Source organism: Rubellimicrobium mesophilum DSM 19309 (assembly GCF_000600335.2).
Taxonomy (GTDB): Bacteria; Pseudomonadota; Alphaproteobacteria; order Rhodobacterales; family Rhodobacteraceae; genus Rubellimicrobium; species Rubellimicrobium mesophilum.
This window is the reverse complement of record NZ_KK088568.1, coordinates 1-54,548: the sequence shown is the minus strand read 5'-3', so window position 1 is coordinate 54,548 and position 54,548 is coordinate 1. Positions and strand designations below refer to the sequence as shown.

Sequence of the window (54,548 nt, the reverse complement as noted above, 5' to 3'; positions counted from 1 at the left end):
ACGCGCTGGGCGACCTCGCCACGGCCGGGGCGCCGATCCTGGGCCGCTACGTCGGGCATCGGGCGGGCCACAGGCTGACCAACCAGCTCCTCCGCGCGCTCTTCGCGCGGCCCGAGGCGTGGCGGCGGGTGCCGTGCGACGCGGCCCTGCTCGAACGGCTGCCGGGGGTGGGGATCGGCACCGGCGATCTGGCCGATCTGCCAGCCGTGGCGTGAGTTCCGCCAAGCCATGAGGCGAGGGGGCTTTTTGCCCCTCGCCGAACCGTGCTAATCGGTGGCCGGACGGGGACCGGGTCCCCCAACCACGAACCGCGACGAGGGGCAGGATGGGGCGAGGCAGCGGACAGGCAAGGCTCTTGGCCACGGTGGCGCTGCTGGCCCTTTCGGGATGCGGGTTCCTGGGCGGCTTGGGCGCGGGCAATGGCGGCATCCGTACGCCCGGCGCGCTCGACTCGCTCACGCCCGAGCAGATCTACACCCGGGGCGAGCAGTCGCTGGAATCGGGCCAGGAGGACGACGCGGCCTTCCTGTTCAGCGAGGTCGAGAGGCTGTATCCCTATTCCGAATGGGCGAAGAGGGGCCTCATCATGGCCGCCTTCTCCTACCATCGCGATGGTGACTACGAGAATGCCCGCGGCGCCGCGCAGCGCTACCTCGACTTCTACCCCGCCGGCGAGGACGCAGCCTATGCCCAGTATCTCCTGGCGCTGAGCTACTACGACCAGATCGACGACGTGGGCCGGGACCAGGGCCTGACCTTCCAGGCGCTCCAGGCGCTCCGCGCGGTGATCGAGGTCTATCCGGACAGCCCCTATGCCGCTGACGCGATGGTGAAGTTCGACCTCGCCTTCGACCACCTCGCCGGGAAGGAGATGGAGGTCGGGCGCTACTACCTGAAGCGCGGGAACTACACGGCCGCGATCAACCGCTTCCGCGCGGTGGTGGAGGATTACCAGACCACCCGCCACACGCCCGAGGCGCTGCACCGGCTGGTGGAGGCCTATCTGGCGCTGGGCCTGACCGACGAGGCGCAGACGGCGGGCGCGATCCTCGGGGCCAACTATCAGGACAGCGAGTGGTATCGCGACAGCTACGCCCTGCTGACGGGCCAGGGCCTGCGGCCGCAGGCGACCGGGGACAACTGGCTGACGGCGCTTTACCGGCAGGTGGTGCTGGGCCGGGAGCTCTGAGGCGCGGAACGGGCCGACGGGCCCGGCGCGCCGCGTCGGGCCGTTTTCGGCGGCACGAGCGTCGGGTGGGGATTCGGTCGGGGGGACCGCTGCCTCCGAACCCCCTCGACCGTGCCTCGCGGGCTCACATCACGGCGCCCATCTGCCAGGGCACGAACTCGGCGCCGCCGAAGCCCAGTTCCTCGGACTTCGTGTGCTGGCCGCTGGCGGTGGAGATGAACGTCTCGAAGATCTCCCGGCCCTTCTCCTCCAGCGAGACGCCTTCGGAGACGATGTCGCCGCAGTTGATGTCCATGTCCTCGCTCATCCGCGCATACATCTCGCTGTTGGTGGCGAGCTTGATGCAGGGGACGGGCTTGTAGCCCGAGACCGAGCCGCGCCCGGTGGTGAAGACGATCAGGTTGGCGCCCGAGGCGACCTGGCCGGTGACCGAGCAGGGGTCGTAGCCGGGCGAATCCATGTAGACGAAGCCTCGTTCGGTGATGGGCTCGCCGAACTTGTAAACCTGGGTGAGCGGCGCGGTGCCGCCCTTGGCGACGGCGCCGAGCGACTTCTCGAGGATCGTCGTGAGGCCGCCCTTCTTGTTGCCGGGCGAGGGGTTGTTGTCCATCTCCCCGCCCCAGCGGGAGGTGTAGTCCTCCCACCACTTGATGCGCTCGACGATCTTCTCGCCCACCTCGCGCGAGACGGCGCGGCGGGTCAGGAGGTGCTCGGCCCCGTAGATCTCGGGCGTCTCGCTCAGGATCGTGGTGCCGCCATGGGCCACGAGGAGGTCCGAGGCCGCGCCCAGCGCGGGGTTCGCGGTGATGCCGGAATAGCCGTCCGAGCCACCGCATTGCATCCCGATCACGAGATGCTCCAGGCCCGCGGGCTCGCGGACGGCCTTGGCGGCGGTCTCGGCCATTTCGCGCAGGATCGCCACGCCTTTCTCGACGGTGCGGCGGGTGCCGCCCGTCTGCTGGATCGTCATGTAGCGGAAGGCGCCGTCGCCGCGCATCCGGCCCTTGCCGATCAGGTCGGGGACCTGCATGACCTCGCAGCCCAGGCCCACGAGCAGGATGCCCGCGAAGTTCGGGTTGCGGGAATAGCCCTGGAGGGTGCGGAACAGGGTCTCGTAACCCTCGTCCTTGCCGCTCATCCCGCAGCCGGTGCCGTGGACGATGGGAACCACGCCGTCGATGGCGGGGTTGTCGCGCAGCCAGGGCTCGCGCTCGCAGGCCTCGGCGATGAAGCGGGCGACGGAGCCGGAGCAGTTCACCGAGGTGATGACGCCGAGGTAGTTGCGCGTGCCGACCTGGCCGTCGGCGCGGCGGTAGCCGTCGAAGTTTCTCGTCCCGGTCACGAGGGGCAGCGGGCGGATGTCGGTGCCGAAGGCGTAGTCGGTGTCGTGCGCGCCCATGCCGAGGTTGTGGGTGTGGATGTGCTCGCCGGGATGGATGGGCTGGCTGGCCGCGCCGATGATCTGGCCGTAGCGGATCACGTTCGCGCCCGGGGCGATGGGGGAGACGGCGATCTTGTGGCCGCGAGGCACGGGCGTGACCAGCGGGACGCCGACCTCGGGCAGCACGGCGCCGGCCGGCAGGTCGGCAAGGGCGATCACCACGTTGTCCTGCGGGTGGAGGCGGATCACGGCGGAGGTCGTCTGGTCGAGCATGGGGGTTCCCCTCGGGGCGGGTCGTTGATCTGGCTTCGGGCTCTAGCTAACATGCTAGCATGTCGCAAGATACCGTGCAGATGGTCGCAGAGGCTCCGGCGTTCCGGCCGCTGTCGGACTTTGCGGGGACGCTGTCGCAGCGGGTCTATGCCTCGCTCAAGGAGGCGATCCTCGACCTGTCGCTGCGGCCGGGCGCGATCCTGCGGAAGGGCGACGTCTGCGAGGCGCTGGGCGTCTCGCGCAGTCCGGTGTCCGAGGCGGTGGCTCGGCTCGCCTCCGAGGCGCTGGTCGATATCGTGCCGCAGGCGGGGACCTTCGTGGCGCGGCTGTCGCTGGACGAGGTGCGCGAGGGGGCCTTCCTGCGCGAGGCGCTGGAGCTGGCGGCCGTGGAGGAGGTCGCACGCGCCATCACCGAGGAGCAATTGGTGGAGCTGCGGCGGAACCTGCGGCTGCAGGAGGGGCTGGTCGCGGACGGCGACATCCGGGGCTTCTACGCGGCCGATGCGGGGTTCCACGAACTTCTGCTGAGCTTTACCGGGCATCGACGGCTTCCGGGGCTGTCGCGGACGGCCTGGGTCCATGTGGACCGGGCGCGGCGGCTCCTGCTGCCCGAGCCGGGGCGGGTCGAGGAGACGCTGGCCGAGCACCGGGCGATCCTCGCGGCGCTGGAGGCGCGGGACCCGGAGGCGGCGCGGGCCGCGACGCGGGCGCATCTGCGGCAGGTGGTGACGCGGCTGGAGCGGCTGGGGACGGAGAGGCCGGAGCTTTTCGCCTGAGGGTCAGGCGGGAAGCTCGTGCATGAGGTCCTTGGTCTGCTCGTAGAGGCGGCGGAAGAGCGGGTAGCTCTTCGCGTAGGCCGGGACGTCGCGCGGCTCGACGGTGCGCTCGGGCGGGTTCCAGGCGTCGATGTCCTGGGGTCGCGCCGCGCCGAGGGCCAGGGCGGCAAGGAAGGCGTCGCCGTAGGCGGCTCCGAGCGTGACACGGCGAAGCTCCTGTGGGAGGCCGGTCATGTCGGATGTGGCCTGGAGCCAGGGGTCCATCTTCGTGCCGCCGCCCACCGCCATGACGCGGGAGGGCGCGGCCCCAGCCTCGGCGTAGGTCTCCGCGATGTGGCGGGTCGCGGCGGCGATGCCTTCCAGGGCGGCGCGGAAGAGGTCGCCGCGCGTGTGGGTGAGGTTCAGGCCGAAGAACACGCCGCGCGCCTGGGGGTCGTGGATCGGCGTCCGCTCGCCGGAGAAGTAAGGGAGGCAGAGGAGGCCTTTGGCCCCGGGCGGGGAGGCTTCGGCCTCCCCCATGAGAGTCTCGAAGGCGGTGTCGCGGGGGAGGCCGGGGGCCATGACCTCGCGGAACCACTGGGTCAGGGTGCCGGAGGTGGCGAGGCCGGCCATGGCAGCGTGCTGGCCCTGGAACAGCCAGGGCGCGGACCAGAGGCGCGGGTCGGTGACGCGACCGGGCGTGATCTCGATGACGAAGACGGTGGAGCCATACATCAGCATGAGGTCGCCAGGGCGGGAGACGCCGACCGAGACGGCCTCGGCGGCGGCGTCGATGGTGCCGGTGGTGACGGGGATGCCCTCGGGAAGGCCGGTGGCCTGGGCGGCCTCGGGGGTGATGTGACCGGCGATCTCGGCGGACCAGAGGAGCCTAGGGAGCTGGGCGGCCTCGCAGATGCCGTGGAGCTCGGCGGACCAGTCCTGCCGGGCCATGTCGTAGAGGGGGGACCAGCTTGCCGCCGTGTAGTGGTCCATGGCGAAGGCGCCGGTGAGGCGTTCGAGGACGAAGCTCGTGGAGGTGTGGAGGCGAGAGGTCGCGGCCCAGACCTCGGGCTCGTGGCGCTGGAGCCAGAGGACCTTGGGACCGACGGCCTGAGAGGTGAGGGCGGTGCCGGCGAGCGTCAGGATGTTCGCCTCGCCCAGGCGGTCGTTCAACTCGGCGATCTCGACGGTGGCGCGGGTGTCCACGCCATAGAGGATGCCGTTGCGGAGAGGCTGGCCCGAGGCGTCCACGGGGAGGCAGCAGGGTCCGATGGCGCTGACGGCGAGGGCCTCGACCTGCGCGCCGGGGACCTGGGCGAGGAGGGCCCGGGAGAGGTGGGTGACGGCGCCCCACCAGTCCTCCTCGGGTCGGTGCTCGGCCCAGCCGGGGCGGGGAACCAGCATCTCGTGGGGGCGGCGCGCCTCGGCCAAGATACGGCCGTCGTCCACGAGGACGCCCTTCGATTCGAAGGTGCCGACGTCGATGCCCATGGTGACGGCCATCAACCCCGCTCCAACCGGAGGTTCGGCCCAATCCGGTCCAGCGCCGCCACGAGGAGGCGGGAGAGGGACTCGAGGTCGCGCAGGTCGCAGACCTCCAGCGCCGAGTGGGAGTGGCGCATGGGGAAGCCGAGGTCGATGGAGGCGATACCTTCGCCGACCGTCTGGACGTAGCTCAGGTCGGTGAGGACGCCGACCTGGGCGGAGCGTTGCAGCGGCATCCCCTCGGATTCGGCGGTGTCCTCGATCAGGCGGACGAGGGCGGGGTGAGGGATCACGCCGTTGAGGGTGCCGCGCCCGTGGAAGGAATAAAGGCTCATGCCCGGACCGCCGCCCATGACCATCTCGCCCCGCTCGGCCATGTCGGGCGTGTCGGTGGCGAGCATGAGGTCGAGCTGGATGGCGATGTCGGGCTTGAGGGTTTGGGCCGCGACGACGGCGCCACGGAGGTTGAACTCCTCCTGCACGGACCAGACGAAGTGGACGGTGGGACCGCCCTGCCGGTCCTTTAGCCTGCGCGCCACGTCGAGGAGGACGGCGCAACCCGCGCGGTCGTCCACGGCGGTCCCGGCGAAGCGGTCGTTTGCGAGCGGCAGGACGCGGGGAAGGTAGATGACCGGGGTGCCGATGCGAATGCCGGCGGCCTCGACCGCCTCGCGGGAGCCGTGGCCGGTGTCGATGCGGATCTCAGGGGCGGTGGGGACGGTGTATTTCTCGGAGGGCTGCGTCGCGTGGTGGGCCTTGACCATGATGACGCCGGGCACGGGGTCGTGGCCGGGCGGGCAGAGGAGGACGGCCTGCGCGAGCATCGCCTTCTCGGCCACGCCGCCCATGCGCTCGACCCGGATAAGGCCATCCGGTTCGACCTTGCGCACGAAGAAGCCGAGCTGGTCCATGTGGGCGAAGACCATGACCGAGGGACGGTCGTCATCGCCCGGAAGGGTCAGGATCAGGTTGCCAAGACGGTCGGTGCGCGAAGAGAATCCCAGTTCCGACAGTTGGCCGCGAAGCCAGGCCGCGACAGGCTCCTCGTGCCCCGAGAGGCAGGGAGGAGGCAGAGGGCGGAAAGGTCGTCGCGCAGGCTCATCGCGCGGCCCTGGCCTTGTGCATGAAGTCACGGGCCCGCTCCGGATCCACGGCGTTCCAGGTGTGGCCGTCCACCTTGAGCGCGGAGCCGACCACGCAGCCGTCCGCGATCCGCAGGACCTCGGCCACGGTGTCGTGCCTGACGCCGGTGTTGGCGAGGACGGGGGTCGTGGGCAGCACCCGCTTGACGGATTCGAGGTCCTCCATCCGCGCGGCCTCTCCGGTGATCTGGCCGGAGACGAGGACCGCGTCGGGGATGCTCGAAAACACCGCCGAGCGGGCGCGATCGGGCAGGGGGCGGCGGTCGAGGCTGTCCGCGAACTCGGCCGACACGTTGTAGAGCATGGCGAGGTCGCGGCGGTGCAGGCGGTTGCGGTAGCGCATCGCCTCGCCCGCGTCGGGGCCCAGACGCCCATGTCGCTGGCGTAGGTGCCGGTGAAGATCTCGCGCACGAACGACGCGCCCGTCGCGGCGGCGAGCGCCAGGGTCGCCATCGGGTCCCAGAGGACGTTGACGCCGAAGGGGGTCGCGATCTCCTCGCGCAGGCGGCCGACGACATAGGCCATCGTGGCGGTCGAGGCGGTGTCCACCTTCATCTCGTAGGGGCGGTCGTTCTCGTTGCCGAACATCACGGCGTCCACGCCCGCCCCCTGGAGTGCCCGGAGGTCGGCGCGAGCGCCCTCGATCAGCCCATCGATCCCGCGCTCCTCGTCGTAGAGGGGCGCGCCCGGCAAGGCACCCAAATGGACCATGGCGATCACGGGCTTGCCCGGCCCGAATACGCGGCGAAACGCGTCGGTCATTTTCTTTTCCCGCCTCCCCTGCAATGACTGGCATGTCAGCATGGGGGGACCGGGGATGCAACTGGCGACAGGGGCCATGGCGACACGCGCTCACGCGAGGACGGGGCTGGCCTTCACCGAGCTGGGTCTCGGGACGGCGCCGCTCGCGAACCTGTACCGCGCGATCCCGCAGGAGGAGGCCCGGGCCGTCATGGACACCGCCTGGGACGGCGGCGTCCGGCATTTCGACACGGCCCCGCTCTACGGGCTGGGCATGGCCGAGACGCGGCTCAACCCGTTCCTCAAGGACAAGCCTCGGGACAGCTACGTGCTGGCGAGCAAGGTCGGGCGCTGGCTTAAGGCCACGAGCTTCGAGGGTCGCGAGGGGCATGGGAAGTGGTTCGACGTGCCCTCGCGCGTGGGAGTCTACGACTATTCCTACGACGGGGTGATGCGGTCGCTCGAGTTCTCCCTGGAGCGGCTCGGCGTGGACCGGGTCGACATCCTCCACACGCACGACCTCGACGTCTGGACGCATGGTTCGCAGGAGGCGCTGGACGGCTGGATCCGGCAGTTCGTCTCGGGCGGCCACCGGGCGCTGCACGAGCTGCGGTCGCAGGGAGTGATCCGGGCCATCGGCCTCGGGATCAACGAATGGGAGACGGCCCAGTGGCTCGCGGAGCGGGCGGAGCTTGACGTGATCCTGCTCGCCGGGCGCTACACGCTGCTGGAGCAGGGGGCGGCGAAGTCCTTCCTGCCGGTCTGCGAGGAGAAGGGGATCGGCGTCATCATCGGCGGCCCCTACAACTCGGGGCTGCTGGCGGGGCACGAGTTCTACAACTACGACGCCGTGCCGCCGGAGCTGGCCTTGCGGACGAAGCGGCTCAAGGCGGTCTGCGAGAGCCACGGGGTGAGCCTGATCGACGCGGCCTTCCAGTTCCCGCTGCGGCACAAGGCGGTGGTCTCGGTGATCCCGGGAAGCCAGACGGTCGCGGAGATGGAGAGCAACCTGCGCGCGGCTCGGGCGGAGATTCCGCAGGCGCTCTGGGACGACCTCGCGGCGCAGGGCCTGATCCCGGCAGGGCGGGGTTGACCCCCTCCCGCTCCGCCGCCACATCCTGAGTTCAGCGAGAAGAGGGCGAGGGATGCTGCGCGGGCTCGAGATACGCGACATGCTCATCATCGAGCGGCTCGACCTCGGCTTCCGCCCCGGGCTCAACGTGCTCACGGGGGAGACGGGGGCGGGGAAGTCGATCCTTTTGGACGCGCTCGGCTTCGTCCTGGGCTGGCGGGGGCGAGCGGAGCTCGTCCGCACGGGCGCCGAGCGGGGCGAGGTCACGGCGGTCTTCGACCTGCCGCCCGGCCACCCGGCCCATGCGGTGCTGCAGGAGGCCGGGATCGAGGCCAACGAGGACGATCCGGGCGAGCTGATCCTGCGGCGGGTGAACTACACCGACGGGCGCAAGACGGCCTGGATCAACGACCGGCGGGCCTCGGGGGAGACGCTGCGGCTCCTCTCGGACACGCTGGTGGAGCTGCACGGGCAGCAGGACGACAAGGGCCTCCTGAACCCGCGCGTGCACCGGCAGTTGCTGGATGACTTCGCGGGGGCCGAGCCGCTGGTCGCGCGGGCGCGCGAGGCCTGGACGGGGCGGCGCGAGGCGCGGCGGGCGCTGGCCGAGGCGGACGCCCGGCGGGAGAAGCTCAAGGCCGAGGAGGACTTCCTGCGGCACGCCGTGGAGGAGATGCGGAAGCTCGATCCCCAGCCGGGGGAGGAGGCCTCGCTCGACAGCTCGCGCAGGCTCATGCAGGCGGGGGAGCGCATCCGCGAGGGGATTGCCAAGGCGCTGAACGCGATCTCGTCGCAGGGGGCCGAGGGGCTGATCTCCGAGTCGATGCGGCGGCTCGACCAGGCCTCGGACCAGGCGGAAGGGCGGCTCGACGAGCCGCTGGCGGCCTTGGAGCGGGCGCAGGAGGCTCTGGGCGAGGCCGAGGGGGGCGTGCGCGACTTCCTCGATGTGCTGACCTTCGACCCCCGCGCGCTGGAGGAAACCGAGGAGCGGCTCTTCGCGATCCGCGCGCTGGCGAGGAAGCACGGCGTGATGCCGGACGACCTGCCGGCGCTGGCTGAGAGCATGGAGGGGCGGCTCGCGGCGCTGGACGCGTCGGAGGCGGACCAGGGGCGGCTTCAGGCGGCGGTCAAGGCGGCGGACGCGGGCTATCACGCGGCGGCCGAGGAGCTGTCAGGGTTCCGCCGTGCCGCGGCCGAGCGGCTGGCGCAGGCCATGGCGCAGGAGTTGCCACCCTTGAAGATGGAGCGGGCGAGGTTCTCAGTGGAGGTCACGCCGGCCGAGCCCGGGCCGGAGGGGCAGGACGACGTGCGCTTCGTGGCGGCGACCAATCCGGGAGCCCCGCCGGGGCCGCTCGATCGCATCGCCTCGGGCGGGGAGCTGTCACGGTTCCTGCTCGCGCTCAAGGTCTGCCTGATGCGCGAGGGCGACGCGAAGACGCTGATCTTCGACGAGATCGACCGGGGCGTGGGCGGGGCGACGGCGGCGGCCGTGGGGCGGAGGCTCGCGGACCTCGCGCGCGAAGGACAGGTGCTGGTCGTCACGCACTCGCCTCAGGTGGCGGCCCTGGGGGCGCATCACTGGCGGGTGGAGAAGCGGGTCGCGGACGGCATGACGACCTCGCGGGTGGTCCCGCTCGGCCCGCAGGACCGCGTGGACGAGATCGCGCGGATGCTTGCGGGGGAGACCGTGACGGAGGCGGCACGGGGGGCGGCGCGGGTGCTGCTCGAAGGCGCCGACGCGGCCTAGGGGACGCCGTCCGTGGACGGACCGGCCGATGCCCAGGCTTTCCGTAGCCGACGGGCGTGCTGAGGGGGCTCCCTCACACGTCATGGCTCCGCAGGTCCGAACGTCGTCGGAGGACGAACGACATGGACCTCTCCCGTCCACCGTCAGAGCGGCGCGCAGGCCGCCTTCAGCCAGGCCAGCGCCTCGCCTTCGACCCGAGGGCCGATCCTGGCCAGCACGGCCGCGTGATAGCCGTCGGCCCAAGTCCGCTCGGCCTCGGACAGCATGTCCCGGACGAGCAGCCGGCGGTCGAACGGGACCCAGGTCAGGGTCCGGAAGGTCAGCATCGGACGCTCGTCCCCTCCCGGAACCGGCGAGGCCTCCTCCACAAGGATGAGGTTCTCGATCCGGATGCCGAAGGCGCCCTCGCGGTAGTAGCCGGGCTCGTTGGACAGGATCATCCCGGGTTCGAGCGGCACGTCCGAGAGGCGCGAGAGACGCTGCGGCCCTTCGTGGACGCTCAGGTAGACGCCGACGCCATGGCCGGTGCCGTGGTCGTAGTCCTGCCCGGCGAGCCAGAGGTAGCGCGCGAGGGCGTCGAGGTGCTGGCCGGCGACGCCCCTCGGGAAGCGCGCCCGGCTGATGGCGATGAGCCCTTGGAGAACGCGGGTGTAGGCTTCGGCCGCGCCCTCGGGCACCTCACCCACGGCGACGGTGCGGGTGATGTCGGTGGTGCCGTCGAGATACTGGCCGCCGGAGTCGACGAGGAGGAGCTCCCCGGGCCTCACCGGCGCGTTGGTGGTCTCGGTCACGCGGTAATGGACGATGGCACCGTGCGCGCCCGCGCCGCAGATCGTGTCGAAGCTGAGGTCGAGGAGGGCGTTGGTGGCGCGGCGGAACCCTTCGAGGCCGCGCACCACGTCGATCTCCGTCTGGCCGCCCTTGGGCGCCTCGCGGTCGAGCCAGGTCAGGAAGTTGACCATCGCGGCGCCGTCGCGAAGGTGCGCCTCGGTCGTGGCGGCGATCTCGGCAGGCGTCTTGCGGGCCTTGGGCAGGAGGCAGGGGTCGGGCCCGCGCGTGACGGTGATGCCGCGGGCGGTCAGGAACTGGAAAATCGCTTCCGGGCAGCTCTTCGGGTCAAGCCGAGTGGGCGAGGGCAGGAAGTCGAGGCCGGGGACGAAGACGTCCTCGGGGTGGACGCGGACCTCCTCGCCCAGGTGGCCGAGGATGCCGTCCGCCTTGCCGGGCTGGCAGTAGAGGTCGCAGCGGCCGTCCTCATGGAGCACCGCATAGGCGTGGGGCACCGGGTTGTAGGCCACGTCGCCGCCCCGGATGTTGAGGAGCCAGGCGATGGAATCGGGAAGCGTCAGGACCACGGCCCGCTCGCCGGCCTCGCGGAGCTGGGCCGCGATCCGGGCGCGCTTGGACGCATGGCTCTCGCCCGCGATCTCCTCGGGGAAGGCAGCGAAGGGCGCATCGGGCGGCGCGGGACGGTCGGTCCAGAGGCGGTCGATGGGGTTGTCGATGGGGACGAGGCCGATGCCCTTGGGCGCGAGCCGATCACGGAGCTTCTCGACCTCCTCGACCGAGTGCAGCCAGGGGTCGAAGCCCACGCGCTGCCCGGAGGCGAGCCGGTCGAGAAGCCATTCGGCGAGCTTGGTCTCGGGCCAGTTCACGGGGGTGAAGACCGGGGCGACCTGGGCCCGGACCTGGACGCGGTAGCGCCCGTCCACGAAGACTCCCGCCTCCTCGCGCGTCACGGCGCAGAAGCCCGCCGAGCCGGTGAAGCCGGTGAGCCAGGCGAGACGCTCGTCGCAGGGCGCGACGTATTCACCCTGGAAGCGGTCCGAGCGCGGGACGATCACGGCGTCGATCCCCTCGGACGCCATCAGCTCACGCAGCGCGGCCAGCCGCGCGGGCCGGCGGAGGGGTCCGCCGTCACGTCGAAGCGTTGGAACATCAGGCTCGCCTCCGCTCGATCCGCGCGCGCTTCCGGGGGTCGGCCTCGAACAGCGACGCGAGCTGCTCGGTGATGGCGCCGGCGAGTTGCTCCACGTCGGTGATGGTCACGGCGCGCTGGTAGTAGCGCGTCACGTCATGGCCGATGCCGATGGCGATGAGCTCCACGGCCTTGCGACGCTCGACCATGGCGATGACGTCCCGCAGATGCTTCTCCAGCGTGTTCGCGGGGTTCACCGAGAGCGTGGAGTCGTCCACCGGCGCGCCGTCGGAGATCACCATGAGGATCTTGCGGACCTCCGGGCGGCCCACCATCCGCCGATGCGCCCATTCCAGCGCCTCGCCGTCGATGTTCTCCTTGAGGAGCCCTTCCTTCATCATCAGGCCGAGGTTCGGCCGGACGCGCCGCCATGGGGCGTCGGCGGACTTGTAGACGATGTGGCGGAGGTCATTAAGGCGGCCGGGCATCGCGGGGCGGCCCTCGGCCAGCCACTTCTCGCGGCTCTGCCCGCCCTTCCAGGCGCGGGTGGTGAAGCCCAGGATCTCGACCTTGACTTGGCAACGCTCCAGCGTCCGCGCGAGCACGTCGGCGCAGATCGCGGCGATGGAGATCGGGCGGCCGCGCATGGAGCCGGAGTTGTCGAGGAGGAGCGTCACCACCGTGTCGCGGAACTCGGTGTCCTTCTCGACCTTGAACGACAGCGGCGTCGTCGGGTTCGCCACCACGCGGGCGAGACGGCCCGCGTCGAGGATGCCCTCTTCGCGGTCGAACTCCCAGCTCCGGCTCTGCTGCGCCTGAAGGCGGCGCTGGAGCTTGTTGGCGAGGCGCGACACGGCCCCCTTCAGCGGCTCGAGCTGCTGGTCGAGATAGGCGCGAAGGCGGTCGAGCTCGGCGGGCTCGGCCAGGTCCTCGGCGCCGATGATCTCGTCGAACTGGGTGGTGAAGACCTTGTAGGCGGGGTCCGCCTCCGAATGCGGGGCGGGCGGCGGGGGCTCGTGCGGGGCCTCGCCCTCGGGCAGCTCCTCGGCCTCCATCTCCTCGGCGTCGGCCTCGGCCTCCATGGAGACTTGCGCCTGCGAGGCGTCCTGCTCCTCGTCCTGGGAGCGCTCGGGCGAGGCGTCGGCCTCCTCGGATTCGCTCTCCTGCTCGCCGCCCGCGTCCTCCTGCTCGTCCTCCTCGGACTGGGCATCGTCCTCGGACTCGTCCTCCATCTCGTCGGGGTCGTCGCCGAGCTGGTCGCCGTAGCCCAGGTCGCGGATCACGTCGCGGCTGAACCGCGCGAAGGCGCGCTGGTCCGACAGGAGGTCGGGGATGTCGTTGAGACGCTCCCCGGCCATGTCCTCGATGAAGCCGCGCCAGAGCTCCATGACGTTGGAGGCGCCGGGAGGAAGCGGGCGGCCGGTGGCGAGGTGACGGATCAGGTAGCCCGCCGCGATGGCGAGCGGGGCATCCTGCGGCTGTCGGATCTGGTCGTAGCCCTTGCGCTTGGCCTCCGACGCGATGCGGGCGTCGATGTTGCCGGCGGTGCCCGGCATGTGCTCCGCGCCCACGGCCTCGACCCGCGCCGTTTCCATGGCCTCCATGAGGTCGCGCGCCATCTGCCCCTGCGGCCGGTAGCGGTCGGCCACGGCGGGGTCGTGGTGGCGCCGACGGAGCGCGAGGCTGTCGGCGGTGCCCCGCGCCAGGAGGACCTCGTCCTTGGTGAGCCGCCGCGAGACCTGGGGCAGGCGCAGCGTGTCGGCCGTCAGGCCCGGCGGGTCGACGGTGTAGCTGACTGTCAGGTCCGGGTCGTCGGCCATGACCTTGGTGGCCTCGGCCAGAGCCTTCTTGAAGGGATCGGCGGGGTTGTCGGACGGCTTGGACATGAGGGTGATAAAGCACCGGCAAGGGGTGCCGGCAAGGGCGGCGCCAGAGGCTGTTTGGATGTTGCATCGGGCCTTGCGACCTCACGAGCCATCACGCCTGCGCAGCGAGTGTGCGCCAACGCGCCGATCCTTGCCTTGTGATCTGCAACCGCGCACCCCAATTTCGCGTTCGACCACCGAAACCCTAATCCGCGAGTCCCCGACATGGCCCAGAAACCGAAGATCGCCCTCATCATCAGCTCGACCCGCGACGCGCGCTGGGCCGACAAGCCTGCGCAATGGGCGCTCAGGAAGCTCCAGGAGCGCGACGACATCGAGGTCGAGCTCGTCGACCTGCGCGACTTCGACCTGCCGTTCTTCAACGAGGTCGCCTCGAACGCCTACGTGCCCTCGCAGGACCCGAACGCCGTCCGCTGGCAGGAGAAGGTGGCGAGCTTCGACGGCTACGTCTTCCTCGTGGCTGAATACAACCGCTCGATCACCGGTGCGCTGAAGAACGCGCTCGATCAGGCCTATGTGGACTGGGGCAAGAAGCCCATGGGCCTCGTAGCCTACGGTTCCGTGGGGGGCGCCCGCGCGGCGGAGCAGCTTCGCCTGATCGCGATCGAGCTGCAGATGGTCCCGGTGCGCGCTGGCGTCCATATCGGAGGCTCGGACTTCTACCGCGTCAGCGCCTACAACCCGAACCCCGAGCCCATGGAGGCGCTGGACGGCGTCCTGGGCGGCTCGCTCAAGGACATGGCCGACCAGGTGTCCTGGTACGCCCGCGTCCTCAAGGAGGCCCGTCGGGAGGAAGAGCGCAGGGCCGCCTGAGCCCTCTGCGATTTCGGACGACCAGAAGGGCAGGCCCGCCGGGTCTGCCCTTTTTCTCGTGCCCGCTCAGACCCGGCGGGGGCCTTCGAGGCTCTTGCGGGTCAGGATGGCGATATGGCGGGCCTCGGTGACGGCCTCGACCGAGTGCTCCATGCCACGGGGGATGAAGATCGTCTCGCCCGCGCCGCGACGGGCCGTGCGGCCGCAAATGCGGACCTCGACGGCGCCGGAGAGCACGATCAGGATCTCGTCCTCGTCCCGGTGGACATGGCGCGCGATCTGCGTCCCCGCCGCCCAGGTGCTGTCGGCGAGGCTGAGCCCGGCTGTGACGTCGAGCGACGACAGGATCGTGTGGTAGGTGATCGCGGAGGGACGCAAGGTCCCGTAGCCCAGCAGGTCGCGGGCCATGGCGGTGGATACGTTGGCAGCGGCCGACAGGTCGCGGGCGATCGCGTTCATCAGGGTCTCCGTTCGAAATAACAGGATTGAAACGATTCAATGAACGCAGGCTAGACCCGGCGACCCTGTTTGGGAAGTCGGGATTACATGACCCCGAGGGCCTTCAGTCCCGAGGCGCGTTCAGGGAGAGGTCGCCCGCGAGGTCGCCGCAGCCACGCACGAGCCGCTCGAAGAGCCGGCGGCTCTGGTCGTCCTGATGGTAGATGTAGGCGTTCATCAGGTCGACCATCCAGGGCCGCCTCTCGGCGATCTGGGCGTCGGTCTCGGCCTCGCCGATCCGCCGGACCGAGACCTCGCGGAACCGCGCGGCGAGCGCTCGCTCGCCCCGGTCACCCAGCACGTCGGCGTAGCCCTCCCAGAGCGCGGCGCAATAGGAGGGCGGGTAGGGGTTGATCTCGGCGGAGGCCGAGGCCGCCAGAAGGGCGCCGGCCAGGAGGCCGGCAAGGGGCGCCCGAAGAGGGGGCGCCCGGCGCGTCACCGCATCGCCATGGCGACCGCGCTCTCCGGCAGCTCCTCGGCGAAGCAGCGCTGGTAGAACTCGGCCACCGTCTGCCGCTCCAGCTCGTCGCACTTGTTGAGGAAGGTCAGGCGGAAGGCGTAGCCGACGTTGCGGAATATCTCCGCATTCTGAGCCCAGTTGATGACCGTGCGGGGGCTCATGACGGTCGAGAGGTCGCCGTTCATGAAGGCCGTCCGGGTCAGGTCCGCGACCGTCACCATCTGGCTGATCGTCCGGCGCCCCTTGTCGGTGTTGTAGTGCGGGCACTTGGCCAGCACGATGGCGGCCTCGGCGTCGTGGCTCAGGTAGTTGAGCGTGGAGACGAGGCTCCAGCGGTCCATCTGCGCCTGGTTGATCTGCTGGACGCCGTGGTAGAGGCCGGTGGTGTCCCCCAGGCCCACCGTGTTCGCCGTGGCAAACAGGCGGAAGGACGAGTGCGGCGTGATGATCTCGTTCTGGTCCATCAGCGTCAGCTTGCCGTCGGCCTCGAGCACGCGCTGGATCACGAACATCACGTCCGGGCGACCCGCGTCGTACTCGTCGAAGACGATGGCGCAGGGGTTCCGCAGCGCCCAGGGGAGGATGCCCTCCTGGAACTCGGTCACCTGCACGCCGTCGCGCAGCTTGATCGCGTCCTTGCCGATCAGGTCGATCCGGCTGATGTGGCTGTCGAGGTTGACCCGCACCATCTGCCAGTTGAGCCGCGCGGCCACCTGCTCGATGTGGGTGGACTTCCCGGTGCCGTGGTAGCCCTGGATCATCACGCGGCGGTTGTAGGCGAAGCCGGCGAGGATCGCGAGCGTCGTGTCGGGATCGAACTTGTAGGTCGAGTCGATGTCCGGCACGCGGTCGGCCCGGTCGGCGAAGGCCTTCACCTTCATGTCGCTGTCGAAGCCGAAGACCTCCCGGACGGAGATCTCCTCGGTGGGCCTGGCGTGCGGATCGGTCATCGTTCCCATCTCCTCGGTCGCCCGACGACGTAGCGCGCGGGCCTTTGGGGTCAGGGCTTTTAGGATCGGTTCCGCGGCAGCCGCAAGGGGCGACGCGCGCCCGGAAAACGGTCCGGGGGTCGAGGGCGGAGCAGGCGTCGGTCAGTGGACCGGCGCCCCGGCCGAGGTTCTCGGCGAGGAGCGCCCGGCCGCGAGGCCGGGCTGGAGGCCGGGGCCTCCGCTCCGCACGGGTCAGAGCGCCTCGCCTGTCGCGAGCCAGTGGGCGCAGTGGTAGCCGAGCTCGGCAACGGCCCGGGCCTCGTACTCGGCGACCTCGGCCTCGCTCAAGACGCCCTGCCAGCGGCCGTTCGTCCCCTTGTTGATGAAGGTCGAGGCCCCGCCCTCCCACGGCGCGCCGCCGAGGGGGGCGGACAGTTCGGCATGGGCCTTCATGTAGTCGAAGGAGCAGTGATGGAGGATGGTCGGGAAGCTCGCCTCGTCCACCTCGATCTCGAGGAAGTCGGCGATGCCCCGGATGCTGCCCGCGAGGTCGCGCTTCAGCTCGTTGAAGTGGACGAGCCTGACGTTCGGGAGGTGCCGGATCTGCCACCAGGTGCGGATGTTCTCCCAGAACGACCAGAGCGGCGCGCCATCGCCCTCGAACCACTCCCGGTAGTAGTCGTGCGCCGTCCCGGTGGGGCGGTAGATCGTGGGGCCCACGAGGCCGGGCGTCAGGTTGAAGGCATCGTAGAGGTCGTCCTTGGCCTTCGCGAAGTGGTTGTAGGCGCTCCAGGCGGCGTCGCGCCCGTCGCGCGCGACGTAGAGGTACTTGGCCTTGGGCGAGACCACGAGGGCATCCACCGGCAGGTGCGTCTTGAGGAAGCGGCGGTGCGCCTGCTCCTCCAGCGCGTCGATGGCCTCCTGCGGCACGATCCGCATGTCCACCCAGGGGGAGAGGGCCGGGACGTTCACCCCCTCGGCGCCGTCGAAGATGAGCTGGGACACGATCTGCTGCGTCCAGGTCGTGCCGGACTTGGCCCAGGTGGCGATGACGATGTCGCCGTCGCGGAACCGGAAGTCGTTCCAGCGGGTCGAGTCCATGTGGTGGTTGTGGATCTCCCGCGTCTTGGCGGGCATGGCGAAGCGGGCGTCGAACCTATGGTTCTGGAACATGGGTCTCTCCAAAATGATGGTCCGACCCTGGAAAAACGGCGTGGTCGGACGCGAGGCATTATGACGCACCCTTGCCGGATCGGGAATTCGCGGTAACGCTGAGCCGTGCTGCAAATTCGCAGAAGCCGCCATGTTCGACTGGAACGACGTCCGGCTCTTCCTCACGGTGGCCCGCAGCGGATCGACACGCGCCGCGGCGCAGGACCTCGGGCTGAACCAGACCACCGTCGCGCGCCGCATGGAGGTGCTGGAACGCTGTCTCGGGCTCCGCCTCTTCGACCGGACGACGCGGGGTCACCGGCTCACGGAGCAGGGGCAGGCCCTGTGCGAGGCGGCCCAGCCGATGCGCGAGGCGGCCGAGGCGCTGTCGCGTCGGGCCGAGGTGCTGGGGCGGAGCCTCCAAGGCACGATCCGGGTGAGCGCGGCCGAGGTGGTCTTCAGCCATCTCGTCGCCCCGATCGTGGCCGAGTTCCGGCGCGAGCACCCGGAGGTGCGGATCGAATACGACTCCTCCGAGGGTTTCGTGGACCTCGCGGCGGGAGAGGCGGACCTGGCCTTCCGGGCGATGGTGGCCCCCGACGACGAAAGGCTCGTGGCTCGCAAGCTCGCCGACGTGGCCTGGGCCGTCTATTGCAGCCGCGCCTACGCGGCGACGCACGGGATGCCCGAGAGCATCGAGGCGGTGCGAGCCCATGCGGTCGTGGCCTTCACCGGGCCGGTGGGCGAAAGGCCGGGGGACCTCTGGTTCATGTCCCATGCGGACCCGGCGCAGGTGGCCGGGCGCTCGAACACGGTCTCCAACCTGACGGGCGTCCTGCGGGCGGGGATCGGGGTCGGCTGCCTGCCCTGCTTCCACGCCGACGCCGAGCCGATGCTGCTGCGATGCTTCCCCCCGCCGCCGGAGATGACCACGGCGATCTGGCTCCTCACCACGCCCGAGCGGAGGAAGGTGCCCCGCATCGAGGCCTTCGTCCGACTCGCCGCGCTGCGCTTCCGCGACCTCCGTCCCCGGCTGCGGGGCGAGGGCACCCCGGCCGGGGAATCCTGACGGGCCGTGGCAGGCAGGTCGCGGTAAGGGCCCGCCACGTCGAAAGAAACGTTGCCATTCTGCTCGCTTGGGGCAATCTGCCGTCCAAGGGGGGGACATGGCCAGCCTGAACGAGATCGAGGGGATGATCGCCCGCATGGCGATGGGGGACCGGTCGGCGTTGGCGTCGCTCTACGCCGCGACCTCGGCGAAACTCTTCGGCATCGCCCTGCGTGTCTTGGACGACAGGGCCGAGGCCGAGGACGCCCTCCAGGAGATCTTCGTGAAGTTGTGGCACAATGCGGGGCGGTACAGGTCGAACGGGCTCAGCCCCATGACCTGGCTCATCACCGTCGCCCGCAACCATGCCATCGACCGGCTTCGCGCCCGCCGCAGCCAGCAGGCCGCCCCCATCGACGAGGTGGCCGAGGTCGCCGACGGCGGCGACACGCCCGAGGAGGCGGCGGTGGCCTCCTCGATCCGCGCCCGCATCGGGGATTGCCTCGGGACGCTCGACCCCGCCCGGGCCGACGCGATCCGGCGCTGCTACCTGCAGGGCGAGGCCTATGCCGAGCTCGCGGCGCGCTACGACGTGCCGCTCAACACCATCCGCACCTGGCTCCGCCGGGGTCTCCTCAGGCTGCGGGAGTGCCTCGGGTCATGAGCGGCTGGAGCCTCGACTACGACGACGACATCGCTATCGCGGCGGAATACGTCCTGGACCTCCTCACCCCGCAGGAGCGCGGGTTGGTGGAGGAGCGGCTGGCCGTCGATCCGGCCTTCCGCGAGCTGGTGGACCGCTGGGAGCACGATCTCGCCTCGCTGACCGACGACATCCCCGCCATCCAGCCCCCCCGCGCCCTGGAGGGGATGATCCGGCAACGGCTCTTCGGGGACGAGGCCCCACCGCGACGGCGCTGGAGCCTCTGGCCGGTCCTGCTGGGCGGCCTCGTGGCGGCCGGTCTGGCGCTCTGGGCCATCGACCCCGCCTTCCTCGGACGGGGCGCACCCGATTATGCCGCCCGCATCGCGGCCGAGGACGGCTCGCTGGTGGTGGAGGCCAGCTTCGACGAGGACAGCCGCGAGCTCCGGGTCCAGCGGGTCGCGGGCGCGGTGCCGGACGGGAAGGACCTCGAGCTCTGGCTCGTCCGCTCGCCGGACAGCAGCACGGTCTCGCTGGGCGTGCTGCCCCGCGACGAGGCGGGCGTGATCGAGGTCAGCGCCGATCTCGCGCGGCAGTTCCGGGACAACGCGCTCGCGCTCTCGGTGGAGCCACTGGGCGGCTCGCCGACCGGGCAGGCTACCGGGCCCGTCGTGGCCCTTGGACCGCTCACGGGCCTCTGAGACGGCAAGGAAGCCTGAGCGGCTCGTCCCGATACCTGCGCCGCAGGCGTTCGGGCCCGCTGGAAGGGCCTCGGACCACGATGCGCACGGAAGGTCTGGCTGCGGGCCCGACGGGGCAGGATCACGAGTGACGGGTTGGACGGCGTCCGCGGCGCGAGTGCCGCCGACGCTTCCCTCCCTTCACTGGTCCTTGAAGTTGCGGCTGTCCTTGATCTGGTCCCAGGCCCAGACGACCTCGGCCAACTGCTCCTCCTGCGACCGGTCGCCGCCGTTCATGTCCGGGTGAAGGACCTTGACCAAGGCCTTGTAGGCCTTGCGGATCTCCGGCTTGGTCGCGGTGTCGCGCACGTCGAGGATCTCGCAGGCGCGCCGCTCGGTCGGAGGCAGCCGCCGGGTGCCGGCGTTGACCCCGGGGTTGCGGGTCGCATTCTCGCCCAGGACCTGGTGCGGGTCGTCCACGCCCAGACGGGCCCAGGCGCGCTGCTCGTCGCTGCGCTTGCCGAAGGGCTTGGTGTCGCGGCCCCAGACGCGGTCGCTCTGGACCTGGTCGAGGAACTCCTGCTCGGTCACGCCCTGGAAGAAGTTCCACTTCAGATTGTACTCGCGGACGTGGTCCTTGCAGAACCACCAATAGTCGTCGAGCGAGTCGGGCGACTTGGGCGCGCGGAAGGCGCCCCGCTCCTGGCAGCCGGCATGATCGCAGACCCGGGTCGAGGTCTCCGACGCCCCGGTCATGCCGCGCCGGCCGCGCGGGTTCTTCTTCTTGGAGCTCGACACCGACATGTCGAAGCCGAAGGGATCGTTCTTGACCATCAAGCAGGGCCTCGCAGTACCGATCTTTCCGTTCCGGACGCGCGAGTTTAGTCATCGGGACGCCGGATAGAAGGGGGCAGGGGTCAAAAAGATGAGCATTGCGGACGAAATCCGCCAGCGACTCGAGTCGGCGTTCCAGCCGTCGCGTCTCGATGTGCTGGACGAGAGCGAGGGACATAGGGGTCACGCGGGCTGGCGTGAAGGGGGCGAGACGCATTGGCGCATCCGCATCGACGCGCCGGCCCTCGCGAATCTGTCGCGGGTCCAAAGGCACCGGGCGGTCCACGCGGCGCTGGGGCCCGAGATCATCGGGCGCATCCACGCGCTGGCTCTGGAGGTCGGGGCCTGAGCGCTACTCCACCGCCCGTCGCGATTCGGAGTCGGGACGGGACAGGGACTCGCCCAGGGCCTGGGACAGGTCGTCGAGGAAGGGGTGCCGGGGGAGCGGAGGCTCGGCCGGCACTCCCCGGTCGCCGACCAGGGTCAGCGTCGGGGCCGGGGGCAGCGGGACGGCAGGGGCCGGCACGTTCGCCGCGTTCGGGGAGGTGGGAAGCGGCGTGAAGCGGCTCGCCGCCGGGGCCGCCGGAGGAGGCGTGGTCACCGAGGCCGCCGGAGCGAGCGTCACGGGGGGCGGCATGGCGGCGCGCGGCGCCTGGACCCCGGCCTCGCCCAGCGGCCGGCGGAAGACGAGGAGGGTCTGGAACACCGTCGCGGGCCGGCTGAACCACCCGGACCTCTGCTCGCACGGCAGGGTGTCGGAGCGCACGAACTCCCAGCCCTCGGAGGCCATGCGGTTCATCTCGGCCTCGACAGCGCGGGCGAAGCGGTCCTCGGGCCGGCGCGCGCCCTTGGCCTTCACCCCCCGGCGGGGCGCCGGAACGACGCGGTATTCATGGGACGACATGGACGGACCCCCTGGCTCGGCTCGAAGGATAACCGAACCGGGGCGCCCGTCCACCGGTTTCAGAGGCCCAGCTTGGCGTTCACCAGCGCGTTCACGGCCGCCGGATTGGCCTTGCCGCCGGTCGCCTTCATCACCTGGCCCACGAACCACCCGGCAAGCTTGGGGTTCGCCCTGGCCTTCTCGACCTGAGCCGGGTTCGCGGCGATCACCTCGTCCACCGCCGCCTCGATGGCGCCGGTGTCCGTGACCTGCCGCATCCCGCGCGATTCCACGATCCCGCGCGGGTCGCCGCCCTCGGTGTAGACGATCTCGAACAGGTCCTTGGCGATCTTGCCCGAGATGTCGCCGCTCGCGATCAGGTCGATGATGCCGCCGAGCTGCTGCGGGGAAACCGGGCTTTCCGCAAGGGCATGGCCCTCCTTCTTCAGGCGCCCGAACAGGTCGTTGATGACCCAGTTCGCCGCCTGCTTGCCGTCTCGGCCCTGCGCCACTGCCTCGAAGAAGACCGCGTCCTCGGTGTCCGCCGTGAGCACCGAGGCATCGTAGTCCGACAGCCCGAAGTCGCGCACGAAGCGCGTCTTCTTCTCGTCCGGCAGCTCCGGCAGGCTCGCCGCGAGGTCATCCACCCAGGCTTGCTCGATCTCCAGCGGCAGGAGGTCGGGGTCGGGGAAGTAGCGGTAGTCGTGCGCCTCCTCCTTGGAGCGCATCGACCGCGTCTCGCCCTTCTCGGGATCGTAGAGCCGCGTCTCCTGCACGACCTTGCCCCCGTCCTCGAGGATGGCGATCTGGCGCCGCGCCTCGTGGTCGATGGCCTGCTGGATGAAGCGCAGCGAGTTCATGTTCTTGATCTCGCAGCGCGTCCCGAGCCCCGAGGCGTCGCCTTCGAGGAAGCGCTCGTAGGTGCCGGGCCTGCAGACCGAGACGTTCACGTCCGCCCGCAGGTTCCCATGCTGCATGTCGCCGTCGCAGGTGCCGAGATAGCGCATGATCTGGCGGAGCTTCGACACGTAGGCGGCCGCCTCCTCCGGTCCCCGGATGTCGGGGCGGCTCACGATCTCCATCAGTGCGACGCCCGTGCGGTTCAGGTCCACGAAGGACATGGTCGGGTCCATGTCGTGGATCGACTTGCCGGCATCCTGCTCGACGTGGATGCGCTCGATCCGCACGCGGCGCACGCCGCCGCCGACCTCGACCAGCACCTCCCCCTCGCCCACGAGAGGGTGGTAGAGCTGGCTGATCTGATAGCCCTGCGGCAGGTCCGGGTAGAAGTAGTTCTTCCGGTCGAAGGCCGAGACGAGGTTGATCCTCGCCTTCAGCCCCAGCCCCGTCCGCACCGCCTGGGCGATGCAGCCTTCGTTCACCACCGGCAGCATCCCCGGCATCCCGGCGTCGATGAAGCTCACCTGGCTGTTGGGCTCGGCGCCAACGGCGGTCGAGGCGCCGGAGAAGAGCTTGGCGGCGGTGGCGATCTGGGCATGGACCTCGAGGCCGATGACCAGTTCCCAGGGGCCCGTGACCCCCTCGATGACCTTGGGCTTGGGCGCCGGGACGGACAGATCGAGCATGGCCAGGGTCTCCGTTCGGGGATTCGGCTGCGGTCCTAGGAGGATGCGCCGAATTCCGCAAGAAGGACGACCTGTCCCCAGGTTTCGACCGATGCCTCGCTTGACCGGCGACTCTCCGCTTATCACGCCCGCGTGAATCCGCCGGATTCCGCCCAGAACGGGGGGTCTGGAACTTTGCAGGTTTACGCGCGCGTCCGGGCCCGCTTCGTCTTGCGTCCATGCAAGACCAAGAAAAGACATCCCGTATCAAGACTGCAACGCTCGGCGCGGCGATTCCGTTCCTGATGCTTGCCGCTCTCGGCGCCTGCGCCCCGCAATCTCAGGTGGAGGCGGTCGTCCCGGAAGCGCTTCCGGTCATGGCCTGGGATCACCAGGGCCCTCACACCGACCAGTGGACCGAAGCGACGCTCGAGGCCCTCAGGTCGCAGGGGGCCGCGCTGCTCTCCGAGGTTCCTGGCGACATCGGGACCTGGTGCCCCCACTACGTGCAGGCCGAGCCGGAGGAGCGTGCGGCCTTCTGGGCGGGCCTGCTCTCGGCGCTGGCCCGCTTCGAGAGCACCTGGAACCCCCGGGCCGTCGGCGGTGGCGGGCAGTGGTTCGGTCTCGTCCAGATCTCCCCCGGCACCGCCCAGAGCTATGGCTGCGCCGCGGACTCGGGGCAGGAGCTGACGGACGGCGCCGCCAACCTGCAATGCGCGGTGCAGATCGCGTCGCGGACGGTGACGCGGGACGGCGTCGTGGCGGCCGGGGGCGGGGGATTCGCGGCCGACTGGGGACCTTTCGCCTCGGCGGAGAAGCGCCAGCAGATGGCCCAATGGGTGTCAAGCCAGAGCTACTGCCAGGGGTGACGTTTCCACGTGAGGTGAGGCTTGGCGTCCAAGTCTCTGAAAGCGTGAGGAAAATACCTGTTTGGCGAATCGGAGGACGTGAGTCATGTTGAACGCGCTGCACGTGGCACGTTGGACCCTGGGGGGACGCTTCGCCGTGATCGCGGGGCTGGCGGCTTCTGCCGAGCCGCTGGCCCCAATGCCGCCCGGGGCGCCGGTTCCATCGTCCGCGGTCCAGACCGCTGCAGCGCTCCGAGTCTCCGTAGCGCCGGCGCAGCCGATGGCCGACGCGCCCCTCCGCCCCCAAATGCGCGCCCTGGCCAGCATCCCCGTCGAGATCGCCGTCCAGACCGGCGCCGCCCTCCGCCCCGAAGCACGCCCGGTCTTCACCGCCGAGGCGCGCTGGGACGGCAAGGCCCAGGGTGAGGCCTGGAGCGTCGCCGCCATGAAGGCCATCGAGGAGGCGCCCCGCGACCTCACCGACCTCGTTCCCGCCGATATCGACGGCTGGTGCCCCGGCTACGAAGACAACCCGGCCCACCTGCGCGCCGCCTTCTGGGTCGGCACCGTCTCGGCGCTCGCCCGCTTCGAGAGCAACTTCAACCCGCAGGCCCAAGGCGGCGGCGGCGCCTGGCAAGGCCTCCTGCAGATCACGCCCTCGACGGCGCGGCTCTACGGCTGCGACGCGACCACGGCGGCGGAGCTTCGCGACGGCGTGGCCAACCTGCAATGCGCGATCCGCATCATGTCGCGTACCGTGACGCGCGACGGCGTGGTCTCGGCGGGGGACGAGGGGATCGCCGCCGACTGGGGCCCCATGTCCAATCCCAATCTGCGCGAGCAGATGCGCGACTGGGTGAGCCAGCAGAGCTACTGCGAGAAGACCACCGCGGTCATGGCCTCGCTTCGCCCGGTGGCCCGACCCGAATCCGAGATCCCGGAGACCATGGTCGCCTCGGCGGAGATCCCGCACGGCGACCTCGGCATTCCCATGGCCATGGCCTTCCTGGAAACGAGTCCGTAGCCCGGCCGACCCGTCCCACGGTCGCCGGCCTGCCCGGGGGTTCGCGAGAGCTCCCGGGCCTTTTTCGTCTCAGAACCGCAGGGCGGGCTTCCGCGTCGCGGAGAGCATGCTGACCGTCTGGTCCTCGCGCCCGCCGAGCGCGAGCGTGGCCTTGCGCAGCAACTCGATCCCGTCCTCGGAGGAGGCGGGCAGCGAGGCGGGCGAGATCTCCTCGCCCACGGTCACGACATAGGGCTGCTTGGCCTTGTTCAGCATCTCGTGGAAGAGCGTGATGTCCCGCAGCGTGGGATGGATCAGGTCGAAGAGGTAGAAGAGCACCGAGTTGCGCGCCCGGATGTTGACCGGGATCACCGGCAGCTCGAACTTCCGCGCGAGCATGGCGGCCGAGGCCATCCAGGGGCGCTCGTGCAGGCGCAAGCCTTCGCGCTTGGCAAGCCGCCCGGAGGGGAAGATCACGCCGAGCCGCCCATCCTCGACCGCCTGCTTGGTGTAGGCCATCGTCTCGCGCGTCTTGGCGTGGCTGCGCTTCTCGAGCCGCCATTCGACGGGGGCGATGGAATCGGCCATCTGCGGCAACACGCGCAGGATGTCGCGGTTGGCGTAGAAGTAGAGGTCGGGCCGGATCGGCGACAGGATGTGCCAGAGCACGATCCCATCCGCGATGCCGGTCGGGTGGTTCGCGACGATCATCGCGGGCCCTTGCCGGGGGATGTTGTGGAGCCCCGCGACCGTGACCTCGCGGGCGAGCAGCTCGCCCAGCTCGCCCATGAGCTGGGCGGTCGTCTTGTTCTCGAAGCTCTCGCCGATGGCGACCGTCTTCTCGTAGGAGAGCGCCTTGTCGAGGATCCTCCGCGCGGGCTTCACGAGCGGCGACCCGCTGGCCAGCCACGGCGCGCGTTCCTCGATCAGGGGGTCGATCCGGTCTCTCATTCTCTGTGTCACCGAGTGCTGTCCGTGGCTCACCCGTGACAGGGCCGGCCCACAAATTCGTGACGCCAGAGGTATTGCGAGAGTGTGACTTCGGCAACCCCTCGCCCGAATAGGCGGCAAGGGGTTGCAAGCCGCCGCTTATCCGAGCAGCCGCCCCACCATCTCGGAGAGGTCCCGGGACAGGCCGGGGGTGCCACGGATGCGCTCCAGCTCGGCCCGCGCCTTGCTCTGCCGGCCCTCCTCGAGCCGCCGCCAGGTCTCGAAGGCGCCGGACATCCGCGCCGCCATCAGCGGGTTCGCGGCGTCGAGGCGGATGAGCCAGTCCGCGAGGAAGCGGTAGCCCGCGCCGGACGGATCGTGGAACCCCGCCGGGTTCATGGCGAGCGCTCCCAGGACCGAGCGGAAGCGGTTGGGGTTCTTCCAGTCGAAGAGCGGATGCGTGGTCAGCCGCTCGGCCGTGGCGACGGCGGCCTCGGGCCGCGCGAGCGAGACCTGGAGTCCGAACCACTTGTCGAGCACCCGCCGCTCGCCCTTCCAGCGGTCATGGAATTGCTGCAGCTCGGCCTCGCCCAGCCCCACCGCGAGCAGGGCGCTTAGGGCGGCGACGCTCTGGGTCATGTCGTCCGCGCCGGCGAACTGCGCCCGGGCGCGAACGCCACCGTCCGTGCGGGTCAGCAGGCGCAGCGCGGCGTTGCCGAGCGCGCGGCGGCCCACCGAGGCCGGATCGGGCGAGTAGGGGCCCTGGACCTGCCCCTGGTCGTGGAGCGCGGGCAGGATGTCCCCCAGCCCCCGGGCGAGGTGGTCGCGGATCTCCTCATGGGCCGTCCAGATCGCGAGCGGGTCCACGCGCCGCCCCTCGTCCCAGAGCGCCTGCGCCGTCTCCTCCTGCGAGGGGAGCGCCAGCAGCATCGCCCGATAGGCCGGGTCGAGCCCGTCGTCCCGTAGCGCCGCGAGGAGCGAAGGCGCCCAGCCCGCGTCGATGTCCCGCCCGTCGAGCCGCGCCCGGATCGCACGGCGGGCGAGGGCCTGCCCCGCCTCCCAGCGGTTGAAGTCGTCCGTGTCGTGCGCCAGCAGGAACGCGGCTTCCTCCTCGGGCGCCTCGCGCTCCAGGATCACCGGGGCCGAGAAGCCGCGCACGATCGACGGCACCGGCCGCGAAGCCAGCCCCTCGAAGGTGAAGCTCTGCCGGCCCTCGGTGAGCTCCAGCACGGTCGTCGGCTGCACCTCGTCCCCGTTGGGGTTGAGGAGCCCCACCGCGACCGGGATCACCATCGGCTTCTTCTCCGGCTGGCCCGGCGTCGGCGGCAGCACCTGCGACAGGTCCAGCCGGTAGCGCCCATCCTCCCAGGCCTCCTCGACCTTCACGCGGGGCGTGCCGGACTGCGAATACCAGAGCTTGAACTGCGACAGGTCCCGCCCCGTCGCGTCCTCGAAGACCCTGAGCCAGTCCTCGACCGTCGCGGCGTCCCCGTCGTGCCGCTCGAAGTAGAGGTCGAGCGCCTTCCGATACCCCTCGTCCCCCACGAGGCGCTTGAGCATCCCGATGACCTCGGCGCCCTTCTCGTAGACCGTGGCCGTATAGAAGTTGTTGATCTCCACGAAGCTCTCGGGCCGCACCGGATGCGCCAGCGGCCCGTTGTCCTCGCGGAACTGGCGGGCGCGCAGGTCCACCGCGTCCTGGATGCGCTTGACCCCGTGCCCGCGCAGGTCGCCCGAGAACTGGGCGTCGCGGAACACCGTCAGCCCCTCCTTGAGCGAGAGCTGGAACCAGTCGCGGCAGGTGATCCGGTTGCCGGTCCAGTTGTGGAAGTACTCGTGCGCGACGATGGCCTCGATCCGCTCGTAGTCGGCGTCGGTCGCGGTCTCCGGGGAGGCGAGGACGGCCGAGGAGTTGAAGATGTTCAGCCCCTTGTTCTCCATCGCCCCCATGTTGAAGTCGTCCACCGCGACGATGTTGAACACGTCGAGGTCGTATTCGCGCCCATAGGTGTCCTCGTCCCACTTCATCGAGGCCTTGAGCGACTCCATCGCCCAAGCGCATTTCCCCTCGTCCCCGGGCCGCACCCAGACGGCGAGGTCCACGTGCCGCCCCGACATGGTGGTGAACCTGTCCCGATGCGCGACCAGCTCCCCCGCGACCAGCGCGAAGAGGTAGGCGGGCTTCGGCCAGGGGTCGTGCCACTCCGCGAAGCCGGGGCCGCTCGTCCCGGGGTTGCCGTTCGACAGCAGCACCGGCAGGTCGCTCTCGATCCGCACGTCGAAGACCGCCATCACGTCGGGACGGTCGGGATAGTAGGTGATCCGCCGGAACCCCTCGGCCTCGCACTGGGTGCAGTACATCCCCCTGGAGAGGTAGAGACCTTCGAGCCGGGTGTTCGCCTCGGGATCGTTCTCGACCACCGCCTCCCAGGTGAACTCGCCCTCGGGCACATCGCAGGTGAGTCCCTCGGCCGTGACCTTGGGCTGGACGGGCCGGCCGTCGATCCGCGCCTCGACCAGCCGCAGGTCCTCGCCGTGGAGGAAGAAGGGACCGGGCCTCGCCTCCGGGTTCGGGCGGAACCGGATGCGCGAGGTCACGCGGGTCCCCCCGGCGCCAGCGCGAAGGTCAGATCGACGCCATCCACGACCCAGGGAAAGGGCGCATAGTCCTTGAGGTAGACCGTTCGGGGATCCGCCGCCGTGCCGTCCGCCATGCTCCGATCTCCCTGTCCGCTGCGATGAACAAATCCGAGCCTTGGACGTTAGGAGCCTTGAAACCGGGCCGCAAGGCGGCCGCGACGGAGGACTCGAGCATGTCGGCACCCAACACCAACCTCGACAAGCAGACCCGGCAGCATCGAGGACCGCTGCGCGGCATGTTCGCCGTCGTGCTCTTCGCGCTGGTGCTGCTGGCGATCCTCGGCTTCTGGGCGTTCAACCGGGGCGGCACGCCCGAGGGCGCCGCGACCCAAAACGAGGTCACCACGGGCGAGACCGAGTCCACCGGCGCCAGCGACGCCGTCTCCGCGAACGACACGGCCGACGAGGAATCCGGCGCCGCCGCGACCGACCAGGCGGCCGACCCGGGCGCCGTGACCGTTCCCTCCCAGACCGTGCAGGCCCCGGAGATCGGCCAGCCCGACGACATCAACCCCGGCACCGGGGGCAGCGCCGCGGCGACGCCGACGGACCCGGTCGAGGAGACCCCGACGCAGGACCAGTGATCCCGTCCTTCGGAACAGGTTGGGGGGCGGTCCGCGGGGCCGCCCCTTTTCCGTCGCGCGGGATCAGCCCGCCGAGGCCGTCTGCCGCTCCACCAAGGCGGCGAGCTTGGCCAGCGTCTCCTGCCCTCTCTCGGGGGCGCCATAGCTTTCGGCCACCTTCAGCGACTCGGGCGTCGCGAAGGTCATCACCTGCGTCAGGCGCGTGCCCTCGCCCTCGGGCGCGAGCGTGACCACGACCTCCTTGGCGTCGACCTCCCCCTCCAGGCCGTCCATCAGGAAGACGATGCGGGAGTGGGGCGTCAGCTCGGTCCAGCGATGCCGGTTGGGGAAGGTCATCCCGTGCCCCGTCATGTCGAAGCGCCATTCGCCGCCCACGTGGATGTCGATGGCATGGGTCCGGCAAGCAAAGCCCTCGGGCCCAAACCAGCGGGGGAGGACCTCGGGATCCGTCCAGGCCGCATAGACCTGGGCCGGGCTGGCGCGGAGATGCCGCGTCAGGGTCAACGTGCGATCGTCCATCGCGGATCCTCCCTCAACGGCCCAGCGTGGCGGCATAGGCGCCGAGCTGCTCGGCCACGGTGCCCCAGCCTTGCGAGAACCCCATCTCCTCGTGCGCCTGCGCCGAGGCCTCGTCCTTGTGGCGAGCCACGACGCGATAATCGGTGCCCTCCGGGTGGTCGGCGAAGGTCAGCGTCGCCGTGAACAGGAAGGGCGCGCCGGTGGCGTCCACCGGGCGGAAGTCGGGGCCCAGCGCGCTCGTCCAGGTGAGCCGCTCCTGCGGGACCACCTCCAGGAAGCAGCCGGGCTGGTGGGGGAACTCCTCGCCGTTCATGCTCATGACGATGTCGAAGGCGCCGCCGGGGCGCGGATCGAAGGCGAGGACGCGCGTCACCACGGGCTTGGGCGCGAACCACTGGGGGATGTGCTCGGGGTTGGTCCAGCAGTCCCAGACGGCCGAGCGCGGGGCCTTGAGGATGCGGTGCAGGTGCAGGTCAGCCATGGTCGGGTCCTTTCGTAAGCGTTCGGAGATAGTCTTCGAGCCGGTCGTGCCGGCCCTCCCAGAGGAGCCGCTGCTCCTCCATCCAGGTCCGGGCGGGCGTCAGGGCGCCCACCTTCAGGGTGCAGGTCCGCACGCGGCCCTGCTTGGTCGTCTCGATCAGCCCGCCGTCCTCGAGCTTCCGCAGGTGCTGGAGGAAGGACGGCAGCGCCATGTCGAACGGCGCGGCGAGGTCGGTCACGCTGGCCGGCCCATGGGCGAGGCGGGCGAGGATCGCGCGCCGCGTCGGATCGGCAAGGGACTGGAAGAGGGCGTCGAGCTCCGGATTGTTAGGCATACGACTAAGTAAAACCCACACGCCGATTCGGTCAAGCGAAAACTGAGGTGATCGCCTAACAATTCGGGGGAGGTTGCCTTGGGTCCGTCCCTTGTTCTACCCCTGTCGCCAAGGCGGGACAGAGAGGGGCAGGGATGGAGCAGCGTGTCGAACGATCCGGGCTGCGCGTGGCTGAGGGGCTCGCGCGGTTTGTCGAGGAGCGCGCGCTGCCAGGCACCGAGGTCTCTCCCCAGGATTTCTGGGACGGGCTCTCGTCCCTGATCCACGAGCTGGGCCCCCGCAACCGCGCGCTGCTGGCCCGGCGCGAGCAGCTCCAGTCCCAGATCGACGACTGGCACATCGCGCAGGCCGGCGCCCCCACGACGCGGAGGATTACGAGACCTTCCTGCGCGAGATCGGCTACCTCGTCCCCGAGGGGCCGGACTTCGCCGTCGAGACGCCGCCCACCGACCCGGAGATCGCCCAGGTCGCCGGGCCGCAGCTCGTCGTGCCGGTGACGAACGCGCGCTTCGCGCTTAACGCCGCCAACGCCCGCTGGGGCTCGCTCTACGACGCGCTCTACGGGACCGACGCCTTGGGCGACCTTCCCCGTCCCGGCCCCTATGACCCGGAGCGTGGCGCCCGCGTCGTCGCCTGGGCCAAGGCGCATCTCGACCGCGCCGTGCCCCTCGCCGGGACCTCCTGGGCCAACCTGCGCGGCCTCGCCGTCCAAGGCGAGGAGCTCGCCGCCTGGGCCGGCTCGGGCGGCGGCGAGGGGCTCTCCCTCGCCCCTGACGCCGGGCTGGCCGACCCGCGGCAGTTCGTCGGCCACGCGGGCGACCCCGACAGCCCATCCTCCGTGCTCCTGCGCGCCAACGGCCTCCTGATCGAGGTCATCCTGGACCGCGCCACCCCCATCGGCGCCGCCGATCCCGCCGGCATCTCGGACGTGCGGATCGAGGCCGCGCTCTCCACCATCATCGACTGCGAGGACTCGGTCGCCTGCGTGGACGCCGAGGACAAGGTCCTGGCCTACGGCAACTGGCTCGGCCTCATGCGCGGCGACCTCGAGGACAGCTTCGAGAAGGGCGGGCGCCTGATGACCCGCCGCCTCAACCCCGACCGCGACTACGTGGGCGCCGACGGCCGGGCGATCGGCGTCAAGGGCCGCTCGCTCCTCCTCGTCCGCAACGTCGGCCACCTGATGACCAACCCCGCGATCCTCGACCGCGACGGGCAGGAGGCCTTCGAGGGCCTGATGGACGCCATGGTCACGACCCTCTGCGCGCTCCACGACCTGCGGGCGCCGGGCGGACCCCGGAACACCGTCACCGGCTCCGTCTACGTCGTGAAGCCCAAGATGCACGGCCCCGAGGAGGTCGCCTTCGCCTGCGAGATCTTCGACCGGGTCGAGGAGGTACTGGGCCTCCCGCGCCTCACCGTGAAGCTCGGCATCATGGACGAGGAGCGGCGCACCTCCGCCAACCTCAAGGAATGCATACGCGCCGCGCGCGAGCGGGTGGCCTTCATCAACACCGGCTTCCTCGACCGCACCGGCGACGAGATCCACACCTCCATGGAAGCCGGCCCCATGGTCCCCAAGGGGGAGATGAAGTCGCAGCCCTGGATCAGGTCCTACGAGGAGCGCAACGTCGACATCGGCCTCGCCTGCGGGCTGCGCGGCCACGCGCAGATCGGCAAGGGGATGTGGGCCATGCCCGACCTCATGGCCGCGATGCTGCGCGACAAGATCGCCCATCCCAAGGCGGGCGCGAGCTGCGCCTGGGTCCCTTCGCCCACCGCCGCCACGCTCCACGCGACGCACTACCACCTCGTCGACGTGGCCGCCCGTCAGGAGGAGATCGCCGCGGCAGGCCCGCGCGGCACCCTGCGCGAGCTCCTGACGATCCCGGTTCTCGGCGGCCGCAACCTGTCCGACGCCCAGGTCGCGACCGAGCTCGACAACAACTGCCAGAGCATCCTCGGCTACGTCGTCCGCTGGATCGACCAGGGCATCGGCTGCTCCAAGGTCCCCGACATCCACGACGTGGCGCTGATGGAGGACCGGGCGACGCTGCGCATCTCCTCGCAGGCGCTGGCCAACTGGCTCCATCACGGCATCGTGGACGAGCCGCAGGTGATGGCCGCGATGCGCCGCATGGCCCTGGTGGTGGATCGGCAGAACGCCGGCGACCCCCTCTACCAGCCGATGGCGCCCGACTTCGACGGCTGGGCCTTCCAGGCCGCCTGCGACCTGATCTTCAAGGGCCGCATCCAGCCCTCCGGCTACACCGAGCCGGTCCTGCACCGGCGGCGGATCGAGCGGAAGGCGGCGGCCGCGGCGCAGGGGTAGGGACGGCGCCCGTCCTGTCGCGCACATCCGGTCTGCGCGCCTGCAACCTTCCCATGGGGGACCGATTCGCCTAATTATGGGTCCCAAGAGAGCAGGATAGCGCCATGGCCCGCCCCGTCGTCGGCATCATCTCCAACAGCCACCTCATAAACGACCAGTATCCAGCCCATGCCGGGGGGACGATGAACTCCTGCGCGGTGGCCCATGTCTCGGACTGCCTGCCGCTCATCATCCCCGCCGACCCCTCCCTCGTCTCGGTCGACGAGCTTCTGGAGACCTGCGACGGCTTCCTCCTGACCGGAGGCCGCCCCAACGTCCACCCGGAGGAATACGGCGAGCCCGAGACCCCCGCCCACGGCTCCTTCGACCGCTCGCGCGACGCGACCACGCTTCCCCTGATCCGCGCCTGCGTGGAAAGGGGCCAGCCCTTCTTCGGCGTCTGCCGGGGCTTCCAGGAGGTCAACGTGGCCCTGGGCGGCACCCTCTACCCGGAGATCCGCGACCTCCCCGGCCGCGACAACCACCGGATGCCCCCGGACGGGACCCTGGAGGAGAAGTTCGCCCTCCGCCACAAGGTCGCGTTCACGGACGGCGGCCCCTTCCACAAGCTCCTCGGCGCCACCGAGGTCATGACCAACACGCTCCACGGCCAGGGCATCAAGGTCGCTGGCCCGCGCATCGTCATCGACGGCACCGCGCCCGACGGCACGCCCGAGGCGATCTACGTGCGCGGCGCGCCGGGCTTCACCCTGTCGGTCCAGTGGCACCCGGAATGGAACGCCGCCAGCGACCCGGTCTCGCGTCCGCTCTTCCAGGCCTTCGGCGAGGCCGTCCACGCCTTCGCCGACGCCAAGGGCCGCCCCGCGCTCAAGCGCGCCTGACCGCCTCCTCCGCCAGTTGGCGAAGCGACTCGGAGAGGCCCCGGGCATGGTCCTCGGGCGCGATCCCCTCGGGCACCCCCCGCGCCTCGACGGCGATCCGGGTGCCCGACCCCTCGGGGGAGAGGCTCCAGACCATCGTCATCTCCCCCGCGAAGGCCGGATCGTCCGAATCGAACCGCGTCGTCCAGGCAAGGCGCGAGGGCGCCTCGGCGTCGAGGAAGCGACCCTCGACCTCGTCCGTCCCCTGGCCGGTCTTGCCCGGGTTCGCGGCCGCATCCCCATAGGCAAGGGTGACGCGGAGCCGTCCGCCCGGCCGGGCCTCCCAGTCATGGACCCGGGCCGTCATCTCCTCGGGCGGCAGCCACCGCGCCACCCGCGCAGGGTCGGTCAGCGCCGCCCAGACCGCCCCGGGCGGGGCGGCGGCGCGGTGGTCGGCCCGATCGGTGCGGCCCATCGCCCTCAGCCCCGCGCCCATTCGGCATAGCCGGCCAGCAGCGCCGGAAATTCCTCCATGTCCGGAAAGCCCGGAAAGCTGCGCGCGGCGCCCGTCTCCGCGAAGGCCAGCCCCTCGGACCGGCAGGTCTCCGCATAGGGCCGGACCCAGGACGGGTCGTCCAGCATCGTCGAGCGGAGGTTCAGGAACCCCTCCATCATCGGGTGCTTGGTCCAGACCCAGCTCAGGCAGTCCGGGCAGAAGCGGTGGCCATAGGCCTTGTCGGCCCCGCCGGGGACGGTCTCGCCCTGAAGGACCTCGAAGCCGCCGTCTGGGATCATGGCGGACAGCGAGAAGGCGCTTCCGGTCATGCGCTGGCAGCCCCGGCAGTGGCAGGCCAAGGTCATCAGCGGCGTCCTGGTGACCCGGAAGCGGATCGTTCCGCAGCGGCAGCCACCCTCGGCGGGCAGGTCGGGCAGGGCCATGTCCATCTCCCTCGGTGTCCCGGCAGCCTCTCCCGCGCGGCTTCGGCTTGCAAGCCTCCGCGACTTCTGCAACCCCATGGGCGCCAGCCAGGGAGGGGCCACCATGAAGCGCAGCCGCATCAACGAGATCATCCGCGAATCCGAGGCCTTCATCCGCTCCCACGGCTTCGTCCTGCCGCCCTTCGCCAACTGGACGCCCGAGGAGTTCGTGGCCCGCAAGGACGAGGCGAAGGCGATCATCGACGCCCGCTGCGGCTGGGACATCACCGACTACGGCAAGGGCGACTACGACAACATGGGCCTGTTCCTCTTCACGCTGCGGAACGGCCGCCTCGCCGACCTGCAGAAGGGGCGGGGGATGTGCTACGCCGAGAAGCTGCTGATCTCGAACGAGAACCAGCTTTCGCCGCACCACACCCACGTCATCAAGGCCGAGGACATCATCAACCGCGGCGGCGCGACGCTGGTGATCGAGCTCTTCGGCTCGGACGAGGAGGGCCGGTTCAGCGAGACCCACGGCGGCACCGTCCACACCGACGGCATCCCGCGCCCCTACGGGCCCGGAGAGCGCATCCACCTCGCCCCGGGCGAGAGCATCACGCTCCTCCCCGGCGACTGGCACGCCTTCTGGGGCGAGGGCGGGACGGTCCTGATCGGCGAGGTATCGACGGTCAACGACGACGAGACCGACAACGTCTTCCGCCTCCCCATCGGCCGCTTCGCCGACATCGAGGAGGACGAGCCGCCGTTCCGCCTGCTGGTCAGCGACTATCGCAACTGGCTCATGTGACCCGACGGGGCGGGCTCAATCCCGCGCCCCTGGCCCATGCAGGGTGGGTGGTTCCGCGCGTTGGCGCGCGGGTTCACCCACCATCCACGCATGAGCGGCGGGTGAACCCCGGCGTTCCGCCGAGAACCACCCACCCTACGTTTTCCCTCGGCCGTTGACGGTTTCTTAACCTTCCTGTGCCATGGTGATTCTTGTCCCTGGGTCGCCGCCCGGCGGGGTAGGGGGGGTGCGCCCTCCGCCCACCGCTGCGCTACCCTGGACCTTGGCCCCTCACGTCACCGCCGCCCGCGTCCGGTAGCTCGCGTCGTCATAGAGCCGCCCGTCCATGACCTCCGCGATGATCTCCACCGCCCGGTCCACCTCGGCCTCGCCGATGTAGAGCGGCGTGAAGCCGAAGCGCATGATGTCGGGCGCGCGGAAGTCGCCCACCACGCGCCGCGCGATCAGTGCCTGCATCGCCGCATAGCCCTCCGGGTGCCGGAAGCTCACCTGGCTCCCCCGCCGCTCGTGCTCGCGCGGCGTCACCAGCTCCAGCGCCGGGCAGGCCGCCTCCACGCCCGCGATGAATCGGTCGGTCAGCTCCAGCGACCGACGCCGCAGGTCGCCCATGTCCACGCCGTCCCACACGTCCAGCGCCGCCTCCAGCGCCGCCATGGCGAGCACGGGCGGAGTCCCCACCCGCATCCGGTCGATCCCCTCGCCGGCCGCGTAGCTCAACTCGAAGTCGAAGGGCGCGCGGTGGCCCAGCCAGCCCGACAGCGCCGGCGGCGCCTCGTGCGCGTGGCGGGGGGCCACATAGATGAAGGCCGGCGCCCCCGGCCCGCCGTTCAGGTACTTGTAGGTGCAGCCCACCGCGAAGTCCGCAGCCCCGCCCGACACGTCCACCGGCAGCGCCCCCGCCGAATGCGCGAGGTCCCAGACCGCGAGCGCGCCCACCTGATGCGCCTTCGCCGTCAGCCGCGCCATGTCGTGCCGCCGCCCCGTCCGATAGTCCACCTCGGTGATGAGCGTCACCGCCACCTCCTCGGTGATCGCCGCCTCCACCGCCTCCGGCTCCACCAGCCGCAGCTCGTGCCGTCCCCCGAGCATCCGCACCAGCCCCTCGGCCATGTAGAGGTCGCTCGGGAAGTTCCCGGTGTCCGACAGGATCACCCTCTGCTCGGGCCGCAGCGCGACGCAGGACGCGAGCGCCTGGAACACCTTGATCGACAGCGTGTCGCCCACGACCGTGTGCCCCGGCTCCGCCCCGATCAGCCGCCCGATCCGGTCCCCCAGCGCGCGCGGCTGCTGCATCCATCCGGCCCTGTTCCAGCCGGCGATGAGCATCCCGCCCCATTCCTCGCGCATCGCCCGCTCCATCCGCGCCGGCGCCGCCTTCGGCAGCGGCCCGAGCGAGTTCCCGTCGAGATACACGAGCCCCGGCGGCAGGTCGAAGAGGCCCTTGGTGGCGGCGAAGTCGGTCATGGCGTATCCTCCCGGCCCGTCCTCTAGCCCAAGCGCCCGGCCATGGACAGCGCCGCGCGTCCTTGCGAGAAACGCGCCATGCACCACGTCGATGTCCCTCCGGTCTGGCTCCTCGCCTTCGGCCTCGCCGCCTGGACGGTCGCGCGATGGGACCCGCTCGGCCTTACCTTCGGCGGCGCCTGGGCCGACCTCGTCGCGGGGCTCCTCATCGGCGGCGGGCTACTCCTGATCCTCGTGGCGGTGGCGCAGATGCGGCAGGCGCGCACCGCCGTCCTGCCCCGGCGCGAGGCCTCGGCCTTCGTCACCAACGGCGCCTTCGGCCGCTCGCGCAACCCGATCTATCTCGGCATGGCCCTGATCCTCCTCGGCTGGACCCTCCGCCTCGACCAGCCGCTCGCCCTGCCTCTCCTCCCGCTCTTCATGGCCCTGATCGAGAGGCGCTTCATCGACCCCGAGGAGGAGGCCCTCGCGCGCCGCTTCCCCGCCGCCTGGACCCGCTACGCGCAGGCCACGCGCCGCTGGCTCTAGACCCTCACCGCCTTGTGACGGGCCGTCCCCCGCGCTATGCACTCGCGGCACAACGAGGGGGAGGGGACCCATGAGGGTTGGCGCGCTACGGGAGAGGCATCCGGGCGAGAACCGGGTGGCGATGACGCCGGCCTCGGCGCAGGACATCCGCAAGCTCGGCCACGAATGCCACGTCGAAGCCGGCGCGGGCGAGCACGCGGGCTTCTCGGACGACGCCTACCGCGAGGCCGGGGTGACGGTCCATCCCGACCCCGCGTCGCTGGTCCAGGCCTCGGACGTCGTGGTCAAGGTCCGCCCGCCCGAGCCCGAGGAGATCGCGCTGCTGCGCGAGGGGCAGACCCTCATCGCCTTCTTCTACCCCGGCCAGAACCCCGAGCTCCTGGAGGCCGCCCGCGCCACCGGCGCCACGGTGATCGCGATGGACATGGTCCCGCGCATCAGCCGCGCGCAGAAGATGGACGCGCTCTCCTCCATGGCCAACATCGCCGGCTACCGCGCGGTGATCGAGGCCGGCGCCAACTTCGGCCGCTTCTTCACCGGGCAGGTGACGGCGGCGGGCAAGGTGCCCCCGGCGCAAGTGCTGGTGATCGGCGCGGGCGTCGCGGGCCTCGCCGCCATCGGCACCGCGACCTCCCTCGGCGCCGTGGTCCACGCCTTCGACGTGCGCCCCGAGGTCGCCGAGCAGATCGAGTCCATGGGCGCGAGCTTCGTGTTCCTCGAGTTCGAGCCCACCCAGGACGGCGCCGCCACGGGGGGCTACGCCGCCCCCTCCTCGCCGGAGTTCCGCGAGAAGCAGCTCGCCAAGTTCCGCGAGCTCGCCCCGAACATGGACATCGTCATCACCACGGCGCTGATCCCGGGCCGACCGGCGCCGGTCCTCTGGACCGCCGACATGGTCCGCATGATGAAGCCGGGCAGCGTCATCGTCGACCTCGCCGCCGAGCGTGGCGGCAACTGCGAGGTCACGGTCCCCGACGAGAAGTTCGTGACCGAGAACGGCGTCACCATCGTCGGCTACACCGACTTCCCCTCGCGCATGGCCGCGCAGGCCTCGACGCTCTACTCCACGAATATCCGCCATATGCTGACGGACCTGACGCCCGGCAAGGACGGGCAGATCGTCCAGAACATGGAGGACGACGTCATCCGCGGCGCCACCGTGGCGAACGCCGGCGCCGTCACCTGGCCACCGCCGCCGCCCAAGATCGCCGCCATCGCCGCCGCGCCCCGCAAGGTCGTGAAGGCGCCCGAGCTCACGCCCGCCGAACGGCGCCAGCAGGAGATCGTCGCCTTCCAGGGCGAGACGCGCCGCCAGGTCATCATGCTCGCAGTCGGCACGGTGGTCCTCGGCCTCATCGGCCTCTATGCCCCCGCGACCTTCATGTCGCACTTCATCGTCTTCGCGCTGGCCTGCTTCGTCGGCTTCCAGGTGATCTGGAGCGTGTCGCACTCGCTCCACACGCCGCTCATGGCCGTCACCAACGCCATCTCGGGCATCATCATCCTGGGGGCGCTCCTGCAGGTCGGCTCGGGCCACTGGCTCATCGTGATCCTGTCGGCGATCTCGATCCTGATCGCCTCCATCAACATCGTGGGGGGCTTCCTGGTCACGCGCCGGATGCTCGCCATGTTCCAGCGCTCGTGAGGGGACGGACATGAGCATCGGACTTGTGGGCGCCGCCTACGTCGCGGCCGCGATCCTCTTCATCCTCTCGCTCGGCGGCCTCTCGGGGCAGGAAAGCGCCAAGCGCGCCGTCTGGTACGGCATCGTCGGCATGGCGCTCGCCGTGCTGGCCACGATCTTCGGGCCGGACGTCCAGCACCTCTGGGTGGTGATCCTCATGGTCGCCATCGGCGCGGTCCTCGGCACCCTGGTCGCCAAGCGCGTCCAGATGACCGAGATGCCCCAGCTCGTGGCCGCGCTCCACAGCTTCGTGGGCCTCGCCGCCGTCTTCATCGGCTTCAACGGCCACATCGAGCTCGGCCGCGTCCTCGCCATGACCGAGGAGCAGCAGGGAACCCTCACCGGCTTCGCCCGCGTCCTGGCGGAGAAGACGCCCGTCGAGCAGAACATCTTCCTCGTGGAGCTCTTCCTCGGCGTCTTCATCGGCGCCGTGACCTTCACCGGCTCCATCGTCGCCTTCGGCAAGCTCGCCGGCCGGATCACCGGCAAGGCCGAGAAGCTGCCGGGCGGCCATATGCTCAACGCCGGGGCGGCGCTCGTGTCGCTCTTGATGCTGGTCCTCTACCTCCAGACCGGCTGGTTCATCTGGCTCTTCGTGATGACGCTGGCCGCGCTCTTCATCGGCTACCACCTCGTCATGGGCATCGGCGGCGCCGACATGCCGGTCGTGGTCTCGATGCTGAACAGCTACTCGGGCTGGGCGGCGGCGGCGATCGGCTTCACCCTGTCGAACGACCTGCTGATCGTGACCGGCGCCCTCGTCGGCTCCTCCGGTGCGATCCTGAGCTACATCATGTGCCGCGCGATGAACCGCAGCTTCATCAGCGTCATCCTGGGCGGCTTCGGCACCACCACCGGCCCCGCCATGGAGATCACGGGCGAGCAGGTCGCCATCGACTCCGACGGCGTGGCCGCGATGCTGGAGGACGCCCAGAGCGTCATCATCGTCCCCGGCTACGGAATGGCGGTGGCGCAGGCCCAGGGCTCGGTGGCCGAGCTCACCCGGCGGCTCCGGTCGCAGGGCAAGACGGTGCGCTTCGCCATCCACCCGGTCGCCGGGCGCCTGCCCGGCCACATGAACGTGCTCCTCGCCGAGGCCAAGGTCCCCTACGACATCGTCGAGGAGATGGACGAGATCAACGACGACTTCCCCGAGACGGACGTCGCCATCGTCATCGGCTCCAACGACATCGTGAATCCCGCCGCCCAGGAGGACCCGAACTCCCCCATCGCCGGGATGCCGGTGCTCGAGGTCTGGAAGGCCAAGCACGTCATCGTCTCGAAGCGCGGGCAGGGGACCGGCTACTCCGGCATCGAGAACCCGCTCTTCTACAAGGACAACACGCGGATGTTCTACGGCGACGCCAAGAAGTCGCTGGACGAACTGCTGCCGAAGCTGGCGGCCTAGTCCGCGCGGTAGGTCCTCACCCGCCCGCGACTCCGCCCGGGGTCGCGGCGCATCTCCCGGCCGGGCATCGCCGCCGCGCCCGAGCCAGACCACCCTTCCAGCTTCCAGGCTGCCACCCGCTCGTCGAGGTCGAGCGCGTCCTCCTGGTCGAGCGCCGCGAGCGCCGCCTCGTGAAGCCCGGCCGGCACGTCCTCGGCCACGACCAGGATGCCGCCCCGACGCAACGCCTCCTCGTAGGCATCGTGGTCGTCCCTCGGGAAGAGCACGCTGAACAGCGCGCCCAGGAAGCCGCCTTCGGTCCCCACGTCGCGCCCTTCCGCCTGGATGTTGGGGTTCTCGGGCATGACCTTGACCTGCGCCGCCGGGATGCCGGCGTCGATCAGCCGCTGCGCCGCCGCCTCGGCCTCGACCCGGCTGTCGAAGATCGCGGTCACCGCCGCGCTGCCTGTCCCGACCATGGCCGTCCTCCTCCTGTGAATCTGGAGGAGAACCGGCACCGCACGGCCCGGTTCCTCAGCGCGCCTCGACCTCGCGCCATTCCCCCGGCGCGAGTCCCTCGACCGTCCACCCGCCGATCCGCCATCGCACGAGCCGCAGAGTCGGCAGCCCCACGGCGGCCGTCATCCGCCGGACCTGCCGGTTGCGCCCTTCGGTGATCGCCACCTCGATCCAGGCGTCCGGCACCGTCTGCCGCACCCGGATCGGCGGGTCGCGCGGCCAGAGCTCCGGCGCCTCGATCCGCCGCGCCTTCGCCGGCTGCGTCGGCCCGTCGCTCAGCACCACGCCCCGCCGCAAGGGCTCCAGGTCCGCCTCCGTGGGGCCCCCCTCCACCTGCGCCAGATAGGTCTTCTCCATCTTGTGCCGGGGCTCCGCGATCCGAGCCTGCAGCCGCCCGTCGTCCGTCAGAAGCAGCAGCCCCTCGCTGTCCCGGTCGAGCCGCCCCGCCGGATAGACCCCCGCCGGCAGCCCCAGCCCCGACAGCGTCGGGCGAGGGGAGGGGCTCTTCGCGTCCGTGAATTGCGAGAGCAGGCCATAGGGTTTGTTGAGAAGGATGAGCCGCGCCATGGCCCTAGGCTCCCACGCCGGGCGGGTCGCGTCAAAGCCCCTCCCGAAGGATCAACTTTCCTCTGTCGCGCCAACAACTTAGAGCGCCAGAGACAACTCGCGAAAAAGTGGGGGCAAGGTCGAAAAACCACTTGAACCGAATCCCGATATGCCCCATTTCACGCTCACAGACGCCAACGCACGCGCCTCTGGCCGGTCAGCCTCGCGCCCAACGTGTTTACGTAGCGACGGTAACGTCTCCCTTGGAATCACCTGGGCCGCTCAGGCCCTTCTTGTTCTGTCGGAGATGACCGATGACCATCCAATTCGCGGGGGCGATGGCCCCGTCGCAATCCCTTGCCGTCGCCGACCGTCTGGAATCCTTCTGCGCGACCGCCGAGTTCGACCGTCCCACGCTCGTCATCGACGTGGACCGCGTTGAGTCGCAGTACCACGCCCTCAAGGCCGGCCTCGGCCACGCCGACATCCACTACGCCGTGAAGGCCAACCCGCATCCCGCGATCCTTCGCCGCCTCGCGCAGCTCGGGGCCCACTTCGACGCCGCCTCGCGCGGGGAGATCGAGATGTGCCTCGCCGCCGGCGCGATGCCCGGGGACATCTCCTACGGCAACACGATCAAGCGCGTCCCCGACATCGCCTGGGCCCACGCCCACGGCATCACCCTCTTCGCCGCCGACGCGGAGGAGGAGCTGGAGAAGATCGCGACCCACGCCCCCGGCGCCTCGGTCTACATCCGCGTGATCGTCGAGGTGTCGATGGCCGACTGGCCGCTGACCCGCAAGTTCGGCTGCGACCGCGACACCGCGCTCAAGCTCCTCGACTACGCCAAGGCGCTGGGCCTGACCCCACTCGGCTTCTCATTCCATGTGGGCTCCCAGACCCGCAAGGCCGAGATGTGGAGCCCCACGCTCGACGCCGTGGCCCAGCTCTGGGCCGACGCCAAGGACGCGGGCCACGAGCTCACGCTCCTCAACATCGGCGGCGGCTTCCCGGCGTTCTACGGCGAGGAGATCCAGGCCCCGACCGACTACGCGGCGGGCGTCATGGCCATGGTGACCGAGCGTTTCGGCCATATTCCCCGCATCATGGCCGAGCCGGGCCGTGGCCTCGTGGCCGAGGCGGGCATGATCGTGGCCGAGGTGGTGCTCACCTCGCGCAAGTCCGACCGTGACCTGCACCGCTGGGTCTACCTCTCCATCGGCCGGTTCTCGGGCCTTGCCGAGACGGAAGGGGAGGCGATCCGCTACCAGTTCACGACTTCCCACGACGGCGAGCCCACAGGCCCCTGCATCGTCGCCGGCCCGTCCTGCGACTCCGCCGACGTGCTCTACGAGAAGCGTCCGATGAACCTGCCGCTGGCGCTCAAGGCCGGCGACCGGGTGCTGATCCGCAACACGGGCGCCTACACGTCGACCTACTCCTCGGTCTGCTTCAACGGCTTCCCCCCGCTTGACGTCGTCGCGATCTGAGACACAACGCGGGGGCCTTCGGGCCCCCGCTTCCGTTCCGGGGCACCGATGAACTCCAAGCTCCTGAGCAAGCTCGGCTGGAAGCCCGGCCGCACCATGCTCGCCATGGGCCGCCCCGAGACGCTGATGCACTTCGAGCCTTTCCCGAGCGCGCCCGAGACCGGCCCCGTGGACCTCCTCCTCGGCTTCGCCGCCCGCTCGGTCGACGTGGCCGTTCTCCTCGACGCGCTGCTCCCGCGCTACGCCCGGAGCAACCGCCTCTGGCTCGCCTACCCGAAGAGGTCCGGCGCGATCCGCAGCGACCTCTCGCGCGACGCGGGGTGGGAGGCGCTAGTCCCCCACGACCTCCTCCCCGTGACCCAGGTCGCGCTCGACGCCACCTGGTCGGCGCTCCGCTTCCGCTACCGGGACGAGATCCGGACCCTGACCCGCAAGGGCGCCTAGGACGGTCGGCGTTCTGGAAGGATCGACGCGACCGGACCTGTCACCCTCGTCGCGACTCTCCTGCCGGTCGTTAACCGAACCTTAACCTTCACCTGCCATGGTGACCCTGTCCCTGGGTCGCCGCCCGGCGGGGTAGGGGAAGCTGCGTCCTCCGCCCTACCGCCCCCTAATTCTCGGATCGAGCGCGTCCCGCAGCCCGTCGCCGATGTAGTTCACCGACAGCACGGTGAGCGAGATGGCGAGCCCCGGCCAGATCACCCGCTCCGGGAAGTCGGCCATCCGGTCCGTCGAATCGAACAGCAGCTTCCCCCAGGTCGGAAAGTCGCTCGGGAAGCCCAGGCCCAGGAACGAGAGCGCCGACTCCGTGATGATCGCCGCCGCGAGCCCCAGGGTCGCGGACACCATGATGGGCGACATCACGTTCGGCAGGATGTGCCGCGGGATCATCCGCCGCGCGGGCGTGCCGATGGACTTGGCCGCCAGCACGAACTCCCGCTCCTTGAGCGCCAGCACGTCCCCGCGCACGATCCGCGCCGTGTGCATCCAGGACGTGAGGCCGATGGCCGACACGATCAGGATGAAGATGCCCGTCTCCGGCCCGAAGGCCGCCCGCAAGGCATCGCGGAACAGCAGCATCATCACGAGGAGCAGCGGCAGCAACGGCAGCGCCAGCACCAGGTCCGTGAACCGCATGAGGAGCCCGTCGAGCCGCCGGAAGTAGCCCGCGAGCACCCCCACCAGCGTCCCGATCACCAGCGCCAGCAGCATCGCCGTCCACCCCACGGCCAGGCTCACCTGCCCCCCGGCGATGAGGCTCGCGAGCTGGTCGCGCCCGAGCTGGTCCGACCCCAGCGGATGCGCCCAGGTCGTCTTGGCCTCCGCGTCCCAGATCACGTGGTAGATCGGCCGCACGTCCTTGTTCCGCACGTCGAGGTCGCCCGGGTCCACCGGCCAGAGCCACGGCCCGATGGCGCAGAACAGGGTGATGAGCAGCAGGAACGCCAGCCCCGTCACCGCGCCCTTGTGGCTGCGGAACTGCCGCCAGACGTCGCGCCATTGGCTCTGGGCGGGCAGGGCGATCCCGACCTCCGGCGCGGCGGCGGACGAGGGCAGGCCCGCCTCGGGCACCAGCGGCCGGGCTGGGGTCTCGGAAAACGCGTCAGTCATAGCGGATCCTCGGGTCGAGCATCCCGTAGAGGACGTCGGCGATCAGGTTGAAGAGGACGATCAGCACCGCGAAGATGAAGGTCAGCGTCTGGACCATCGGCAGGTCGTTCGCGTGGATCGCCGTGATGAGGAGCTGCCCGAGCCCGTTCACCTTGAACACCTGCTCGGTGATGATGGCGCCGCCGAACACCGTCGGCACCCCCAGCGCGACCACCGTCACGACCGGGATCATGGAGTTGCGCAGCACGTGCCGCAGCACGACGACCCGCTCGTCCATCCCCTTGGCCCGCGCGGTCCGCACGTAGTCCTGCGTCAGGTTGTCGAGCATCGAGGCCCGCATGTAGCGGCTGATCTGCGCCGCGTTGAACAGCGCCAGCACGAACACGGGCATCGCCATTTGCCGAAGCTGCATCAGGAAGGAATGCCAGTCGTCGACCACGAGCTGCGTGTCGTAGATCGAGGGGAACCAGCCGAGCTGGACCGAGAAGATCACGATCAGCAAGACCCCGGTGAAGAAGGTCGGCACCGAGAATCCCACCATCGAGATGAAGGTCCCGATCTGGTCCAGGATCGAATACTGCCGCACCGCCGAGACGATCCCGATGGGCACCGCGATCAGCACCCCGATGACGTAGGCCGAGCCCACGACCCAGAGCGTCTGCGGCATCCGCTGGACGATCACGTCCATCACCGGCAGCTTGAACTGCCAGGAGATCACCCGCGCGTCTCCCGCCGCGAGACTGGTCCCGAAGATGTGGTCGATCAGCACCTTCGGCTCGACCACGAAGAACTGGTACAGCCAGAGCCCGAACCGCACGTAGGCCGGCTGGTCCAGCCCCAGCGCCCGCCGCATCTCCTCGCGCACCTCGGGCGGGATCGTCAGCGGCTGGTCCGCGAGCGGGTCGCCGGGCGCGAGGTCCAGCAGCAGGAACACCACCAGCGCAATGAACAGGAGCGTCGGGATCGCGAGGAGGAGGCGGCGGATCGTGTAGGTGAGCATGGGTCCCCAGGTCCCCGCTTATGGGAGGAGGCGGCGCGCGTGGCACCGCCCCCGATGACGCGCTCAGGCGGACGTCAGCCGTCCGCGCGGGTCCAGTCCGCGATGTTCCAGAGCTCCGAGTCCCAGGCGTTCATCACCACGCCCTGGAGCGAGTTGGACGAGCCGGACACCCGGCCGCGCAGCAGCAGCGGGATGATGACGTTGCTGTCCTTGGTCAGCATGTCGTTGAGCTGCTTGGCGATGGTGCCCCGCTCGGTCGGGTCGCCCGTCTGGGTGAGCTTGGCCAGCAGCTCCTCGTAGGCCGGATCGCAATAGCGGTTGATGTTCTGGCCTTGCCACTGGGTCTCGGGCGAGGGGATCTTGTCGCAGGTGTACTGCGCCAGATAGGCCTGCGGGTCGGTGCCGGGGAACTCGTTCGCGTACATCTCCACGTCGGCGTAGAACTTCTCGATGGTGTCGGGGGACCCGGCGTCGCCGCCGAAGTAGACCGCAGCGTCGATGTTCCGCAGTTCCGTCGTCACGCCGATCTCGTCCCAGAACTGCTTGATGAGCGCCTGGAAGTCCTGCCGCACCGGGTTCGTCGAGGTCTGGAACAGGATCGAGAGCGGCTGCCCGTCCTTGTCGCGGATGCCGTCCCCGTCCGTGTCCGTCCAGCCCGCCTCGTCGAGGAGCGACTTGGCCCGCTCCGGGTCGTATTGGAGGCAGGCGGTGTTGTCGCTCGCATAGGCCGCCGGGGCCGGGACGAGGTTGCAGGTCACGGTCCCCGCGTCGCCGTAGCCCACGTCCACCAGCGTCTGCCGGTCGATGGCGATGGACAGCGCCTCGCGCACCCTCGGGTCCGACAGGAACGGATGCGGGTGCGCGACGGTGGAACGCTCGCCCTCCGGCAGGTCGGGCGAGGGATCGGTGAGGTTGGCCTCGATGCGCTCCACGTTCGACCCGAAGGCTACGAGGAGCTGGCCGTTCCCGGCGTCCTGCATCGGCGCCAGCACGTCGGGCGCGACCTGGAGGTTCCAGGCGTAGTCCGTCTCGCCCGTCTCGAACACGGCCCGCGCCGCCCCCGGTCGCGTCGCCGCCGCCCTTGAGCGTCACGCTCGCGAAGGCGGGCTTGGCCGCGTCGCGGTAGTTGGGGTTGGCCTCGAAGGTCACCACGTCGTTCGGCAGGAACTGCGTCACGCGGAACGGCCCGGTGCCGACCGGCATGGAGTTCTGCTCGGTGCAGGTCGCCGCGTTGGCGCCGGCGCAGTCCTTGAACTGGGCGGCCTGGATGACCGGGGACTGCTGGCCCACGAAGGGCTGGTAGGGGAAGGGGGTCGGGGCCCCGAAGGTGATCCTGACGGTGTGGTCGTCCACCGCCTCGACGGCGGTCACGCCCTCGAAGTTCGAGGCCTGCGCGCACCCGGTCCCCTCGGTCGTGCAGTACTGCCACGAGAACACCACGTCCGCCGCCGTGAAGGGCGTCCCGTCCGACCACTGGATGTCGGGGTTCAGCTTCCAGGTGACCGTGGTCAGGTCCTCGCTGACGCCGCCGTTCTCCAGCGTCGGGATCTCGGTGGCCAGGATCGGCACCATGTTCCCGTCCTGGTCATAGCGGGCGAGCGGCTCCAGCACGATCGAGGCCGCCGTCACGTCCTTGGTCCCCTGCGACAGGTAGGGGTTCAGGGTCGAGACCGCCTGCCAGAACAGCAGGTTGAGGGCGCCGTCCTCGCCCCGCGTCTGGGCCGAGGCCTGGCTGGCCAGCGCCAGCCCCACGGCGGCCGCACCCATCAGAGCCGTCTTGAGTCTCATGTCACGCTCCTTGCTGGTGTTGGGTCCGGGCCCGGGTTGGATCCCGGTCCCTTCATGCTCGCGGCCTCGGGGGGCCGGGTTCGCTCCCGGCCCATTATCGCGGGGTCGTGGAGGTGGCAGGCCACCCAGCGGCCCGGCGCCACCTGGCGCGTCTCGGGGTCGATGTCGCGGCAGACCGGCATCACCTCCGGGCAGCGCGTGCAGAAGTTGCAGCCCCTGGGCGGATTGGCGGGCGAGGGCACGTCGCCCCTCAGCACGATTCGCCCGCGGCTCCGGGCGAGGGCCGGGTCGGGCTCGTTCACCGCCGACAGGAGCGCCCGCGTGTAGGGATGCAGGGGATCGGCATAGAGCCTCTCGCGGTCCTGCATCTCCACGATCCGGCCCAGGTACATCACCGCCACCCGCGTCGCGATGTGCCGCACCATGCTCAGGTCGTGGCTGATGAAGAGATAGGTCAGCCCGAACTTCGCCTGCAGGTCCTCGAGCAGGTTCACCACCTGCGCCTGGATCGACACGTCGAGCGCGGCGATGGGCTCGTCGCAGACGACGAACTTCGGGTTCAGCGCCAAGGCCCGCGCGATCCCGATCCGCTGCCGTTGCCCGCCCGAGAAGGCATGGGGATATCGCGAGGCGAAGCGGCGGTTCAGCCCCACCGCGTCCATCAGCTCCAGCACCTTCTCGCGCTTCTCGCGCGACGACAGGCGCGTGTGCTCGTCCAGTGGCTCCCGGATGATCGCCTCGACCGTCATGCGCGCGTCGAGCGAGGCCTGCGGGTCCTGGAACACCATCTGCATCCTGGGCCGCAGAGGCCGGAGCTGGCTCTGCGACATATGCCCGATCTCGGTCCCCTCGATCCGGATGCTTCCCTCGGTGATGTCGTAGAGCCGAAGCACCGCCCGCCCCGTGGTGCTCTTCCCGCAGCCCGACTCGCCCACGAGGCCCAGCGTCTCGCCGGGCAGGATGTCGAAGCTCACCCCGTCCACCGCCTTCACGGCCCCCACGCGCCGGCGCAGCAGCCCCGCGTAGATCGGGAAATGCATCCTCAGGTCCCGCACCTGCACGAGCGGCCGCGTCGCCTCAGCCATCCACAGCCTCCAGCACCGGTCGCTGCGGCGCGAGCCCCGGGTCGTTCAGGAAGCAGGCCGCATCGTGCCCCTCGTCCACCGGGTAGCGCTGCGGGTTCAGCCGCTGGCAGACGTCGAAGGCGAAGGGGCAGCGGTCCTTGAAGGTGCAGAAGTCCGGGAAGGCCCCAGGATCGGCGGCTGCCCCTGGATCACCGTCAGCCGCCTGGCCCTCTCCCCATGCACCTTGGGAACCGTGGTCAGGAGTGCCTGCGTGTAGGGATGCCGCGGGTCCTCGAACAGGTCCTCGGCCGGCGCGTGCTCGACCACCTGCCCCCCGTACATGACGATCACCCGGTCCGCGATCCCGGCGATCACCCCCAGGTCATGCGTGATCCAGATCACCGCCATGCCGAGCTTCTCGCGCAGCTCGGACATGAGCTCCAGGATCTGCGCCTGGATCGTCACGTCGAGCGCGGTCGTGGGCTCGTCCGCGATCAGGACCTTGGGATCGCAGGCCAGCGCGATGGCGATCATCACCCGCTGCCGCATCCCGCCCGAGAACTGGTGCGGATAGTCGTCGAGCCGCGCCGAGGCCGCCGGGATGCCCACCAGCGCCAGCAGCTCCGCCGCCCGAGCCCGCGCCTGCCGCTTGCTCATCCCCAGGTGCTTGCGCAGCGGCTCCATGATCTGGAAGCCCACCGTGAAGACCGGGTTCAAGGAGGTCATCGGGTCCTGGAACACGAAGCCGATCCGCCCCCCGCGCACCGTCCGCATCTCCTCGTCCGGCAGCCGCAGCAGGTCCTTCCCCTCGAACATCACGCCCCGGCCGGTCACCACGGCGGGCGGGGAGGGGAGGAGGCCGAGGAGCGACATCATCGTCACGGACTTGCCCGACCCGGACTCGCCCACCACGCCCAGAAGCTCCCCCGCGCGCAAGCTGAAGGAGACGTCGTTCACGGCGTGGATGTCGCCCACCCGGGTGCGGAACACGACCCTGAGGTCCCGGACGTCCAGGACAGGCGGCGCCCCTTCGGGCATTCGGAACCTCCCTGTTCCTATGTCTCGTCCGGGCCTTGATGGCCTGATTGCGACGAACGCTACCACCAAAGCGGCGTCCCGCAACCCCTCGCGTGGGGCGACGTGGCGGCGTGGCCCCGCCCGGGCTTGCCCCCCGCCGCGCCCCGGGCGACAAACGGCAGGACCAGAGGAGTGCCTCCCATGCCCCCCAAGAACCGCTTCGCCGAGATGCAGCCCGAGATCGCCGCCTGGCGCCGCGACATCCACGAGAACCCCGAGATCCTCTTCGAGACCCACCGCACCTCCGCGCTGGTCGCCGACAAGCTCAGGGCCTTCGGCTGCGACGAGGTGGTGACGGGCCTCGGCCGCACTGGCGTCGTGGGCGTCATCAAGGGCCGTCAGGACAGCTCCGGCAAGGTCATCGGCCTGCGCGCCGACATGGACGCGCTCCCGATCATGGAGGCCACGGGCCTCCCTCACGCCTCCAAGACCCCCGGCGCGATGCACGCCTGCGGCCACGATGGCCACACCGCCATGCTCCTCGGCGCCGCCAAGTACCTCTGCGAGACGCGCAACTTCGACGGCACCGTCCTCGTCATCTTCCAGCCCGCCGAGGAGGGCGGCGGCGGCGGGCGCGAGATGGTCGCGGACGGCCTCATGGACAGATGGCGCGTCACCGAGGTCTACGGGATGCACAACTGGCCCGGCCGCCCCGTGGGCAGCTTCTCGATCCGCGCCGGCACCTTCTTCGCGTCGACCGACCAGTTCGAGATCACCGTCGAAGGCAAGGGCGGCCACGCCGCCAAGCCGCAGGAGACCATCGACCCCACGGTGACGGCCTCCCACGTCGTCCTTGCGCTCCAGAGCATCGTGAGCCGCAACGCCGACCCGGTGAGCCAGATCGTCGTGTCGGTCACGTCCGTGGAGTCCTCGTCCAAGGCGTTCAACGTGATCCCCTCGCGGGTCACGCTCAGGGGCACCGTCCGCACCATGTCCAAGGAGCTACGCGACCTCGCCGAGACGCGCCTCAAGGCCATCGCCGAGGCGACCTGCATGGCCTACGGCGCGACCGCCCGGATCGCCTACCACCGCGGCTATCCCGTGATGGCCAACCACGAGGCCCAGACCGACTTCGCCCGCGAGGTCGCCACGGCCGTCTCGGGCTCCTGCGACGAGGCCCCGCTGGTCATGGGCGGCGAGGACTTCGCCTACATGCTCGAGTCCCGCCCCGGAGCCTACATCCTCGTGGGCAACGGCGACACGGCGGCGGTCCACCACCCCGAATACGACTTCAACGACGAGGCGATCCCCGCCGGCTGCTCATGGCTCGCCGGCGTGGCCGAGATGCGGATGCCACTGGCGTCGTGACGTCGCAACCGCTTCCGCCGCCGGGCACGCACCACGCGCCCGGCGCTGGGACTCGCGCAGCACCTCGCGACCTTTTTCGAGGCTGTTAACGGTTTCTCAATCTTTCTCGGCCATGGTGATCCTGTCCCTGGGTCGCCGCCCGGCGGGGTAGGGGAAGCTGCGCCCGCCGCCCAGGCGCCGCGACCCGATTCAAGGCCGCCCTCAAGCGCCTGCCCTACAGCACGAACCGTCCGTCCCGCTCCGCCAGACGCTCCACCCACGCCTTTTCCGCCCCGAAGTCGTGCGGCACGTCCTTCGCCGTCCGCCCGCCCGAGAGCGACAGCGACGCGAAGAAGTCGAAGCCGTGCAGCCGCACCCCCCGCGCGCCCGACCGCGCGAGCAGGTCGATCACCATCGCCCCCGTCGTCGGCCGCGCCCCCAGCTCCGCCGCGAGCCGCGCGTTCCACTCCGCCGGCGCCAGCGCGAACCCCGGCCGCCGCGCGATCCGCCATGGCAGCCGCTTCCGCTTGGGCGTCATCCAGAGCACCCGCCGGGGCCTGCGCTCCTCGATGACGCCGTCCTCCACCGGCACCGACACGGCCATCCAGTCCGTCCGCGTGCCGTGCGAGACGGGCGAGGGCAGGGGCGCCGCGTTCAGCCGGATCACGAGCTCCGCCCCGTCGATCTCCGCCCCCTCGGCCCGCTCCGCCAGCGACCGCGCGTTGCCCACCAGCGCCACGCGCCGCCCCTCCAGTTCCGCGAACAGCGCCTCGGGCGAGTCCGAGAGCCGCATGAGCGCTGCCTCGTCGCCCAAGAGTCTCGCCCAAAGGAACCCCGCCCGGTTCACCCACAGAGCCCCCGGATGTCCGCGAAGAGCCGCTTCGCCTCAGTCCGACCCTGCGTCAGGAACTCGGCGACCGCCTTCTTCTCCCCCTTGGAGAAGGGCCGCGCCGCCTCCTTCGCCGTGAGCCGCTCCAACGCCTCCACCGAGATCAGCCGCGAGTCCCCCAGCCCCGCATCCTTGAGCAGCCGCTCGATCTTCGAGGTCCGCGAGGCCAGCGCCAGCACCGGCGTCCCCGTCAGCATCGACAGGCACACCGCATGGAACCGCCCCGTGACGTGCCCCTCCGCCCGTGCGAGGCGCGCCAGATACGCCCCTTCGTCGCGCGGCATCTCGAACTCCGGCACGCGCCCCGTCCAGACGCCATTATAGGCCCGCCAAAGCAGCGACCGCGCCGGACCGACGTCCCAAACCCGTCCCTTGAGCGTCTTGGTCGGCACATAGCAGGCCCCGAGCCTCTGAGCCGCTTGCGCGAGCGCCCGCCGCGCCTCGAACCGCACCGAGTCCCCGACCACCAGCCCCTGCCGCGAGACCGCCGCGACCTCCGCCGGAGCCGACATCGACAGGTCCGGCCCCCAGCGCCCCTGTCCCCGCACCCGCCGGAACGCCTCGGCCGACCCGCTGTCTCGCGCCGAGGCCAGCGCCAGCCGCGAGAGCCATCCGTCCCACTCCGGCGGGTTGTCCTGCCAGAGCGCGTTGACCAGAGCCACCGGCTTCCCCGCCGCGTCGGGATGGTCCAGCACCGACAGCAGCCGCGCCCCCAAAGGCGCCCCGTCGTGCAGCGTCCCCTCGCCGTTGATGACGACCACCTGCGCGCCCCGAAGCGCCGCGAGGACCCCTTCGTCCCGCGCCCAGTCCGCCCGCGCCGGGCTCCGCGCCGCGACCTCGATCCCGGCCTCGTCCAGCCCGCGCAGCAGCAGGCGCATCACCCGGCTGCACCCATGGTGATACCGCGAGGAGGTGTCGTTGAGGATCACGGCCTTGGGGCGGACGACCATGCCCTTGCCCTAGGCCCCCGCCGCCCGGGCCGCAAGGAGCGGCCGCAAGAGCTCCAATGTCCGTGCCCGCACCCCGCTCCCCTCGGCCGCCGCCCGCCGACCCGCCTCGCGCATCCCGTCCAGCTTCGCCGTCCCGAGGAGCCCGGCCACGGCGGCCCCCAGCTCCGCCCCGTCCTCAACGATCCGCGCCGCCCCGGCCCCCTCCAGCCGCGCGAAGCTCTGCCGGTGGTTCGCCACCCTCGGCCCCGACAGCAGCGCGCTCCCCAAGCTGGCCGGCTCCCAAGGGTTGTGCCCCCCCTCGGGCCCGAAGCTCCCGCCAAGAAAGCTCAGCGGCGCCAGCCGGAACACCAGCCCGGTCTCGCCCAGCGTGTCGAGCACCAGCACGTCCGTCCCGCCCGACACCGGCTCCCCCCGGCTCCGCCGTGCCACCCGCAGGCCCGCGCCCTCGACCGCCCGCACGATGTCGGCTCTCCTCGCCGGATGACGCGGCGCCCAGAGCAGCAGGAGCCCCGGATGCCGCCCCCGCGCCGCGCGATGCGCCTCCAGCACCTCCACCTCGTCGCCTGGATGAGTCGACACGGCGGCCCAGACCGGCCGTCCGCCGATCTCTCCCCGCAGCGCCTCCAGCATCGCGCAATCGGCCGGCGGCGGCTCGGCCGAGGCCCGCAGGTCCCCCACCGCCTCCACGCAGGCCAGCCCCAGCCTCTTCAACTCCCCCCGCACGGATTCGTCCTGCGCCGTCACCACCGCGAACCGCGACAGCAGCGCCCCCAAGCTCCCCGGCAGCCTCGTCCTCGTCCGCGAGGCCCGCGCGTTCACCAGCGCCAGCGGCACGCCGCGTCGCGTGGCCTCCAGCACGAGCCGAGGCCAGACATCCGCCTCCACGAATATCCCCAGGTCCGGCCACCAGTGGTCGAGGAACCCCGCGACCGCCCCCGGCGTGTCCACCGGCGCGAACTGGTGCAGCGCCTGTTTCGGCACCGCCCCCGCGCCACCCTGCGTCGTGGTCGTGAACAGCAGGCTCGCCCCCGTCTCCGCCGCGAGGTCCCGCGCAAGGTCCCGCGCCGCCACGACCTCGCCCACCGAGGCCGCATGGACCCAGATGAGCCGCCCTCCGGGCCGCGCTTCCGACGCCCGCCCGAGCCTCTCGGGAAACCGGCCCGCCTCCGCCCCCTGCCGCCGATGCGCCCGCGCCGCGAGCCAGCGGGGCAGGGCGGGCGCCACCCGCTCAAGCCCCAGCACCGCCCTCAGGAGGAGCGTCGGCCGTCGCGCCCCCTTGGGCGTCATCCCCCGGTGTGGCTCATGTGGCGGCTGATCTTGCCCGCCACCCCGCGCGAGTAGTCGAAGTCGTGCCCCTTGGGCTTGAGCCGAATCGCCGCCCGGATCGCGTCGTCCAGCAGCGCATCGTCCTCCGAGGCCCGCAAGGCCGCCCGCAGGTCCGACGACCCTTCCTGCCCCAGACAGGTATGAAGCTGCCCGGTGCAGGTCAGCCGCACGCGGTTGCAGCTCTCGCAGAAGTTGTGGGAGAGCGGCGTGATGAAGCCGATCCTCTGGCCCGTCTCCTCGACCCGCGCATAGCGCGCCGGCCCCCCGGTCCGATCCGTCAGGTCGGTGAGCGTGAACCGCTCCTCGATCCGCCGGCGCAGGTCGCGCAGCGACCAGAACTGATCCAGCCGCATCTCGTTGCCGATGTCGCCCATCGGCATGACCTCGATAAAGGTCAGGTCGTGCCCGTGATCCGCGCACCAGCCGAGGAGGTCGAACATCTCCTCCTCCGTCTCGCCCTTCAGCGCGACGGCGTTGATCTTGACCCGCAGCCCCGCCGCCTTCGCCGCCTCGATCCCGCGCAGCACCTGGTCGAGCCGCCCCCAGCGGGTGAGTCGCTTGAACCGCTCCGGGTCCAGCGTGTC

At 70.6% G+C, this 54,548-nt stretch carries 47 protein-coding genes and 7 pseudogenes (1 of these 54 running past the window's edge); 22 read left to right on the top strand and 32 right to left on the bottom strand.

The genetic code is table 11. The annotated features are described in order from the left end of the window. Positions 1-215 (top strand): annotated as a pseudogene (lpxC, locus tag RUMESO_RS10145) (UDP-3-O-acyl-N-acetylglucosamine deacetylase) (it extends 714 nt beyond the left edge of the window). A 110-nt stretch (positions 216-325) separates the two neighbouring features. Then, a complete protein-coding gene (locus tag RUMESO_RS10140) occupies positions 326-1,189 on the top strand; it encodes an outer membrane protein assembly factor BamD (protein WP_037280013.1) in 864 nt (287 codons plus the stop codon). Between the two features lie 124 nt (positions 1,190-1,313). Here RUMESO_RS10140 and RUMESO_RS10135 read toward each other — a convergent pair whose 3' ends face one another. Beyond that, positions 1,314-2,843, bottom strand: coding sequence for a UxaA family hydrolase (locus RUMESO_RS10135; RefSeq protein ID WP_037280012.1), 1,530 nt, complete (start codon positions 2,841-2,843; stop codon positions 1,314-1,316). A 59-nt stretch (positions 2,844-2,902) separates the two neighbouring features. Between RUMESO_RS10135 and RUMESO_RS10130 the strand changes: the two genes are divergently transcribed. Further along, complete coding sequence (locus RUMESO_RS10130) at positions 2,903-3,619, top strand: GntR family transcriptional regulator (protein ID WP_082483716.1); 717 nt, start codon at positions 2,903-2,905, stop codon at positions 3,617-3,619. A gap of 3 nt (positions 3,620-3,622) precedes the next feature. Here RUMESO_RS10130 and RUMESO_RS10125 read toward each other — a convergent pair whose 3' ends face one another. From RUMESO_RS10125 to RUMESO_RS10115, 3 genes and pseudogenes are all read right to left on the bottom strand, one after another. Then, entirely contained in the window at positions 3,623-5,101 is a 1,479-nt protein-coding gene (locus RUMESO_RS10125; protein ID WP_037280011.1) for an FGGY-family carbohydrate kinase, read from the bottom strand. Then, positions 5,101-6,009: a M20/M25/M40 family metallo-hydrolase gene (locus tag RUMESO_RS10120; RefSeq protein WP_245639223.1), complete on the bottom strand. Its 909-nt coding sequence runs from the start codon at positions 6,007-6,009 to the stop codon at positions 5,101-5,103. Before RUMESO_RS10120 ends, RUMESO_RS10125 begins: the two co-directional genes overlap by 1 nt. A gap of 172 nt (positions 6,010-6,181) precedes the next feature. After that, positions 6,182-6,936, bottom strand: a pseudogene (locus RUMESO_RS10115) (BtpA/SgcQ family protein). Between the two features lie 127 nt (positions 6,937-7,063). Between RUMESO_RS10115 and RUMESO_RS10110 the strand changes: the two are divergent. Beyond that, a complete protein-coding gene (locus RUMESO_RS10110; RefSeq protein ID WP_037280010.1) occupies positions 7,064-8,059 on the top strand; it encodes an aldo/keto reductase in 996 nt (331 codons plus the stop codon). Positions 8,060-8,111: 52 nt separating this feature from the next. Next, positions 8,112-9,785 (top strand): DNA repair protein RecN, encoded by a 1,674-nt coding sequence (gene recN / locus RUMESO_RS10105; RefSeq protein WP_037280009.1) that lies wholly within the window; start codon positions 8,112-8,114, stop codon positions 9,783-9,785. A 143-nt stretch (positions 9,786-9,928) separates the two neighbouring features. On the opposite strand, the pseudogene RUMESO_RS10100 reads toward recN, so the two are convergent. Both RUMESO_RS10100 and cobT read right to left on the bottom strand, forming a co-directional pair. Next, positions 9,929-11,724 (bottom strand): annotated as a pseudogene (locus RUMESO_RS10100) (aminopeptidase P family protein). Next, on the bottom strand, positions 11,724-13,589 hold the full coding sequence (cobT, locus tag RUMESO_RS10095) for a cobaltochelatase subunit CobT (RefSeq protein WP_037280008.1): 1,866 nt from the start codon (positions 13,587-13,589) through the stop codon (positions 11,724-11,726). The pseudogene RUMESO_RS10100 and the gene cobT overlap by 1 nt, the downstream one beginning before the upstream one ends. Positions 13,590-13,793: 204 nt before the next feature. On the opposite strand from cobT, the gene RUMESO_RS10090 reads away from it, so the two are divergent. Next, complete coding sequence (locus tag RUMESO_RS10090; protein WP_037280007.1) at positions 13,794-14,402, top strand: NADPH-dependent FMN reductase; 609 nt, start codon at positions 13,794-13,796, stop codon at positions 14,400-14,402. Between the two features lie 66 nt (positions 14,403-14,468). Here RUMESO_RS10090 and RUMESO_RS10085 read toward each other — a convergent pair whose 3' ends face one another. The 4 genes from RUMESO_RS10085 to RUMESO_RS10070 all read right to left on the bottom strand — a co-directional run bounded on the left by RUMESO_RS10085 (position 14,469) and on the right by RUMESO_RS10070 (position 17,462). Then, a complete protein-coding gene (locus RUMESO_RS10085) occupies positions 14,469-14,861 on the bottom strand; it encodes a cupin domain-containing protein (RefSeq protein WP_051521203.1) in 393 nt (130 codons plus the stop codon). A 103-nt stretch (positions 14,862-14,964) separates the two neighbouring features. Then, on the bottom strand, positions 14,965-15,339 hold the full coding sequence (locus RUMESO_RS10080) for a hypothetical protein (RefSeq protein WP_037280006.1): 375 nt from the start codon (positions 15,337-15,339) through the stop codon (positions 14,965-14,967). Then, on the bottom strand, positions 15,336-16,310 hold the full coding sequence (gene cobS / locus RUMESO_RS10075) for a cobaltochelatase subunit CobS (protein ID WP_211262851.1): 975 nt from the start codon (positions 16,308-16,310) through the stop codon (positions 15,336-15,338). Before cobS ends, RUMESO_RS10080 begins: the two co-directional genes overlap by 4 nt. 231 nt (positions 16,311-16,541) lie before the next feature. Then, complete coding sequence (locus RUMESO_RS10070; protein ID WP_211262850.1) at positions 16,542-17,462, bottom strand: sulfotransferase domain-containing protein; 921 nt, start codon at positions 17,460-17,462, stop codon at positions 16,542-16,544. Between the two features lie 130 nt (positions 17,463-17,592). Between RUMESO_RS10070 and RUMESO_RS10065 the strand changes: the two genes are divergently transcribed. The 3 genes from RUMESO_RS10065 to RUMESO_RS10055 all read left to right on the top strand — a co-directional run bounded on the left by RUMESO_RS10065 (position 17,593) and on the right by RUMESO_RS10055 (position 19,833). Beyond that, positions 17,593-18,510, top strand: coding sequence for a LysR family transcriptional regulator (locus tag RUMESO_RS10065; RefSeq protein ID WP_051521202.1), 918 nt, complete (start codon positions 17,593-17,595; stop codon positions 18,508-18,510). Between the two features lie 97 nt (positions 18,511-18,607). Then, entirely contained in the window at positions 18,608-19,153 is a 546-nt protein-coding gene (locus tag RUMESO_RS10060) for a sigma-70 family RNA polymerase sigma factor (protein WP_037280004.1), read from the top strand. Continuing rightward, on the top strand, positions 19,150-19,833 hold the full coding sequence (locus tag RUMESO_RS10055) for an anti-sigma factor (protein WP_037280003.1): 684 nt from the start codon (positions 19,150-19,152) through the stop codon (positions 19,831-19,833). Before RUMESO_RS10060 ends, RUMESO_RS10055 begins: the two co-directional genes overlap by 4 nt. A 180-nt stretch (positions 19,834-20,013) precedes the next feature. On the opposite strand, the gene RUMESO_RS10050 is transcribed toward RUMESO_RS10055, so the two are convergent. Next, entirely contained in the window at positions 20,014-20,646 is a 633-nt protein-coding gene (locus RUMESO_RS10050; protein ID WP_037280002.1) for a J domain-containing protein, read from the bottom strand. Between the two features lie 91 nt (positions 20,647-20,737). Between RUMESO_RS10050 and RUMESO_RS10045 the strand changes: the two genes are divergently transcribed. Beyond that, on the top strand, positions 20,738-20,995 hold the full coding sequence (locus tag RUMESO_RS10045) for a BolA family protein (protein ID WP_037280001.1): 258 nt from the start codon (positions 20,738-20,740) through the stop codon (positions 20,993-20,995). 3 nt (positions 20,996-20,998) lie between these two features. Here RUMESO_RS10045 and RUMESO_RS10040 read toward each other — a convergent pair whose 3' ends face one another. Continuing rightward, a complete protein-coding gene (locus tag RUMESO_RS10040; RefSeq protein ID WP_051521201.1) occupies positions 20,999-21,550 on the bottom strand; it encodes a DUF4177 domain-containing protein in 552 nt (183 codons plus the stop codon). Positions 21,551-21,609: 59 nt separating this feature from the next. Continuing rightward, positions 21,610-23,115, bottom strand: a complete 1,506-nt coding sequence (gene gatB, locus RUMESO_RS10035) for an Asp-tRNA(Asn)/Glu-tRNA(Gln) amidotransferase subunit GatB (protein ID WP_037280000.1) — start codon at positions 23,113-23,115, stop codon at positions 21,610-21,612. A 284-nt stretch (positions 23,116-23,399) separates the two neighbouring features. Between gatB and RUMESO_RS10030 the strand changes: the two genes are divergently transcribed. Together RUMESO_RS10030 and RUMESO_RS10025 are read left to right on the top strand one after the other, a co-directional pair. Next, positions 23,400-23,963 carry a transglycosylase SLT domain-containing protein gene (locus RUMESO_RS10030; protein ID WP_051521200.1) on the top strand — a complete coding sequence of 188 codons (564 nt, stop codon included), beginning with the start codon at positions 23,400-23,402 and terminating at the stop codon, positions 23,961-23,963. Between the two features lie 259 nt (positions 23,964-24,222). Then, positions 24,223-24,966 carry a transglycosylase SLT domain-containing protein gene (locus RUMESO_RS10025; RefSeq protein ID WP_051521199.1) on the top strand — a complete coding sequence of 248 codons (744 nt, stop codon included), beginning with the start codon at positions 24,223-24,225 and terminating at the stop codon, positions 24,964-24,966. 69 nt (positions 24,967-25,035) lie between these two features. On the opposite strand, the gene RUMESO_RS10020 is transcribed toward RUMESO_RS10025, so the two are convergent. Continuing rightward, entirely contained in the window at positions 25,036-25,896 is an 861-nt protein-coding gene (locus tag RUMESO_RS10020) for a lysophospholipid acyltransferase family protein (RefSeq protein ID WP_082483666.1), read from the bottom strand. A gap of 138 nt (positions 25,897-26,034) precedes the next feature. Beyond that, a pseudogene (gene pepN, locus RUMESO_RS10015) lies at positions 26,035-28,589 on the bottom strand (aminopeptidase N). 99 nt (positions 28,590-28,688) lie between these two features. Here pepN and RUMESO_RS10010 point away from each other — a divergent pair. After that, a complete protein-coding gene (locus tag RUMESO_RS10010; protein WP_051521198.1) occupies positions 28,689-29,099 on the top strand; it encodes a hypothetical protein in 411 nt (136 codons plus the stop codon). Between the two features lie 63 nt (positions 29,100-29,162). Here RUMESO_RS10010 and RUMESO_RS10005 read toward each other — a convergent pair whose 3' ends face one another. From RUMESO_RS10005 to RUMESO_RS09995, 3 genes are read right to left on the bottom strand one after another with little or no spacing between them, the layout of a single operon-like run. After that, positions 29,163-29,618, bottom strand: a complete 456-nt coding sequence (locus RUMESO_RS10005; protein ID WP_037279997.1) for an SRPBCC domain-containing protein — start codon at positions 29,616-29,618, stop codon at positions 29,163-29,165. A gap of 13 nt (positions 29,619-29,631) precedes the next feature. Next, on the bottom strand, positions 29,632-30,099 hold the full coding sequence (locus RUMESO_RS10000; protein WP_037279996.1) for an SRPBCC family protein: 468 nt from the start codon (positions 30,097-30,099) through the stop codon (positions 29,632-29,634). Next, positions 30,092-30,433, bottom strand: coding sequence for an ArsR/SmtB family transcription factor (locus RUMESO_RS09995; RefSeq protein ID WP_037279995.1), 342 nt, complete (start codon positions 30,431-30,433; stop codon positions 30,092-30,094). The genes RUMESO_RS10000 and RUMESO_RS09995 overlap by 8 nt, the downstream gene beginning before the upstream one ends. A gap of 134 nt (positions 30,434-30,567) precedes the next feature. Between RUMESO_RS09995 and RUMESO_RS09990 the strand changes: the two are divergent. Further along, positions 30,568-32,765, top strand: a pseudogene (locus RUMESO_RS09990) (malate synthase G). 104 nt (positions 32,766-32,869) lie between these two features. Continuing rightward, positions 32,870-33,646 (top strand): gamma-glutamyl-gamma-aminobutyrate hydrolase family protein, encoded by a 777-nt coding sequence (locus tag RUMESO_RS09985; protein ID WP_037279994.1) that lies wholly within the window; start codon positions 32,870-32,872, stop codon positions 33,644-33,646. On the opposite strand, the gene RUMESO_RS09980 is transcribed toward RUMESO_RS09985, so the two are convergent. Together RUMESO_RS09980 and RUMESO_RS09975 are read right to left on the bottom strand one after the other, a co-directional pair. Further along, entirely contained in the window at positions 33,633-34,100 is a 468-nt protein-coding gene (locus tag RUMESO_RS09980) for an SRPBCC domain-containing protein (protein WP_037280018.1), read from the bottom strand. The two genes, RUMESO_RS09985 and RUMESO_RS09980, sit on opposite strands and share 14 nt — an antisense overlap. 5 nt (positions 34,101-34,105) lie before the next feature. Further along, positions 34,106-34,564, bottom strand: coding sequence for a GFA family protein (locus RUMESO_RS09975; protein ID WP_037279993.1), 459 nt, complete (start codon positions 34,562-34,564; stop codon positions 34,106-34,108). A 103-nt stretch (positions 34,565-34,667) separates the two neighbouring features. Here RUMESO_RS09975 and RUMESO_RS09970 point away from each other — a divergent pair, with 103 nt between their 5' ends. Continuing rightward, positions 34,668-35,354, top strand: coding sequence for a D-lyxose/D-mannose family sugar isomerase (locus RUMESO_RS09970; protein ID WP_037279992.1), 687 nt, complete (start codon positions 34,668-34,670; stop codon positions 35,352-35,354). Between the two features lie 270 nt (positions 35,355-35,624). On the opposite strand, the gene kynU is transcribed toward RUMESO_RS09970, so the two are convergent. Then, positions 35,625-36,818 carry a kynureninase gene (gene kynU, locus RUMESO_RS09965; RefSeq protein WP_037279991.1) on the bottom strand — a complete coding sequence of 398 codons (1,194 nt, stop codon included), beginning with the start codon at positions 36,816-36,818 and terminating at the stop codon, positions 35,625-35,627. A gap of 78 nt (positions 36,819-36,896) precedes the next feature. On the opposite strand from kynU, the gene RUMESO_RS09960 reads away from it, so the two are divergent. The 3 genes from RUMESO_RS09960 to pntB all read left to right on the top strand — a co-directional run bounded on the left by RUMESO_RS09960 (position 36,897) and on the right by pntB (position 40,438). Continuing rightward, positions 36,897-37,346 carry a methyltransferase family protein gene (locus RUMESO_RS09960; protein WP_037279990.1) on the top strand — a complete coding sequence of 150 codons (450 nt, stop codon included), beginning with the start codon at positions 36,897-36,899 and terminating at the stop codon, positions 37,344-37,346. 70 nt (positions 37,347-37,416) lie between these two features. Further along, on the top strand, positions 37,417-38,991 hold the full coding sequence (locus tag RUMESO_RS09955; RefSeq protein WP_037279989.1) for a Re/Si-specific NAD(P)(+) transhydrogenase subunit alpha: 1,575 nt from the start codon (positions 37,417-37,419) through the stop codon (positions 38,989-38,991). A gap of 10 nt (positions 38,992-39,001) precedes the next feature. Further along, positions 39,002-40,438 (top strand): Re/Si-specific NAD(P)(+) transhydrogenase subunit beta, encoded by a 1,437-nt coding sequence (gene pntB / locus RUMESO_RS09950; protein ID WP_037279988.1) that lies wholly within the window; start codon positions 39,002-39,004, stop codon positions 40,436-40,438. On the opposite strand, the gene RUMESO_RS09945 is transcribed toward pntB, so the two are convergent. Together RUMESO_RS09945 and RUMESO_RS09940 are read right to left on the bottom strand one after the other, a co-directional pair. Then, positions 40,435-40,896, bottom strand: a complete 462-nt coding sequence (locus RUMESO_RS09945; protein ID WP_051521197.1) for a hypothetical protein — start codon at positions 40,894-40,896, stop codon at positions 40,435-40,437. The genes pntB and RUMESO_RS09945 overlap by 4 nt on opposite strands. Positions 40,897-40,951: 55 nt before the next feature. Then, on the bottom strand, positions 40,952-41,503 hold the full coding sequence (locus RUMESO_RS09940) for a pseudouridine synthase (protein WP_037279987.1): 552 nt from the start codon (positions 41,501-41,503) through the stop codon (positions 40,952-40,954). Positions 41,504-41,796: 293 nt separating this feature from the next. Between RUMESO_RS09940 and RUMESO_RS09935 the strand changes: the two genes are divergently transcribed. Both RUMESO_RS09935 and RUMESO_RS09930 read left to right on the top strand, forming a co-directional pair. Next, positions 41,797-42,972: a type III PLP-dependent enzyme gene (locus tag RUMESO_RS09935; RefSeq protein ID WP_037279986.1), complete on the top strand. Its 1,176-nt coding sequence runs from the start codon at positions 41,797-41,799 to the stop codon at positions 42,970-42,972. Between the two features lie 48 nt (positions 42,973-43,020). Beyond that, positions 43,021-43,416: a hypothetical protein gene (locus RUMESO_RS09930; protein WP_051521196.1), complete on the top strand. Its 396-nt coding sequence runs from the start codon at positions 43,021-43,023 to the stop codon at positions 43,414-43,416. 156 nt (positions 43,417-43,572) lie between these two features. Here the strand turns inward: RUMESO_RS09930 and RUMESO_RS09925 are convergent, their stop codons facing one another. The 5 genes and pseudogenes from RUMESO_RS09925 to RUMESO_RS09905 all read right to left on the bottom strand — a co-directional run bounded on the left by RUMESO_RS09925 (position 43,573) and on the right by RUMESO_RS09905 (position 49,473). Beyond that, on the bottom strand, positions 43,573-44,583 hold the full coding sequence (locus RUMESO_RS09925; protein ID WP_037279985.1) for an ABC transporter permease: 1,011 nt from the start codon (positions 44,581-44,583) through the stop codon (positions 43,573-43,575). Beyond that, positions 44,576-45,583, bottom strand: coding sequence for an ABC transporter permease (locus RUMESO_RS09920; RefSeq protein ID WP_037279984.1), 1,008 nt, complete (start codon positions 45,581-45,583; stop codon positions 44,576-44,578). Before RUMESO_RS09920 ends, RUMESO_RS09925 begins: the two co-directional genes overlap by 8 nt. Before the next feature lie 74 nt (positions 45,584-45,657). Continuing rightward, a pseudogene (locus RUMESO_RS09915) lies at positions 45,658-47,371 on the bottom strand (peptide ABC transporter substrate-binding protein). After that, the gene (locus tag RUMESO_RS09910; RefSeq protein WP_082483634.1) at positions 47,368-48,456 is read right to left on the bottom strand and encodes an ABC transporter ATP-binding protein; all 1,089 of its coding nucleotides are present in this window, start codon (positions 48,454-48,456) and stop codon (positions 47,368-47,370) included. Before RUMESO_RS09910 ends, RUMESO_RS09915 begins: the two are co-directional and overlap by 4 nt. Then, a pseudogene (locus tag RUMESO_RS09905) lies at positions 48,449-49,473 on the bottom strand (ABC transporter ATP-binding protein). The gene RUMESO_RS09910 and the pseudogene RUMESO_RS09905 overlap by 8 nt, the downstream one beginning before the upstream one ends. Before the next feature lie 180 nt (positions 49,474-49,653). On the opposite strand from RUMESO_RS09905, the gene RUMESO_RS09900 reads away from it, so the two are divergent. Continuing rightward, the gene (locus tag RUMESO_RS09900) at positions 49,654-50,820 is read left to right on the top strand and encodes a M20 aminoacylase family protein (RefSeq protein WP_037279983.1); all 1,167 of its coding nucleotides are present in this window, start codon (positions 49,654-49,656) and stop codon (positions 50,818-50,820) included. A 214-nt stretch (positions 50,821-51,034) separates the two neighbouring features. On the opposite strand, the gene RUMESO_RS09895 is transcribed toward RUMESO_RS09900, so the two are convergent. The 4 genes from RUMESO_RS09895 to RUMESO_RS09880 all read right to left on the bottom strand — a co-directional run. Further along, positions 51,035-51,646 (bottom strand): glycosyltransferase family 29 protein, encoded by a 612-nt coding sequence (locus RUMESO_RS09895; protein WP_037279982.1) that lies wholly within the window; start codon positions 51,644-51,646, stop codon positions 51,035-51,037. Next, a complete protein-coding gene (locus RUMESO_RS09890; protein WP_037279981.1) occupies positions 51,643-52,638 on the bottom strand; it encodes a polysaccharide pyruvyl transferase family protein in 996 nt (331 codons plus the stop codon). The genes RUMESO_RS09895 and RUMESO_RS09890 overlap by 4 nt, the downstream gene beginning before the upstream one ends. A gap of 9 nt (positions 52,639-52,647) precedes the next feature. Then, positions 52,648-53,925 (bottom strand): 3-deoxy-D-manno-octulosonic acid transferase, encoded by a 1,278-nt coding sequence (locus RUMESO_RS09885; RefSeq protein ID WP_037279980.1) that lies wholly within the window; start codon positions 53,923-53,925, stop codon positions 52,648-52,650. Then, positions 53,922-54,548 (bottom strand): GTP 3',8-cyclase MoaA (locus RUMESO_RS09880; RefSeq protein ID WP_037279979.1); only part of this gene is annotated, 627 nt, incomplete at its 5' end. The genes RUMESO_RS09880 and RUMESO_RS09885, both read right to left, overlap by 4 nt.

Excerpts from the sequence above, each read along its gene's own strand:
- RUMESO_RS09925 (WP_037279985.1), bottom strand. The coding sequence starts at position 44,583 with ATGACTGACGCGTTTTCCGAGACCCCAGCCCGGCCGCTGGTGCCCGAG.
- RUMESO_RS10070 (WP_211262850.1), bottom strand. The coding sequence starts at position 17,462 with ATGTTCCAGAACCATAGGTTCGACGCCCGCTTCGCCATGCCCGCCAAG.
- RUMESO_RS09885 (WP_037279980.1), bottom strand. The coding sequence starts at position 53,925 with ATGACGCCCAAGGGGGCGCGACGGCCGACGCTCCTCCTGAGGGCGGTG.
- RUMESO_RS10000 (WP_037279996.1), bottom strand. The coding sequence starts at position 30,099 with ATGGCTGACCTGCACCTGCACCGCATCCTCAAGGCCCCGCGCTCGGCC.
- RUMESO_RS09900 (WP_037279983.1), top strand. The coding sequence starts at position 49,654 with ATGCCCCCCAAGAACCGCTTCGCCGAGATGCAGCCCGAGATCGCCGCC.
- RUMESO_RS10090 (WP_037280007.1), top strand. The coding sequence starts at position 13,794 with ATGGCCCAGAAACCGAAGATCGCCCTCATCATCAGCTCGACCCGCGAC.
- gatB (WP_037280000.1), bottom strand. The coding sequence starts at position 23,115 with ATGCTCGATCTGTCCGTCCCGGCGCCCAAGCCCAAGGTCATCGAGGGG.
- RUMESO_RS10130 (WP_082483716.1), top strand. The coding sequence starts at position 2,903 with ATGTCGCAAGATACCGTGCAGATGGTCGCAGAGGCTCCGGCGTTCCGG.
- RUMESO_RS09975 (WP_037279993.1), bottom strand. The coding sequence starts at position 34,564 with ATGGCCCTGCCCGACCTGCCCGCCGAGGGTGGCTGCCGCTGCGGAACG.
- RUMESO_RS10120 (WP_245639223.1), bottom strand. The coding sequence starts at position 6,009 with ATGGTCTTCGCCCACATGGACCAGCTCGGCTTCTTCGTGCGCAAGGTC.
- RUMESO_RS10140 (WP_037280013.1), top strand. The coding sequence starts at position 326 with ATGGGGCGAGGCAGCGGACAGGCAAGGCTCTTGGCCACGGTGGCGCTG.
- RUMESO_RS09960 (WP_037279990.1), top strand. The coding sequence starts at position 36,897 with ATGCACCACGTCGATGTCCCTCCGGTCTGGCTCCTCGCCTTCGGCCTC.
- RUMESO_RS09920 (WP_037279984.1), bottom strand. The coding sequence starts at position 45,583 with ATGCTCACCTACACGATCCGCCGCCTCCTCCTCGCGATCCCGACGCTC.
- RUMESO_RS09945 (WP_051521197.1), bottom strand. The coding sequence starts at position 40,896 with ATGGTCGGGACAGGCAGCGCGGCGGTGACCGCGATCTTCGACAGCCGG.
- RUMESO_RS09980 (WP_037280018.1), bottom strand. The coding sequence starts at position 34,100 with ATGGGCCGCACCGATCGGGCCGACCACCGCGCCGCCGCCCCGCCCGGG.
- RUMESO_RS10060 (WP_037280004.1), top strand. The coding sequence starts at position 18,608 with ATGGCCAGCCTGAACGAGATCGAGGGGATGATCGCCCGCATGGCGATG.
- RUMESO_RS09930 (WP_051521196.1), top strand. The coding sequence starts at position 43,021 with ATGAACTCCAAGCTCCTGAGCAAGCTCGGCTGGAAGCCCGGCCGCACC.
- RUMESO_RS10135 (WP_037280012.1), bottom strand. The coding sequence starts at position 2,843 with ATGCTCGACCAGACGACCTCCGCCGTGATCCGCCTCCACCCGCAGGAC.
- cobS (WP_211262851.1), bottom strand. The coding sequence starts at position 16,310 with ATGACCGATCCGCACGCCAGGCCCACCGAGGAGATCTCCGTCCGGGAG.
- kynU (WP_037279991.1), bottom strand. The coding sequence starts at position 36,818 with ATGACCGACTTCGCCGCCACCAAGGGCCTCTTCGACCTGCCGCCGGGG.
- RUMESO_RS09910 (WP_082483634.1), bottom strand. The coding sequence starts at position 48,456 with ATGGCTGAGGCGACGCGGCCGCTCGTGCAGGTGCGGGACCTGAGGATG.
- RUMESO_RS10050 (WP_037280002.1), bottom strand. The coding sequence starts at position 20,646 with ATGGTCAAGAACGATCCCTTCGGCTTCGACATGTCGGTGTCGAGCTCC.
- RUMESO_RS10010 (WP_051521198.1), top strand. The coding sequence starts at position 28,689 with ATGTCGGCACCCAACACCAACCTCGACAAGCAGACCCGGCAGCATCGA.
- RUMESO_RS09955 (WP_037279989.1), top strand. The coding sequence starts at position 37,417 with ATGAGGGTTGGCGCGCTACGGGAGAGGCATCCGGGCGAGAACCGGGTG.
- RUMESO_RS09985 (WP_037279994.1), top strand. The coding sequence starts at position 32,870 with ATGGCCCGCCCCGTCGTCGGCATCATCTCCAACAGCCACCTCATAAAC.
- RUMESO_RS09995 (WP_037279995.1), bottom strand. The coding sequence starts at position 30,433 with ATGCCTAACAATCCGGAGCTCGACGCCCTCTTCCAGTCCCTTGCCGAT.
- RUMESO_RS09940 (WP_037279987.1), bottom strand. The coding sequence starts at position 41,503 with ATGGCGCGGCTCATCCTTCTCAACAAACCCTATGGCCTGCTCTCGCAA.
- RUMESO_RS10045 (WP_037280001.1), top strand. The coding sequence starts at position 20,738 with ATGAGCATTGCGGACGAAATCCGCCAGCGACTCGAGTCGGCGTTCCAG.
- RUMESO_RS10110 (WP_037280010.1), top strand. The coding sequence starts at position 7,064 with ATGGCGACACGCGCTCACGCGAGGACGGGGCTGGCCTTCACCGAGCTG.
- RUMESO_RS10065 (WP_051521202.1), top strand. The coding sequence starts at position 17,593 with ATGTTCGACTGGAACGACGTCCGGCTCTTCCTCACGGTGGCCCGCAGC.
- recN (WP_037280009.1), top strand. The coding sequence starts at position 8,112 with ATGCTGCGCGGGCTCGAGATACGCGACATGCTCATCATCGAGCGGCTC.
- RUMESO_RS10025 (WP_051521199.1), top strand. The coding sequence starts at position 24,223 with ATGGCCGACGCGCCCCTCCGCCCCCAAATGCGCGCCCTGGCCAGCATC.
- RUMESO_RS10040 (WP_051521201.1), bottom strand. The coding sequence starts at position 21,550 with ATGTCGTCCCATGAATACCGCGTCGTTCCGGCGCCCCGCCGGGGGGTG.
- RUMESO_RS10085 (WP_051521203.1), bottom strand. The coding sequence starts at position 14,861 with ATGAACGCGATCGCCCGCGACCTGTCGGCCGCTGCCAACGTATCCACC.
- cobT (WP_037280008.1), bottom strand. The coding sequence starts at position 13,589 with ATGTCCAAGCCGTCCGACAACCCCGCCGATCCCTTCAAGAAGGCTCTG.
- RUMESO_RS10030 (WP_051521200.1), top strand. The coding sequence starts at position 23,400 with ATGCTTGCCGCTCTCGGCGCCTGCGCCCCGCAATCTCAGGTGGAGGCG.
- RUMESO_RS09935 (WP_037279986.1), top strand. The coding sequence starts at position 41,797 with ATGACCATCCAATTCGCGGGGGCGATGGCCCCGTCGCAATCCCTTGCC.
- RUMESO_RS10125 (WP_037280011.1), bottom strand. The coding sequence starts at position 5,101 with ATGGCCGTCACCATGGGCATCGACGTCGGCACCTTCGAATCGAAGGGC.
- RUMESO_RS09970 (WP_037279992.1), top strand. The coding sequence starts at position 34,668 with ATGAAGCGCAGCCGCATCAACGAGATCATCCGCGAATCCGAGGCCTTC.
- RUMESO_RS10020 (WP_082483666.1), bottom strand. The coding sequence starts at position 25,896 with ATGAGAGACCGGATCGACCCCCTGATCGAGGAACGCGCGCCGTGGCTG.
- pntB (WP_037279988.1), top strand. The coding sequence starts at position 39,002 with ATGAGCATCGGACTTGTGGGCGCCGCCTACGTCGCGGCCGCGATCCTC.
- RUMESO_RS10005 (WP_037279997.1), bottom strand. The coding sequence starts at position 29,618 with ATGGACGATCGCACGTTGACCCTGACGCGGCATCTCCGCGCCAGCCCG.
- RUMESO_RS10055 (WP_037280003.1), top strand. The coding sequence starts at position 19,150 with ATGAGCGGCTGGAGCCTCGACTACGACGACGACATCGCTATCGCGGCG.
- RUMESO_RS09890 (WP_037279981.1), bottom strand. The coding sequence starts at position 52,638 with ATGGTCGTCCGCCCCAAGGCCGTGATCCTCAACGACACCTCCTCGCGG.